At 73.8% G+C, this 57,303-nt stretch carries 52 protein-coding genes (1 of these 52 only partly in view); 19 read left to right on the top strand and 33 right to left on the bottom strand.

What is annotated here, in order from left to right; all coding sequences use genetic code 11:
• The 4 genes in view from ACFQH9_RS15905 to ACFQH9_RS15890 are tightly spaced (at most 44 nt apart) and all read right to left on the bottom strand, a layout consistent with a single transcriptional unit that may run on beyond the window.
• Positions 1-719, bottom strand: partial view of an McrB family protein gene (locus ACFQH9_RS15905; RefSeq protein WP_379566900.1) — the 5' portion only. The gene continues 271 nt to the left of window position 1, outside the view; only the first 719 of its 990 coding nucleotides appear in the window; the start codon lies at positions 717-719; its stop codon lies off the left edge, out of view.
• The gene (locus ACFQH9_RS15900; RefSeq protein WP_379566899.1) at positions 716-1,357 is read right to left on the bottom strand and encodes a hypothetical protein; all 642 of its coding nucleotides are present in this window, start codon (positions 1,355-1,357) and stop codon (positions 716-718) included. The genes ACFQH9_RS15905 and ACFQH9_RS15900 overlap by 4 nt, the downstream gene beginning before the upstream one ends.
• A 44-nt stretch (positions 1,358-1,401) precedes the next feature.
• Positions 1,402-1,827 (bottom strand): very short patch repair endonuclease, encoded by a 426-nt coding sequence (locus ACFQH9_RS15895; RefSeq protein WP_379566898.1) that lies wholly within the window; start codon positions 1,825-1,827, stop codon positions 1,402-1,404.
• A 6-nt stretch (positions 1,828-1,833) separates the two neighbouring features.
• Positions 1,834-3,108: a DNA cytosine methyltransferase gene (locus tag ACFQH9_RS15890; protein ID WP_379566934.1), complete on the bottom strand. Its 1,275-nt coding sequence runs from the start codon at positions 3,106-3,108 to the stop codon at positions 1,834-1,836.
• 485 nt (positions 3,109-3,593) lie between these two features.
• Here ACFQH9_RS15890 and ACFQH9_RS15885 point away from each other — a divergent pair, with 485 nt between their 5' ends.
• From ACFQH9_RS15885 to ACFQH9_RS15870, 4 genes are all read left to right on the top strand, one after another.
• Positions 3,594-3,884: a hypothetical protein gene (locus tag ACFQH9_RS15885; protein ID WP_379566897.1), complete on the top strand. Its 291-nt coding sequence runs from the start codon at positions 3,594-3,596 to the stop codon at positions 3,882-3,884.
• Positions 3,885-4,411: 527 nt separating this feature from the next.
• Positions 4,412-4,942 (top strand): GNAT family N-acetyltransferase, encoded by a 531-nt coding sequence (locus tag ACFQH9_RS15880; protein WP_379566895.1) that lies wholly within the window; start codon positions 4,412-4,414, stop codon positions 4,940-4,942.
• Between the two features lie 56 nt (positions 4,943-4,998).
• Positions 4,999-5,709: a MerR family transcriptional regulator gene (locus ACFQH9_RS15875; RefSeq protein ID WP_379566893.1), complete on the top strand. Its 711-nt coding sequence runs from the start codon at positions 4,999-5,001 to the stop codon at positions 5,707-5,709.
• A gap of 58 nt (positions 5,710-5,767) precedes the next feature.
• Complete coding sequence (locus ACFQH9_RS15870; RefSeq protein WP_379566891.1) at positions 5,768-6,319, top strand: dihydrofolate reductase family protein; 552 nt, start codon at positions 5,768-5,770, stop codon at positions 6,317-6,319.
• Positions 6,320-6,373: 54 nt separating this feature from the next.
• Here ACFQH9_RS15870 and ACFQH9_RS15865 read toward each other — a convergent pair whose 3' ends face one another.
• From ACFQH9_RS15865 to ACFQH9_RS15850, 4 genes are all read right to left on the bottom strand, one after another.
• Positions 6,374-7,087, bottom strand: a complete 714-nt coding sequence (locus ACFQH9_RS15865) for an alpha/beta fold hydrolase (RefSeq protein WP_379566889.1) — start codon at positions 7,085-7,087, stop codon at positions 6,374-6,376.
• Positions 7,088-7,107: 20 nt separating this feature from the next.
• Entirely contained in the window at positions 7,108-7,941 is an 834-nt protein-coding gene (locus tag ACFQH9_RS15860) for a hypothetical protein (protein ID WP_379566888.1), read from the bottom strand.
• Between the two features lie 56 nt (positions 7,942-7,997).
• Positions 7,998-8,279, bottom strand: a complete 282-nt coding sequence (locus ACFQH9_RS15855) for a hypothetical protein (protein WP_379566887.1) — start codon at positions 8,277-8,279, stop codon at positions 7,998-8,000.
• A gap of 359 nt (positions 8,280-8,638) precedes the next feature.
• Entirely contained in the window at positions 8,639-10,747 is a 2,109-nt protein-coding gene (locus ACFQH9_RS15850) for an Hsp70 family protein (RefSeq protein ID WP_379566885.1), read from the bottom strand.
• A 303-nt stretch (positions 10,748-11,050) separates the two neighbouring features.
• Here ACFQH9_RS15850 and ACFQH9_RS15845 point away from each other — a divergent pair, with 303 nt between their 5' ends.
• The 4 genes from ACFQH9_RS15845 to ACFQH9_RS15830 all read left to right on the top strand — a co-directional run bounded on the left by ACFQH9_RS15845 (position 11,051) and on the right by ACFQH9_RS15830 (position 16,189).
• Complete coding sequence (locus ACFQH9_RS15845; RefSeq protein WP_379566884.1) at positions 11,051-11,878, top strand: hypothetical protein; 828 nt, start codon at positions 11,051-11,053, stop codon at positions 11,876-11,878.
• A gap of 52 nt (positions 11,879-11,930) precedes the next feature.
• Positions 11,931-12,740 (top strand): IniB N-terminal domain-containing protein, encoded by an 810-nt coding sequence (locus ACFQH9_RS15840; RefSeq protein ID WP_379566882.1) that lies wholly within the window; start codon positions 11,931-11,933, stop codon positions 12,738-12,740.
• Between the two features lie 138 nt (positions 12,741-12,878).
• Positions 12,879-14,693 (top strand): dynamin family protein, encoded by a 1,815-nt coding sequence (locus tag ACFQH9_RS15835; protein WP_379566880.1) that lies wholly within the window; start codon positions 12,879-12,881, stop codon positions 14,691-14,693.
• Positions 14,690-16,189: a dynamin family protein gene (locus ACFQH9_RS15830; RefSeq protein WP_379566879.1), complete on the top strand. Its 1,500-nt coding sequence runs from the start codon at positions 14,690-14,692 to the stop codon at positions 16,187-16,189. Before ACFQH9_RS15835 ends, ACFQH9_RS15830 begins: the two co-directional genes overlap by 4 nt.
• A gap of 96 nt (positions 16,190-16,285) precedes the next feature.
• Here ACFQH9_RS15830 and ACFQH9_RS15825 read toward each other — a convergent pair whose 3' ends face one another.
• Both ACFQH9_RS15825 and ACFQH9_RS15820 read right to left on the bottom strand, forming a co-directional pair.
• A complete protein-coding gene (locus ACFQH9_RS15825; RefSeq protein WP_379566878.1) occupies positions 16,286-18,958 on the bottom strand; it encodes a helix-turn-helix transcriptional regulator in 2,673 nt (890 codons plus the stop codon).
• 225 nt (positions 18,959-19,183) lie between these two features.
• Positions 19,184-20,323, bottom strand: a complete 1,140-nt coding sequence (locus ACFQH9_RS15820) for a peptidoglycan recognition protein family protein (RefSeq protein WP_379566877.1) — start codon at positions 20,321-20,323, stop codon at positions 19,184-19,186.
• A gap of 223 nt (positions 20,324-20,546) precedes the next feature.
• Between ACFQH9_RS15820 and ACFQH9_RS15815 the strand changes: the two genes are divergently transcribed.
• Complete coding sequence (locus ACFQH9_RS15815) at positions 20,547-22,391, top strand: acyl-CoA dehydrogenase (RefSeq protein ID WP_379566875.1); 1,845 nt, start codon at positions 20,547-20,549, stop codon at positions 22,389-22,391.
• Positions 22,392-22,464: 73 nt separating this feature from the next.
• On the opposite strand, the gene ACFQH9_RS15810 is transcribed toward ACFQH9_RS15815, so the two are convergent.
• Entirely contained in the window at positions 22,465-22,890 is a 426-nt protein-coding gene (locus ACFQH9_RS15810) for a CBS domain-containing protein (protein WP_379566874.1), read from the bottom strand.
• A gap of 106 nt (positions 22,891-22,996) precedes the next feature.
• The gene (locus tag ACFQH9_RS15805; RefSeq protein ID WP_379566873.1) at positions 22,997-24,895 is read right to left on the bottom strand and encodes a VanW family protein; all 1,899 of its coding nucleotides are present in this window, start codon (positions 24,893-24,895) and stop codon (positions 22,997-22,999) included.
• A gap of 4 nt (positions 24,896-24,899) precedes the next feature.
• On the opposite strand from ACFQH9_RS15805, the gene ACFQH9_RS15800 reads away from it, so the two are divergent.
• A complete protein-coding gene (locus tag ACFQH9_RS15800; protein ID WP_379566872.1) occupies positions 24,900-25,289 on the top strand; it encodes a hypothetical protein in 390 nt (129 codons plus the stop codon).
• A gap of 784 nt (positions 25,290-26,073) precedes the next feature.
• On the opposite strand, the gene ACFQH9_RS15795 is transcribed toward ACFQH9_RS15800, so the two are convergent.
• The 3 genes from ACFQH9_RS15795 to ACFQH9_RS15785 all read right to left on the bottom strand — a co-directional run bounded on the left by ACFQH9_RS15795 (position 26,074) and on the right by ACFQH9_RS15785 (position 28,775).
• A complete protein-coding gene (locus ACFQH9_RS15795; RefSeq protein ID WP_379566871.1) occupies positions 26,074-26,394 on the bottom strand; it encodes a GroES family chaperonin in 321 nt (106 codons plus the stop codon).
• Positions 26,395-26,636: 242 nt separating this feature from the next.
• Positions 26,637-27,827, bottom strand: coding sequence for an AAA family ATPase (locus tag ACFQH9_RS15790; RefSeq protein WP_379566870.1), 1,191 nt, complete (start codon positions 27,825-27,827; stop codon positions 26,637-26,639).
• Positions 27,828-27,944: 117 nt separating this feature from the next.
• Positions 27,945-28,775 carry a DUF1206 domain-containing protein gene (locus ACFQH9_RS15785; protein WP_379566869.1) on the bottom strand — a complete coding sequence of 277 codons (831 nt, stop codon included), beginning with the start codon at positions 28,773-28,775 and terminating at the stop codon, positions 27,945-27,947.
• A gap of 98 nt (positions 28,776-28,873) precedes the next feature.
• On the opposite strand from ACFQH9_RS15785, the gene ACFQH9_RS15780 reads away from it, so the two are divergent.
• Positions 28,874-29,494, top strand: a complete 621-nt coding sequence (locus tag ACFQH9_RS15780; protein WP_379566868.1) for an SIMPL domain-containing protein — start codon at positions 28,874-28,876, stop codon at positions 29,492-29,494.
• Positions 29,495-29,676: 182 nt separating this feature from the next.
• Entirely contained in the window at positions 29,677-29,835 is a 159-nt protein-coding gene (locus tag ACFQH9_RS15775) for a hypothetical protein (protein ID WP_379566867.1), read from the top strand.
• A gap of 17 nt (positions 29,836-29,852) precedes the next feature.
• On the opposite strand, the gene ACFQH9_RS15770 is transcribed toward ACFQH9_RS15775, so the two are convergent.
• The 5 genes from ACFQH9_RS15770 to ACFQH9_RS15750 form a co-directional block, all read right to left on the bottom strand.
• A complete protein-coding gene (locus tag ACFQH9_RS15770) occupies positions 29,853-30,356 on the bottom strand; it encodes an FxsA family protein (RefSeq protein ID WP_379566866.1) in 504 nt (167 codons plus the stop codon).
• 121 nt (positions 30,357-30,477) lie between these two features.
• Positions 30,478-31,944: a dihydrolipoamide acetyltransferase family protein gene (locus ACFQH9_RS15765; RefSeq protein ID WP_379566865.1), complete on the bottom strand. Its 1,467-nt coding sequence runs from the start codon at positions 31,942-31,944 to the stop codon at positions 30,478-30,480.
• Between the two features lie 2 nt (positions 31,945-31,946).
• Positions 31,947-32,918, bottom strand: coding sequence for an alpha-ketoacid dehydrogenase subunit beta (locus ACFQH9_RS15760; protein ID WP_379566864.1), 972 nt, complete (start codon positions 32,916-32,918; stop codon positions 31,947-31,949).
• 1 nt (position 32,919) lies between these two features.
• Positions 32,920-34,158 (bottom strand): thiamine pyrophosphate-dependent dehydrogenase E1 component subunit alpha, encoded by a 1,239-nt coding sequence (locus ACFQH9_RS15755; RefSeq protein ID WP_379566863.1) that lies wholly within the window; start codon positions 34,156-34,158, stop codon positions 32,920-32,922.
• 316 nt (positions 34,159-34,474) lie between these two features.
• Positions 34,475-34,783: an antitoxin gene (locus ACFQH9_RS15750; protein ID WP_379566862.1), complete on the bottom strand. Its 309-nt coding sequence runs from the start codon at positions 34,781-34,783 to the stop codon at positions 34,475-34,477.
• A gap of 209 nt (positions 34,784-34,992) precedes the next feature.
• Between ACFQH9_RS15750 and ACFQH9_RS15745 the strand changes: the two genes are divergently transcribed.
• The 4 genes from ACFQH9_RS15745 (at position 34,993) to ACFQH9_RS15730 (ending at position 38,533) form a co-directional block, all read left to right on the top strand.
• Positions 34,993-35,922, top strand: coding sequence for an ABC transporter substrate-binding protein (locus ACFQH9_RS15745; protein ID WP_379566861.1), 930 nt, complete (start codon positions 34,993-34,995; stop codon positions 35,920-35,922).
• A 40-nt stretch (positions 35,923-35,962) separates the two neighbouring features.
• Positions 35,963-36,844, top strand: coding sequence for an amino acid ABC transporter permease (locus ACFQH9_RS15740; RefSeq protein WP_379566860.1), 882 nt, complete (start codon positions 35,963-35,965; stop codon positions 36,842-36,844).
• On the top strand, positions 36,841-37,602 hold the full coding sequence (locus ACFQH9_RS15735) for an amino acid ABC transporter ATP-binding protein (protein WP_379566858.1): 762 nt from the start codon (positions 36,841-36,843) through the stop codon (positions 37,600-37,602). Before ACFQH9_RS15740 ends, ACFQH9_RS15735 begins: the two co-directional genes overlap by 4 nt.
• A 70-nt stretch (positions 37,603-37,672) precedes the next feature.
• Positions 37,673-38,533 carry a type 2 periplasmic-binding domain-containing protein gene (locus ACFQH9_RS15730; RefSeq protein ID WP_379566857.1) on the top strand — a complete coding sequence of 287 codons (861 nt, stop codon included), beginning with the start codon at positions 37,673-37,675 and terminating at the stop codon, positions 38,531-38,533.
• Between the two features lie 47 nt (positions 38,534-38,580).
• Here the strand turns inward: ACFQH9_RS15730 and ACFQH9_RS15725 are convergent, their stop codons facing one another.
• From ACFQH9_RS15725 to ACFQH9_RS15685, 9 genes are all read right to left on the bottom strand, one after another.
• A complete protein-coding gene (locus tag ACFQH9_RS15725; protein ID WP_379566856.1) occupies positions 38,581-39,159 on the bottom strand; it encodes a peroxidase-related enzyme in 579 nt (192 codons plus the stop codon).
• A gap of 205 nt (positions 39,160-39,364) precedes the next feature.
• Positions 39,365-39,703, bottom strand: coding sequence for a DUF3024 domain-containing protein (locus ACFQH9_RS15720; protein ID WP_379566854.1), 339 nt, complete (start codon positions 39,701-39,703; stop codon positions 39,365-39,367).
• A gap of 740 nt (positions 39,704-40,443) precedes the next feature.
• Positions 40,444-42,537: a hypothetical protein gene (locus tag ACFQH9_RS15715; protein WP_379566853.1), complete on the bottom strand. Its 2,094-nt coding sequence runs from the start codon at positions 42,535-42,537 to the stop codon at positions 40,444-40,446.
• Positions 42,538-42,746: 209 nt separating this feature from the next.
• On the bottom strand, positions 42,747-44,405 hold the full coding sequence (gene mctP, locus ACFQH9_RS15710) for a monocarboxylate uptake permease MctP (protein WP_379566852.1): 1,659 nt from the start codon (positions 44,403-44,405) through the stop codon (positions 42,747-42,749).
• Positions 44,402-44,674, bottom strand: coding sequence for a DUF3311 domain-containing protein (locus ACFQH9_RS15705; protein ID WP_379566851.1), 273 nt, complete (start codon positions 44,672-44,674; stop codon positions 44,402-44,404). The genes mctP and ACFQH9_RS15705 overlap by 4 nt, the downstream gene beginning before the upstream one ends.
• Before the next feature lie 194 nt (positions 44,675-44,868).
• The gene (locus ACFQH9_RS15700) at positions 44,869-46,695 is read right to left on the bottom strand and encodes a phosphoenolpyruvate carboxykinase (GTP) (protein ID WP_379566850.1); all 1,827 of its coding nucleotides are present in this window, start codon (positions 46,693-46,695) and stop codon (positions 44,869-44,871) included.
• 379 nt (positions 46,696-47,074) lie between these two features.
• Positions 47,075-47,404, bottom strand: coding sequence for a hypothetical protein (locus ACFQH9_RS15695; RefSeq protein WP_379566849.1), 330 nt, complete (start codon positions 47,402-47,404; stop codon positions 47,075-47,077).
• Between the two features lie 205 nt (positions 47,405-47,609).
• A complete protein-coding gene (locus tag ACFQH9_RS15690) occupies positions 47,610-48,326 on the bottom strand; it encodes an alpha/beta fold hydrolase (protein WP_379566848.1) in 717 nt (238 codons plus the stop codon).
• A gap of 42 nt (positions 48,327-48,368) precedes the next feature.
• Positions 48,369-50,003, bottom strand: a complete 1,635-nt coding sequence (locus ACFQH9_RS15685; RefSeq protein ID WP_379566847.1) for an MFS transporter — start codon at positions 50,001-50,003, stop codon at positions 48,369-48,371.
• A gap of 185 nt (positions 50,004-50,188) precedes the next feature.
• On the opposite strand from ACFQH9_RS15685, the gene ACFQH9_RS15680 reads away from it, so the two are divergent.
• Together ACFQH9_RS15680 and ACFQH9_RS15675 are read left to right on the top strand one after the other, a co-directional pair.
• Positions 50,189-50,737: a TetR/AcrR family transcriptional regulator gene (locus ACFQH9_RS15680; protein ID WP_379566846.1), complete on the top strand. Its 549-nt coding sequence runs from the start codon at positions 50,189-50,191 to the stop codon at positions 50,735-50,737.
• A gap of 46 nt (positions 50,738-50,783) precedes the next feature.
• Entirely contained in the window at positions 50,784-51,602 is an 819-nt protein-coding gene (locus ACFQH9_RS15675; RefSeq protein ID WP_379566845.1) for an alpha/beta fold hydrolase, read from the top strand.
• Between the two features lie 112 nt (positions 51,603-51,714).
• On the opposite strand, the gene ACFQH9_RS15670 is transcribed toward ACFQH9_RS15675, so the two are convergent.
• The 4 genes from ACFQH9_RS15670 to ACFQH9_RS15655 form a co-directional block, all read right to left on the bottom strand.
• Entirely contained in the window at positions 51,715-53,085 is a 1,371-nt protein-coding gene (locus ACFQH9_RS15670; RefSeq protein WP_379566933.1) for a metallopeptidase TldD-related protein, read from the bottom strand.
• Between the two features lie 5 nt (positions 53,086-53,090).
• Positions 53,091-54,668: a TldD/PmbA family protein gene (locus ACFQH9_RS15665; RefSeq protein WP_379566844.1), complete on the bottom strand. Its 1,578-nt coding sequence runs from the start codon at positions 54,666-54,668 to the stop codon at positions 53,091-53,093.
• A gap of 121 nt (positions 54,669-54,789) precedes the next feature.
• Positions 54,790-55,146: a hypothetical protein gene (locus ACFQH9_RS15660; protein ID WP_379566843.1), complete on the bottom strand. Its 357-nt coding sequence runs from the start codon at positions 55,144-55,146 to the stop codon at positions 54,790-54,792.
• The gene (locus ACFQH9_RS15655) at positions 55,136-55,942 is read right to left on the bottom strand and encodes a hypothetical protein (protein ID WP_379566841.1); all 807 of its coding nucleotides are present in this window, start codon (positions 55,940-55,942) and stop codon (positions 55,136-55,138) included. Before ACFQH9_RS15655 ends, ACFQH9_RS15660 begins: the two co-directional genes overlap by 11 nt.
• 259 nt (positions 55,943-56,201) lie before the next feature.
• Between ACFQH9_RS15655 and ACFQH9_RS15650 the strand changes: the two genes are divergently transcribed.
• On the top strand, positions 56,202-57,303 hold a 1,102-nt coding region (locus tag ACFQH9_RS15650; protein WP_379566840.1), incomplete at its 3' end, for a PH domain-containing protein.

The raw sequence follows: 57,303 nt of genomic DNA, 5'->3' as shown, positions 1-57,303 counted from the left end.
CTACGGGCGAGCGGCGCGTCGAGTCCATTGTCTGCGAGAATCCGCTCAAGGATGAAGCGGTCCGGATCCATGGCGATCTTTGCAAAACGCCGCTCGAACGCCGCGTCGACTTCATCGACCCCTTTGTCGAGGGGGTTCATCGTGGCAATGACGAAGATATTCCTCGGGATTGAGCGAATCTGACCTGACGCCAGAGTGAAGGGAAGCGTCCGCTTAGATTTCTCGATGTAGGTCAGAGCTTCGCCAAACACGCGACCTGGCTCACCCCGGCTGAGCTCATCGATTACCAATACATGCAGCTTCTCCGGTGCTTTTTCAGCGACGCGACAGAGTTCCATCAGGGTTCGATCAGCCAGTTCGAAGCCGCCGTCCTCAGTAGGACGAAAACCCTGAACAAAATCCTCGTACTGATACGACGGGTGAAACTGTACATAGCGGCTTCGGGATTCGTCGCCTTCAGTCAAGACCGTTGTGGCCTTCGCCGCGTACCAGCTCTTACTCGTGCCAGGAGGCCCGGTAAGGATCACGCCGCCGTACCTTGGAAGGAGAGAGATGATCTCCGCGACAATCGGGTCATTGCTCTCGATCTTTGGATCGTCAGGTCTGTTAGAGCCATGGTCCTTGGCAACTACGTCCGCTCCGACATTCAGCTCCTCGGCGGTGAGAGCGCGGACAGGACGGTCGCTTCGCCAGACGTTTGGCTGAGTCGGGGGGGTCATGCCTCATCGACCTCCGCTAGCTCAACGAGAAGCGAGCTAGCCACTTCGTCGGGAGCGTTATCGAACAACTTCCTAAAGTCTGCGCTTCTTGCTCCGTGGTTCAGGAAACCGAAGTCATCGAGGAATATGTCGATGCAATCCAAAATGCTTGGAGTGCTGCCGTCGACCGATAGAAAGCCGAAGTCTCGGTAGAGGAAGACCACCAGGTCAGCCACGTCTAGCGGCTCATCGTAGAGCAAGTATTCACGAGCGAGGCGGGCATGATCGTCTTTCAGATTGAACAACTGACCCGAGGTCGTAACGACTTGCTGCACCTGTCCTCGTATGGAAGACGGGGCGTAACTGCCGGCCAGATTGCGGTTCATCCAATAACGAGAGCGGTTCGCGCCACCCCGCTCCAAGAAGGGTCGAAAGTACGGCTTGTTGGGTGGACCACCCGGCACCGTCAGCAGAATTCCCAACTCTGACCAATCCGGCCGAAGCTGGTCGTTGCTATTTTTACTTACGGCGAGCTTGCGGAGGTGCAGGTAGGCGGGGAAGAACGGATGGATTCGACGGGCCTGCAACGCAGCGATCGCGCTCCGCACATCCTCGACAGCGAGGACGAACTTCCGCGAACCTTCTCCTCCGGCCGTCATACGGCGAGAGCCTAGTTGGTCATGAGCCGGCTGCTGCCGGCAGCCTAGCCATGACCGCGTTCTGCTCTACGGGCGAGGACCAGGTCGTTGATCCGCTGTGCCGCTTCTGCTGGGTCATCGTGCTCCCACACCACGACGAGGGCCCAGCCAGCTTCGGTCAGAGAACTTTGCGTGTCGGCGTCCCGCCGCCGGTTCCGGTCGATCTTCTCCCGCCACCACTCCGAGTTGGACTTGGATGCGCGCGAATGATCAGGGCAACCGTGCCAGAAGCAGCCGTGCACCTCCACAGCGACCTGAGCTCCGCGGAAAACGATGTCGCAAGTTCGTCTTAACGCCGGGATAGGGCGCACGTGGACTCGGTACCGACGTCCGAGGCGATATAGCTCTCGCCGTAACGCCATCTCCGGAGCAGTTTCGCGGCGGCGTTGCAGCTGCATTCGCCGTCGCGTCTGCTCCGGAGGTTCCTTCACGGGAAATCACATGGCCGCAGGAAGAAGATCATCGCGCTCAGCTGCGGCCTGCTCTCGCGCGACGGCATTCCGGAAATCCAGATCAAGCACAAGCTCGGCGGACTCTCCCGACATGGATACCGTCAGCGCCTCCGCCATACGACGGGCGAGCAGCGGCGGGACTGCATTACCGATCTGGCGGTACTTAGAGGTCAAATTCCCAATGAAACGGAAGTCGTCAGGGAACGATTGTATCCTCGCGCCCTCACGCGCAGTAAAAGCCCGGTCCTGGTTCGGGTGCGTATACGCGCCAGTAGTGACGTTACCGAATTGCGTGATGATGGTGTAGCTGGGCCTATTGCGATCGGGACGGGCGAACAGGTTGGTCCCATCCGTGCGACGAATCTTCGCGAACCGCTCAGGAAGTAGCTCCTGAGGAATTTCCCGCCAAGTTTGCCCCTCCGCTACATGCTTAATGAGGTCAAGGTGAACTTGGGGAAGTGGCGTCGCCTGGTGGTCAAAGAGCAAGTCCGACGACCCGCGAAGAGCTGCCTGGTATGCGGTCAGCGGAGCCTTTGTGTATCGACGCTCCTCGACCCCGCCGCCAGCCGATATCGCGGGAAGGTCACTAATTGCGTCCCACAACGTCAGGTGGCGTTCGAGGTGGGGGAACTTTTCAAGCCGACGCTTCTCCCACAATGCGATCGCATCCCTGCGCACTGCACCCATATGAGTCTGCTCAGGCCACTGAAAGACTTTTCCGACCCGGTTTCCGACAATCATCAGCCGACGCCGCAGTTGCGGCACACCGAAGTCGGCAGCTAAGACAATCTTATGCTGAATCTGGTATCCAAGAGACTCAAACTGATCGAATATACGTCGACCAAACTCACCTTTGTTGAACCAGAGCAAACCGGGAACGTTCTCCATAACGAACCACTCGGGACGCAGGTCACCGACGAGACGGGCGTACTGACGATAGAGCATATTCCGCGGATCGTCCTCGGATGCCCATGACCCACGCCTGCCCTGGGTGGAGAAACCTTGGCAGCTCGGGCCACCGATCATGACATCAACCTCGCCGAAGCCCGACTCGGCGAGGAGATCTTTACCAGAGACCTCGTGGACATCGGTGTTCAGAATGGTGGCGTCCGGGTGGTTGAACGCGTGTGTACGGCAGGCTTCCGCATCGAAGTCGAGACCAAGACGGACGTTGTAGCCAGCCTGCCGAAATCCCTCACTCAGGCCGCCCGCACCGCTGAAGAGGTCGATGACTCTGGGACCAGTCCCCGATGCCGTCACTGTCAACCGCCCTCCTGCGCCGTGCAAACTACAACGGTGTAAGACTACCGGGTTGGCGGCTTCTCGTCGAGCCGGCGCCCCCGCGCGGGAGAGTAAGGCGCGCCACCGACAGAACCGGCGGGTGGGATGCCGTCAGCGCGCAGGCGGGTGGACGGTAAGCTGCACCAGCGCTTGTCTTGGACGTGACCATCGCGGCCTACGCGTGCACCACTCGTCGCTGATACTGGCCTCCATGCAGCCGCGAGGTGTGGTTCGGCCCGGCGGATCACTCCCGGACGCTTGTCCCGGGGCGTTCCGAGGTCGCTGCCGAATCCGCCTGTATGAGATCAAGGCGCCGCCTCCGGCGGCGCGGGCCGGCTACGCCGGCACCGCTCGGCTCGCTCGCTCCTGCCTCCGGCCCGCTCGCGGCCGGCGGCACCAGCTATCCGGCCCAGACACGCCGAGGGGCGGCAGATCCCCACAGGGCTGATGGCAGGCTCAGCGCCGTGAGCTCCGAGGAACGCGCCGAGCACGTCCGCCATGCACGCCAGCGACTCGCAGTCCTACACAGTCTCGCTCTCGGGCTCGACAACGCACGAGCCGTCTCCGACACCCTCATGGCGTCCGAGAACCGGGCCGCCGCGCTCATCGCTCTCCAGGAGCTGCTGGGCGTCGACGACACGGGCGCCCGCGCCATCGCCGAGCTGCAATGGGCACGGCTCACCAAGGACACCCGCCCGCATGTGACGCAGGAGATCGAGGAAATCGAAGCCGAAATCCGAGGGCTCGAAGGCTGACGTGGGCTCCGCCCACACCCGACACCGCTCGGAGACCAGGGGAGTGCCGGTCTCCTCACGGCGCGCCGCGACGGCTACCGGACCGAGGGGCGGGCCACAAGGCGGGACAGCGTGCCTTGCAGCCCACCCCTCGCCCCGGCAGGGTGGAACCCGCGCCGCGAGGAGACCAGCACAGCAGCAGGCCGGGCCATTCGTGGGCCATTCACCCCGGTCAACCACGGTCAATCCGGGCCACCCCAGACCGGACCGCGGCCGAGGTCAGAGCCCCTACGTCGGGCCGACACCTTGCTTCCCAAGCTGAATACGCGGGTTCGATTCCCGTCATCCGCTCTCGCACGAAGGCCCAGGTCAGCGGGTGTCCACCCCGGACCTGGGCCTTCGTCGTCCCCGGCCCGGACTGACCACGGCACCGGTCCCCGGGCCACGCTCGACCCCGCCGGTTCCCGGTCGGGATCGTCCGCGGGGCGCTCCTGCGGTGACGACCCGGCCGTCCTGACCGCCCCGCTCGTCATCGGGGTCGGGACGGCGTGACGCGCCGGCGGAATGCGGTGTCCCGGGCCCGTCGGGACGGGCACGATGCGGGGATGCCGAAGGTGCGCCCCTACTCCGCCGAGGACCGCGAGGCCGTGGTCGCGCTGTCGCTGCGGGCGTGGGAACCGGTGTTCGCGTCGATGCAGCGGGTGCTGGCCGGGTCGGGGGTGTACGAGGCCTTCTACCCGGACTGGCGGCGGGCGCAGGCCGAGGCGGTCGCGCGGGCGTGCGCCGAGCTGGAGGCCTGGGTGGCCGAGGTCGACGGCCGGGTCGCCGGGTTCGTCGCGCTGCACTCGCTCGACGCGACGACCGGGGAGATCCACATGGTCGCCGTCGATCCCGCGCTGCAGCGGCACGGCGTCGGGCGGGCCCTCACCGAGCAGGCGACGACCCGGCTGCGCGAGCGGGGCAGCAGCATCGCGATGGTCGAGACGGGCGGGGACCCGGGGCACGCGCCCGCCCGGGCGCTGTACGAGCACTGCGGCTACACGCCGCTGCCCTCGGTGCGGTACTTCCGCACCCTGTGAGGCAGCAGCACGACGGGGTCGCCGGCGGAGCCCCGGCGGGGCGTCGCCTGCGGCCCGTGGACCTCGCGCGCGCCGCGGGCATCTCGACGCAGCAGGTCCGCAACCACGAGGACGCCGGGGTGCTGCCGCCGGTCCCGCGCACCGCGTCGGGTTACCGGGCCTACGACGAGAGCCACCTCCGGGCGCTGCTCGCGTACCGGGCGCTCGCCGCGGGCCACGGCTCCCCGACCGCGACGGCCGTGATGCTCGCGGTGCACGCCGGCGACACCGCCCGGGCGTTCCGGCTGCTCGACGAGAGCCACGCGGGCCTGCACACCCAGCGGCTGGCGACGGACGAGGCCGCCGCCGCGCTGGAGGCGCTCGCCGGCGCGGAGCCGCAGGCCCCGCCGGGTCCGCCGCTGTCCGTCGGTGAGCTCGCCCACCGGCTCGGGGTGCGGCCGTCGGCGCTGCGGGTGTGGGAGGCCGCGGGGCTGCTCGCGCCGCAGCGGGAGCGGATCGGACGCGCCCGCCGGTACGGGGCGGCCGACATCCGCGACGCGCAGATCGTCCGGCTGCTCCGGCAGGGGCACTACCCGTTCGCGCGGATCCGGCCCGTGCTCGACGGGTTGCACCGGACCGGCGGACCGGAGGCGTTGCGCGCCGCCGTGGCCGAACGACGGGCCGCGCACGACGCCCGGGCCCGCGCCATGCTCCGCGGCGCCGCCCGCCTCCACGACTACCTGGAGCTGCGCGACGGGTGCGGCGCGAGGCGGGCCGGCGACCGATGAGTTCCCGTGCGCCGGGCGGTCGGAGGAGGGACACCAGCGCAGGAGAGGACGGGCACCCATGCGCGAGATCGTGGTCTCCGAGTTCGTGACGCTCGACGGCGTGATGGAGGCACCGGGCGGCGAGCCGACGCACCCGCACACCGACTGGGTTTCCGGGTACGCCACGCCCGAGCTCTTCGCGTTCAAGTACCGGGAGGTCGTCGAGGCCGGCGGGCTGCTGCTCGGCCGCACGACCTACGAGAGCTTCGTGGGCGCCTGGCCGCGGCGCGAGGGGGACTTCGCCGACCGGATGACGGTGCTGCCCAAGTACGTCGCCACCTCGCGCCCCGAGGAGCTGACCTGGAACGCGCGCCCGCTGATGGGCGACGTCGTCGACGCCGTGACCGACCTCAAGAAGGGCGACGGCGGTCCGCTGCTGGTCAACGGCAGCGCCACGCTCGTGCGCACCCTGCTCGCCGCCGGGCTGGTCGACGAGCTGCGGCTGCAGGTCTTCCCGGTGGCGATCGGCGGCGGCCTGCGCTTCTGGCCGGAGGACCGGGGCAAGGTGGCACTGCACCTGGTCGACGTGAACCGCCACGGCGACACGCTGCTCCAGACCTACCGCGCCTGACGGGCGTCCCGTTCGCCCACCGGCCTCAGCCGCCCTCCGCCGAGGAGACGGATCTCAGGCCGGGGTGTTCGCCGCGAGGAACTCGGCGACCGCCTTCTGCGCCATGGGGATGCTGTCGGGGTCCTTCCAGGTCTCCAGCAGCGAGGCGTTCGGGGCGAGCCGGGCCAGGGTGCGCGAGGCGGCCTGCGGGTGGAACTCGTCGTCGCCCATGAGCACGAGGATCGGGTTCCGGAAGCCCTCGACGTCGGCGTCCGAGACGCTCCACAGCACGGCGTCGCCGCCGTAGAGGTTGTCCCGGAAGCCGGCGAGGTCCTCCTCGGGCACCCCGCGCTCCCGGCCCCAGCCCTCGACCATCTCGTGGAACCGCTCCCGGTTGTCGGCGAGGCCGATGGGCTGCAGCGCGACGGCGGCCGCGATCCGGTCCGGCGCGGTCCGCAGCAGGTTCGCGATGAAGGCGCCGCCGATGCACATGCCCAGCACGTGCGCCCGCTCGACGCCCGCGTGGTCGAGCACGGCGAGCTGGTCCGCGGTGTAGGTGTCCCAGCCGTCCGCGCCGGAGATCGGGGCGGAGGAGCCCCCGCCGGCGTTGCGCTGGTCCATCGCGAGGACCCGGTAGAGCGGCGCGAGCTCGTCGATCGGGTTCCACGGGGCACGCTGCCAGGCGTCGATCGTCGACCGCAGCCCGCCGGGGGCCAGCAGGAGCACGGGGAAGCCGGAGCCGTGCTCCTCGTAGTGCAGCGTGGCGCCCTCGCGGGTGAAGGTCGGCATCGGTGCTCCTCTCGGCGCTTCTAGCGGACGTGCCGGCGACGACGATGCCCGGTCACCTGCGTCGGCGCATTCGCGAGGGCCACCACGCCGGCGACGGCGACGACGAGCCCCGCCGCGAACGGGATGACCCAGCCGTGCCGGATCGGGTCGCCGAGCAGCACGATCCCCACCAGGCCGGGCGCGATCACCTCGGTCACCGAGAACACCGCCGTGACGCCGGCCAGGTTGCCGATCGCCAGCGCCCGCGAGTAGCAGGTGATCCCGACCACCCAGTACAGCCCGATGAGGTAGGTCGCCGGCTGCCCGGCGAGCTGGCCGACGTCGAACGCGGCGTCGGGCGAGACGTGCACGGCGCGGACCGCCAGCGAGGTCCCGCCGAAGCCCAGCCCCGCGATCAACGCCAGGGGCCAGGCCGCGGTCAGCCGCCACACCGCGATCGCCGCGACGGCCAGCGCCGCGAGCGCCGAGGCCAGCACGACGATCGCGGTGCCGGAGAACTCCGCCGGCCCCTCCCCGCCCGCGCTCGCCGCGACCACGCCGAGCCCGAGGACACAGGCCCCGACACCCAGCCGGTCCATGACCCGCAGCCGGACGCCGTAGATCCCCCACGTCGCGACGGCCGTCAGGGCGATGGACAGGCCGAGCGCGGCCTGGACCGCGAAGACCGGCAGGTGGCGCAGCGCCACCACCGTGCAGATCCAGCCGAGCCCGTCGACCACCAGGCCGGCCACGTACAGCGGGCGCAGGGCCAGGTGGGTACGGGAGGTGGTCTGCTGCGCCGCCGCGGACTGCAGCAGCCCCGCGCCGGTGTTCAGGACGGTCGCGCAGAACGCGAACAGCAGGCCGGTCAGCACGGGTGAACGCCTCGGGCCACCTCACCACCGTGGCACGGCGGCGGCCGGCCGGCAGCTCACGCCCGGGTGCGGTCCGCCTCGGCGGCCCCGCGCGGGACCGGGACCTCGAAGAACCCGCTCATCAGGCCGCCCGGGACCGGGGCCTCCTCGTAGCGCGAGGCGCGGACCTCCTGCAGGCGCGCCCGCGGCTTCTCGGACAGGTGCACGAACAGCAGCACGAACGCGGTACCGACCAGCGCGGGGATCCCGATCAGCAGCATCGGCCACCCGAACGCGAGATACGCGACGACCACCGCCGCGGCCTCGAGACCGATCACCAACCCTGCCAGCCGACCCACCGCGGGTCCCTCCTCGCACTCGTTCCGTGTCCGGCGCCGCCCCGTCCGTGGCGCCGCACCCGACTATCGGCCGCGGGCGCGGGGACGTCACGCCGAGTACGGGAGCCGAGACGCAACCGAGACCCGGATCGGGTGACGGTCCACCCACAGGACGCCCTCCGGCCCTCGTCTCGACACGAAACCGCAACGTCGGCGGGGCTCCGTCGCCGCGGACGGCCCTCGGGAGCGTGGCGTGACGACCGCTCGGCAACGCGTTGTGGAGCCATAACGGGTCCAGGCAATGCCCGGGAAGGCGTTGTGGAGCCATGACGCGCAGGGACAGCGCCGGTGCCGGGCGTGCGGCGGTGCTGCGTGCGGTGTCAGACGGTCGAGGTGGCAGTGGCCGGCGCGCTGGGCGCCGGGGCGGGGACGACGCTGCTGGCCGGGGAACCGTCGGTCGAGGAAGGCGGGGAGGAGTCGGGACCGGCAGCCGTGCCTCCGCCGGCGCCGGTCCCCGTGCCCGCCCCCGTGTCGGTGCCCGTCCCACCACCCGTGCCGGTTCCGGTCCCCCCGGTTCCGGTTCCGCCGGTTCCGGTTCCCCCGGTCCCGGTGCCGCCGGTTCCGGCATCCCCGCCACCCGTGCCGCCGCCGGTGTCGCCGGTCGACGGGGTCGGGCCCGACGGCTCCGGGGCGACGGGACCGGGAGCGGCGGGACCGGGGGCCGCGGGGCCCGGGACGGCAGGACCGGGGGCTGCGGGACCTGGGGCCGCAGGGACGGGGGCTGCCGGGACCCCACCGCCCCCGGCCGGCGGCCGGGCGCTGCCGACGGCGGGAGGCGTGGCCCGTCCGGTGTTCGCGTTCCCGCCGGCCGACCCCCCGGAGCCGGTCTGCCCGGGCGCTCGGCCCGCCGTCGTCGGGTCGGGGACGAAGGAGGCCGTGGTGGGGTCCGCGGCCGGCGCGCCCGAGGTGGGCACGTTCATCCCGCCGACCCCGCTGCTCACCGCCGGCGCCGCCGAGGGCCAGAACACCGCCGCCAGCACCACGCCCGCAGCCGCGAGCCCGCCGCCCACGCCGACGAGCAGGCCGACCGGGAGGCGGCGCCGGCCGTCGGGCTCCGGGTCGTACTCCCAGTCGGGGTCGCCGGGGACGGAGGCCGGGATCGCGGGACGCGGCGGAGGACCCGCCGGACCCCACCCACCGGTCGCCCGGACGGGGCCGGTGGTGCGCAGCGGGCCGGTCGTGTCGGCGCCGGGGAGGGGACCGATCGCGGCCGTCGCGCCGATCAGGGCGGGCAGCGAGCCCGAGGTCGAGACGGTGGGCGGAGCAGCCGGGGGGACGGCGCCCGCGCCACCGGTCGGGGTGGTGGGCCCACCGGGGACCGGGGCCAGCGCCACCGCCGGCCAGGACGCCGTGGGCCGCGGGGAGACGGCGAGGGCGGCCCCCTTCGCGATCGCGTTCTTGGGGTCGGTGTCGACGGCGACGGGCCGGCCGAGCTCCTGCGACACGAGCTGCCCGACGAGCGGCACCCGGGAGGACCCGCCGACGAGCAGCACGGCGTCGAGCGCGGCGGGCTCCAGCCCGGCGGAGGCGACGGCCCGGCGCAGTGCCTCGACGGTCTCCTCGACCCGGTCCCGGATGGCCTCCTCGAACTCGCTGCGGTGCAGCCGCACGGAGCCGCGGTGCCCGGGCAGCAGGACCGGGATCGACGCCTCGGTGTCCGCCGACAGCGCCTCCTTGGCCTCGGTGCACTCGCGGCGCAGCCGGGCGACCGCCGCGAGCACGGCCGGATCGGCGTCGTCGAGCTCCTCGAAGGCGCCCGGCACCCCGGCGACGACGTGGTCGAACACCACCTGGTCGAAGTCGACCCCGCCGAGCCGCTCGATCCCCTCCGGCCTGCCCTGCAGGGCGAAGTGCGAGCGGTCGGTCTTGCGGACGACGGCGGCGTCGAAGGTGCCGCCGCCCAGGTCGTAGACGGCGATGGTGGAGCCCGCCGCCACCCGCTCGCCGGCGGCGTAGTGCAGGGCGGCGGCCTGCGGCTCGGCCAGGAAGGTCACGGTGAGGTCCTGCTCGTGCAGGGCCTCGGCCATCCGCTCCAGCTTGTGCGAGCCCCAGGACGCGGGATGGGTGACGGCGATCCGCTCGGCGGGGCCGCCCTCGCGGTCGGCGACCTGGTCAACGATCCAGCGGACCAGCCGGGCGCACAGCTCCTCGGGGGCCCAGGTCCGGCCGCCGACGACGATCGGCGTCGGGTCCCCCACCCGCCGCTTGAACTCGCGCACCACCCGGTCCGGGTCGGTCACCGCGCGGCGCTCGGCGGCGTCGCCGACCAGCACCTCCTCGTCCGGGCCCAGGAAGAGGACGGAGGGCACGTCCGTCCGGCGGCCGGAGAGCGCGACCATCTCCGGCGCGACCCAGTGCTCGCCCGCGGACCGGCACACGGCCGCCGCGCTGTACGTCGTCCCCAGGTCGATGCCGAGCTGGTAGCCCATCGTCGTTCCCCCCGCCGAACCGGCAGCTCTGCCCCCGGCACGCCCCCGCGCGCCTGTGACGCCATCGCGCCGGGGAGCCGCGTCGTTATCGTCCCGGATCCCCTCCTGACACGATCGGGTGATGCCGGGGGTGCCGGTCCCCGTCGAGCCCCTAACGGCCCCGCCCCCGATCCCCTATGCCACCCGGTGGGAACCGTGTGCGATCCCCGATGGCGGGCCGGCCCCGCGCTCCTACCTTTCGGATCAACGCCGGCCGGGGTCGCCCGGGGCGACACCGACACACGATCCACGGAGACGATCCCCATGACGCTTCTCGAGTTCCTCCTCAAGCTCCTCGGCAACGACGAGGAGTCCCTGGAGCTCCAGCAGGACTTCCGCGACCACCCGTACGAGACGCTGCGCGAGGCCGGCCTCGAGGACCTGACCGCCGAGGACGTGCACGACGCCCTCGTGCTGATCCAGGACAACGACACCGCGTCCTTCGACCGCAACTACGACACCGGCAGCAACCACCTGGTCGCGGCCGCGGCGGCCCCGCACCACGGCGGCGGGCACCACGAGGGTGACCACGACGGCCACAGGGGCGCGGTCGAGTACATCAACAAGTACGTCACCAACAACTACGTCGACGACAACGACACCATCGTCGACAACTCGGTGAACCAGAAGATCGACACGGACGGCGGCGACTTCGACCAGGACATCGACATCGACGCCGTGACCGCCTCGGGCGAGGGCGCGGTGGCCGCCGGCGGCGACATCGAGGACTCGGTCGTCACCACGGGCGACGACAACATCGTCGGCGACGACAACAACGTGGTGAACGGCGACAACAACACCACGGCCTTCGGCTCGGGCAACGCCAACAGCGCCTCCTTCGAGGACGTGTCGGTCAGCGAGGGCGGGGCGCTCTCGGTCGGCGGCAACGCGACCGGCGACTACGACGTCTCCGACTCCTACAACTCGGTCAGCAACGAGACCAACACCTCGGTCGAGGTCGAGGACTCCTACAACCAGGACAACGACGTCTCCTTCTCGCAGGAGTCGGAGTCCTACTCGGAGACCAACACCACGGTCGACAGCGAGACCAACGTGCTGAGCGGCAACGAGGTCGACGTCGAGGTCAGCTGATCTCCGCTCCCCCTCCCCTCACGACCTCACGACCTTCACGGAGACGACCGACATGGCTACCCCCCAGACCCTCATCGAGCTGATCCTCCAGCTGCTCAAGGACCCGGAGGCCGCCGAGGCCTTCCGGGAGGACCCCGAGGCCTTCATCGAGGGCTGCGGCCTCACCGAGTTCACCGCCGAGGACGTGCACGACGCGGCGCTCCTCATCCAGGACAACGACGACTCGGACTTCGAGCGGAACCACAACACCGGCGGCAACCACCACCACACCCCGCCGCCGCCCCCGCACCGGGAGCCGCACGAGTCCGACCACGAGCACGCGGTCAAGTACCTGAACACCTACGTCACCAACAACTGGATCGACGACCGCGACACCATCGTCGACAACTCGATCAACCAGGTCATCGACACCGGCGGCGGCGACTTCGACCAGGAGATCGACATCGACGCCGTCACGGCGTCGGGCGACGGCGCCGTGGCCGCCGGCGGCGACATCGAGGACTCCACGATCACCACCGGCAACGGCAACGTCGTGGGTGACGGCAACGACGTGGTCGACGGCGACGGCAACACCACCGCCTTCGGCTCCGGCGACGCCAACAGCGCCTCCTTCGAGGACGTCTCGGTCGACGAGGGCGGGGCGCTCTCGGTCGGCGGCTCGGCCTCCGGCAACTACGACGTCGACAACTCGGGCAACGAGTACTCGACCGAGACCAACAACTCGACCGAGATCGAGGACTCGTACAACCTGGACAACGACTTCGAGTCCAGCGTCTCGAACGAGACCACCACGATCGACGACACCGACGTCGACACCGAGACCAACATCGGCAGCGGCAACGACGTGACGGTCACCGCCTGACACGCCTCCCGCGTGGCCGGACGCCCCGACACCCTCACCCGAGGGTGTCGGGCCCTTCGTCGTGGACGCGGTTCCAGTGCAGGCAGAATGTGACGGGCAGGTGTCCCGACGGCCGGGACCGGGAAGGACGACGATTCGGTGGCGGTACCGGCAGCGGTCCAGCTGGTCGACCTGGCGCTCAAGGCCACGACGGCCTACGAGCGACCCGACCTCGCCGTCCGGCTGCAGGCGACCCGCGCCCGGCTGGCCGACCCGAACGTGCGGGTGCTGATCGTCGGGGAGTTCAAGCAGGGCAAGAGCCAGCTGGTGAACGCGCTGGTCAACGCCCCTGTCTGCCCGGTCGACGACGACATCTCCACCGCCGTGCCCACCGAGGTCCGGTTCGGCGAGACCACCACCGTGACGCTGGTGAAGGTGCCGCCGGGCGCCTCGGAGGGCGCCGAGCCCGTCGAGGAGCGGACGGTGGTGGAGACCTCCCGGCTCGCCGAGTTCGTGTCCGAGGCGGGCAACCCGGAGAACCGCGCCGGCCTGCACCACGCCGAGGTCACGCTGCCGCGCAAGCTGCTCCAGAGCGGCCTGGTGCTCGTCGACACGCCTGGCGTGGGCGGGCTGGGCTCCGCGCACGGCGCCGCGACGATGGCGGCCCTGCCGACCGCCGACGCCGTCGTCCTCGTGTCCGACGCCGCGCAGGAGTACACCGCGCCCGAGATCGACTTCCTGCGCTCGGCGATGGGCCTGTGTCCCAACGTCGGGTGCGTGGTCACCAAGACCGACCTCTACCCGCACTGGCGCAAGATCGTCGAGCTGGACAAGGGCCACCTGCAGAAGGCCGGCGTGGAGGCGGAGATCTACCCCGTCTCGTCGGCGCTGCGGCTCGCGGGCGCCGAGACCGGCGACGCCGAGCTCATGAGCGAGTCCGGGTTCGCGCCGCTGGTCGGGTTCCTGCTGCGCAAGGTCGTCGCCCGGGCGGACGACCTCGACCGCCGCTCCACCAGTCAGGACGTGCGGGCCGTCACCGAGCAGCTCTCCGCGCAGTTCACCGCCGAGCTCGCCGCGCTGGAGGACCCGGGCAAGGCCGAGGCGCTGGTGGAGGAGCTCACCCGGGCCAAGGCGCGGGCGGACGACCTGCGGCAGCGCTCGGCGCGCTGGCAGATCACCCTGAACGACGGTGTCGCCGACCTGATCTCCGACATCGAGTACGACCTGCGGGACCGGCTCCGCTCGGTCACCCGCGAGGCCGAGCAGCTGCTCGACGACGCCGACCCCGCCGACATCTGGGACCAGTTCGCGCAGTGGTTCCACCAGCAGGTGAGCCAGGCGACCTCGGCCAACTACGTCTGGACCGCGCAGCGCGCCCGCTGGCTCGCCGAGCAGGTCTCCGAGCACTTCGCCGAGGGCGCCGACGCCGCGCTCCTCGACATCCAGATCGACGGGAGCCGGCTGGGCGGGTCGGTGCAGGCGCTGGAGCAGCCGGAGGGCGAGAAGTTCGGGATCGGGCAGAAGCTGTTCGTCGGCATGCGGGGCGGGTACGGCGGCCTGCTGATGATCGGGCTCGCGACGAGCTTCGCGGGCCTGGCCCTGCTCAACCCGTTCTCCATCGCCGCGGGTCTGTTGTTCGGCGGGAAGACCGTGCGGGACGAGCGCAAGCGGCTCCGCGAGCGGCGTCGCGCCGAGGCGAAGGCGGCGGTGCGCCGGCACATCGACGAGGTGACCTTCCAGGTCGGCAAGGACTCCCGGGACACCCTGCGGCGCGCCCAGCGGCAGCTGCGGGACCACTTCACCGTGCTCGCCGAGGAGCTCTCGGTGTCGCTGGCGACCTCGGTGGCCGCGGCGCAGAACGCGGTGAACACGGACGTGTCGCAGCGGCAGAAGCGGATCGACGACCTCAAGGCCGAGATCGCGCGGGTGGAGGCCCTCGCGAAGCGGGCCCGGGCCCTGGTGGACGAGAAGTGACCGAGCACTCCACGCTCCGCACCCCGGCCCGGCCGGTGGGCCTGGGCGCCGAGGTCCGCACCCTGCTGCGGCGCGCCCTCGACACCTACGCCGACAGCCCGCAGGCCGTCGGCTGGCTGCACCACCACCTGGCCCGGTTCGAGGAGCCGCTGCGGGTGGCCATCGCCGGCAAGGTCAAGGCGGGCAAGTCCACCCTGCTCAACGCCCTGGTCGGCGAGGAGATCGCGCCGACGGACGCGGGCGAGTGCACCCGGGTCGTCACCTGGTACCAGGACGCGCCGGCCCCGCGGGTGCAGCTGTTCCCGCGCGGGGGCGCGCCGCGGCAGCTCACGATCGCCCGGTCGCAGGGCGCCCTGCAGCTCGACCTCGGCGGGCTGCCGGCCGAGCAGGTGGACCGGCTCGTCGTCGACTGGCCGTCGCAGTACCTGCGCACGACCACACTGGTCGACACCCCCGGCATCGCCTCGCTGTCGGCCGACGCGGCCGCGCGGGCCGGCGCCTTCCTCGCGCCGGACGACTCGCCCTCGCAGGCCGACGCCGTCGTCTACCTGATGCGGCACCTGCACAGCACGGACGTGCGGTTCCTCGAGTCCTTCCTGGACCGCGGGGTCGCGCGGGCGACCCCGGTGAACACGATCGCGGTGCTGTCCCGGGCGGACGAGATCGGCGTCGGGCGGCTCGACGCGCTCACCTCGGCCCGCCGCATCGCCCGCCGGTACCGCTCGGACGCGAAGATCCGCGGGCTCTGCCAGACCGTCGTGGCCGTGGCCGGCCTTCTCGCGCAGACCGGCCGCACCATGCGGCAGGACGAGTACGCCGCGCTCGCCACCCTCGCCGGCATGCCGCGGGCGGAGATCGACGCCCTCCTGCTCTCGGCGGACCGCTTCGCCAACCGGGAGGTGGAGGGCGCGCCGGCACCGGAGGTGCGGGCGCGCCTGGTGGAGCGGTTCGGGCTCTTCGGCGTCCGGCTCGGCACGACCCTCATCCGCCAGGGCACGACCGACCCGTCGGCGCTGGCCGCGGAGCTGGTGCGGCGCAGCGGGCTGGAGGAGCTGCGCTCGGTGCTCGCCACGCAGTTCGCCGAGCGGCGCGAGCTGCTCAAGGCCCGGTCCGCGCTGCTCGCCGTCGAGCTGGTGCTGCAGCGCGAGCCGCGGCCCACCGCGCAGCCCCTGGCCGCGGAGATGGAGCGGATCCTCGCGGGCGCCCACGAGTTCGTCGAGCTCCGGATGCTGTCGGCGCTGCGGGCCGGTGCCGTCACCTTCCCCGCCGACGCCCTCGACGACGCCGAACGCCTCCTCGGTGGGGACGGCAGCGGCGTCGCGGCCCGGCTCGGCCTCGATCCCGCCGCGGCTCCGGAGGAGCTGCGCGCGGCCGCGCTCGACGCCGTCGTCCGCTGGCAGCGGCGGGCGGAGAGCCCGCTCGCGAGCCGGGCGACCGCCGACGCCGCGCGGGTCGTGGTGCGCAGCTGCGAGGGGATGCTGGCGCGGCTGCACTGATCCCGCCCCAGCTCGATCCCGCCCCAGCTCGATCCCGCCCCAGCTCGATCCGGCCCGGGCCCATCCCGCTCGGGCCGATCCCGTTCGGCCGGTTCGCTAGCCGACGATCCGCTTGAGCTGCGCGAACAGCTCGCCGCGGCTCGTCGACCCCAGACGCTGGCGCATCCGGGCCACGTGGTGCTCCACGGTCTTGGCCGAGATGAACAGCTTCTCGCCGATCTGCTTGTAGGTCAGGCCCTCCAGCACCAGCGCGGCGACCTCGCGCTCGCGGTCGGAGAGCTGGCCGTCGGCGGGCTCCTCCTCGGCGGGCACCGCCGCCGGCTCCGGCCGCGGCTCCGGTGACGAGGGCGCGGGCCGTGCGGCAGCCGGCGGCGTCTGCTGGCCCTGCAGCGCCCGGGCACAGGTGAGCAGTGCGCTCATCGCCTTGCGGTCGTCCGTGCGGATGGCCGCCTGGCCGGCCAGCTTGCCGCCGTCCCACGACAGGCCCACGGCGTGCAGGCCCCGCGCGGCCGCCTCCACCGCCGCCGGGTCCACCCGCGAGTCGAGCAGCGCCACCCAGTGCGGCGCCGCGACCGCCATGGCCTGCGCGAACCGGCTGCCGCAGGCCGCGCCCTGCAGGGCCGCGGCGTGCGCGGCCGCGTCCTCGCGGTCCTCGGCCAGGATCGCGGCGTGCAGCCGGGCCCAGTGCAGCGGCGCCGCCCACAGCGGGGGGCTGGCCAGGCGGTCCAGCAGCGCCTCGGCCTCGTCGAGGTGCGGGCGGACCCAGCTCGGCTCGCGCAGCCGGGTCGCGGCGATCGCGAGCTCGCCCAGCGGCCGGAGCACGAAGAGGTCCACGGGGTGGCGCACGATCGCCTCCCGGGCCCGGCCCCACAGCGGCATGAGCGAGGCGAGATCACCCGCCCGGCGGGCCAGGGCGACCTCGAGCGCGGAGGCGAGCAGCTCGTCGCGGGGTTCGAGCTCCTCGTGGCCGACGGCGTCGAGGTGCGTGCGCGCGGCTCCGAAGGCCCCGCGGTCGAGCGCGATCCAGCCGAGCAGCAGCCGGTGCCGGGCCGCGGCGGCCGGACCGCCGAGCCGGACGGCGACGGCCCGCTCCAGGACCGACCGTGCGACCTCGAACTCCCCGGTCTGGACCGCGACCAGCGCGGCGAGGGCCGCCGGGGTGTCCGGGAGCAGCGCGGCGCGGGTGGAGGACTCCAGCAGCGCGGCGGCGCGGGCGAGCTGGGAGAGCGCCCGGGTCGGCGAGCCGGTGACCGAGTCGAGCACGCCCTGCGCGGTGAGCTCCTCGGCCCCGGCCAGCAGCGTCGGCGGTCGCGCGGGTCCCCCGGGGGCCGGGGCGCCGCCGAAGCCGGGCGGCGCCCCGAGAACGGCACCGGCGGAGGTCGGCGGGTCGCCCGGGACGGGGGGCGGGGCCGGGGTACGGAGCGCGGTCCGGGCCTCCTCCAGCGCGCCCGTGCCGACCAGGGCGGGGACCCCGAGGGCGAGCGGGGCGCCCGCCCCGGCCATCCAGCGGTACAGCTCGGCGCTGCGGGCGAGCATGCCGCGGTGGGCGAGGACCGCGGCGGCCACCGTGCCGGCGCGCAGGGCGTCGTCGACGTCGACCCGGTCCGGTGCGGACAGCACCTGGTCGGCCTCGGCGAGGTCGTCGTCGAGCGCGGCGGCGCGGATCGCGGCCGCGGCGCGGCGGGCGGCCAGCGGCAGCGCGGGCGCCCCCGCCGCGACGGCCGCGGCGTAGAAGGGCCCCGCGTCCTCGTCCGCCGCCGTGCGGGCGAGCTCGTCGCCGGCGGCGGTGAAGACCTCCGCGGAGCGGGTGCCGGTGGCGCCGGTGCCCAGCATGCCGCGCGCGGCGGTCAGCACGCTCCCGCCCCGGTCCAGCTCGATCTCGGCGAGGGTGCGGCGGATCTCCAGCCGCCGCGCCTCGGGGACGGCGCGCAGGATCGCGGTGGCCACGAGCGGGGCGGGCCCGCCGGACGGGGTGAACACGGCCGCGGCCCGGGCCTCCTCCACCAGCTCGTCGACCTCGTCGATCCCGCCGCCCGCGGAGTCCAGCAGGCCGAGCAGGGGGACCAGCACCTCGGCGTCGAGCGGGGCGCCCAGGGCGACCGCGACGGCCAGCTCGCGCACCCGGGCGTCGAGCGCCCAGAGCCGGTGCCCGAGCTGGTCGAGCAGGCCCGTCGGCACCGGCACCCGCAGGGAGCCGGGCGGGGCGTCGCGCAGCAGCCGGGTGCGGTTCTGCGGCCCGATCCGCTCGACGATCTCGGCGAGCATCCGGTCGACGAGCGCGGGCAGTCCCGCGGTCCTGGTGTGGACGTGCTCCACCAGCGGCTCCGCGGCGGGACCGCCGAGCAGCCGCGCGGCGCGGGCCGCGACGCCGGCGCGGTCGAGCGTGCCCAGGACCAGCGGCGGCCGCTGGGTGCTGAGCGCGGCGCCGAGGGCGGCCAGCTGCGGGCTGCGGGGCCACGTGCGCCGGGCGACGACGAGCCGCGCACCGGGCCGGGCCGCACGCTCGCACAGGCGGTCCAGCGCGTCCTCGGGGAGGTCGTGGGCGTCGTCGACGACGAGCGGACCGTCCGCCGGTCCGTCCTCGACGGACGTGGTGACCGTGGTGGACCAGGCCGCCGCGACCGCACGCAGGGTCGTGGTCTTGCCGGCCCCGGCGGGCCCGACGACGTCGCAGACCAGGCCCGCGCCCGGGTCCACGGCGATCGCGCGGACCAGCCTGCGTGCCGCGGGCGCGCCGGCCAGCGCCTCGCCCGGGTCCGGTTCGGACACTCTCCACCCCCCTGACGGCCCCCCGACCGTGCGACGCTCGAGAGTATCGATCCGCGGGGGCGCAGCGGTGCGCCGCCGCATCGGCGCAGCCACGACCCCCCGATCGGGTGAGGTGAGCTCTCAGGTTCGACCCGGCCGCACGCTCCTGTGTGGAGCGCTCCCGCCGGCGCGCCCCCGGGCGCGTCCGGGCGCCGAGATCGCGGCGGATCGATCCACCGGGCGCCCCTAGTGCGGGGGGCCGACCGGGTCGACGGCGGTGTTCACGGGGGCGCCGGAGGTGCCGAGGAGGTCCTGCCAGGCCGGGTGGTCGACGGTGTCGGGCACCGCCTCGACGGAGCGGTGCGTCGCGAGGATCCGGACGGCCCGCGCGGCGTCCGACCCCGCCTCCGCGGTGCGGTCGACGGTGCGGGCGAGCACCGGCCAGGACTCGCCGCCGAGGATGCCGTTCGGCTCCTCGGCCGCCGTGAGCTGCTGGAACTCGGTGACCGCGGCGGCCGTGGCCGGGGTGTAGCGGCCGTCGGCCTTCGTGCGGATCCCGGCGTCGCGCAGCAGGTACTGCGCGGCCAGGACGGCGTCGCCGGTGTCGCCCGGGCGCAGCAGCGGCCAGCTCGCCTTGTGCGTCTCCGCCTCCTCGACCCGGCGGCCGAGCACGTCGGCCACCTCGCTGCGCAGCCGCGGGAGCATCCCGTAGAGCCGGTCGCCGGGGCAGATCGTGTTCTTGAAGTCGCGGTGCCCGTACAGCTCGGTCGGCGCGATCCCGTACTGGCTGCAGATGTGGGCGCAGGTGGTGCGCAGCGCGTCCCAGAGCGCGCCGGGCGGGTCCTGGTCGATGTAGGTGCCCTCGTTCTCGATCCCCACCGCCACGACGTTCTGCCCCGTGCAGTGCGCGCCCTCGACCTGGCGCTGCCCGATCCGCAGCACCTCGAGCGAGCGGTGCCGGCCCTCGAGCACGAAGCCGCCGCGGCTGATCGTGAAGTGCTGCCCGGTGTCGAGCCAGCCGCGACCGTCCATGTGGAAGTTCTGGATGGCGCGGGCGACCCGGTCGGCGGCCGCGCGGCTGGTGTCCGCGACGTTGGCCGACGCCGTGTGGTGCACGAGGATCTTCACCGGCCGCTGGTTCCAGATCGGCACGATGGCGCTGTTCGGCCGTGCCCCCCAGCCCGCGCAGTCGACGATGTCGGGCGCGGCCACCGCGTCCGTCACCGCGTCCGTCACCGCGTCCGTCACCGCGCCGCCCGTGACCCCGCCGGTGGGCGGTCGCTCTCGGGCCCGGGCGAGACCCGGTACGGCGACCAGCGCCGCCGTCGTGAGTCCACCGAGGACGACGCCGCGGCGGCCGATCTCGCCGCGGACCACTCCCGTCACCCCACGCTGACGATCCATCGTGGCCCCCTGCCCCTTCGGATGACCCGTGCGGTCCCACGAGTCACATCCGCCCCGGTGGAACCTTGGATCACACACGCTCCGTGCACAACCGGTCGACACGAAGGTGTGATCACCCGTCGTCGAGCCGGGACGGTTGCCGTGGTTACCGACCGGTAATAAGCTGCCGGCCAGGAGTTACCCGTCGGTAGGAAGGAGCACCGCGATGGGCCACTACAAGAGCAACGTGCGCGATCTCGAGTTCAACCTGTTCGAGGTGTTCCGGGTGCAGGAGCAGCTCGGCACCGGGGCGTTCGAGGGCGTCGACCTCGACACCGCCAAGGGCATCCTGGGCGAGCTGAACACGCTGGCCACCGGACCGCTGGCCGAGTCCTTCGCCGACGCGGACCGCAACCCGCCCGTCTTCGACCCGGCGACCCACTCGGCCACGCTGCCGCAGTCCTTCAAGGACTCCTACCGGGCCCTGTGGGAGGGGGAGTGGTACCGGCTCTCCCTGCCGGTCGAGCTGGGCGGCTTCGGGGTCCCCCCGTCCGTGCAGTGGGCGGCCTCGGAGCTCATCCTCGGCGCCAACCCGGCCCTGTTCATGTACATGGCCGGCCCGAACTTCGCCTCCGTGGTGCACGCCAACGGCACCGAGGAGCAGAAGCACTGGGCCCAGCTCATGATCGACAAGGGCTGGGGCGCCACGATGGTGCTCACCGAGCCCGACGCCGGGTCCGACGTGGGCGCCGGCCGCACCAAGGCCGTGCTGCAGGAGGACGGTTCCTGGCACCTCGACGGCGTGAAGCGCTTCATCACCTCCGGCGACCAGGACCTGACCGAGAACATCATGCACCTGGTGCTGGCCCGCCCCGAGGCGCCGGGCCTCGACCCGAGGCCCGGCACCAAGGGCCTGTCGCTGTTCCTCGTGCCGAAGTTCCACTTCGACCCGCGGACCGGTGAGCTGGGCGAGCGCAACGGCGCCTTCGTGACCAACGTCGAGCACAAGATGGGGCTCAAGGTCTCCACCACGTGCGAGCTGACCTTCGGCCAGCACGGCGTCCCGGCCAAGGGCTGGCTGCTCGGCGAGGTGCACGACGGCATCGCGCAGATGTTCCAGGTCATCGAGTACGCCCGGATGATGGTCGGCACCAAGGCCATCGCGACGCTGTCGACCGGCTACCTCAACGCGCTGGAGTACGCCAAGGAGCGCGTGCAGGGCCCGGACCTGACCCGGCAGGCCGACAAGACCGCCCCGCGCGTCACGATCACGCACCACCCGGACGTCCGCCGCTCGCTGATGACGCAGAAGGCGTACGCCGAGGGCCTGCGGGCGCTCTACCTCTACACCGGCACCTTCCAGGACCGGATCCGCCAGGGCGGCGACGGTGCGGTCGACCTCGAGCTCGCGGAGAAGGTCAACGACCTGCTGCTGCCGATCGTCAAGGGCGTCGGCTCGGAGCGGGCGTCCGAGCAGCTGCTGCAGTCCCTGCAGACCCTCGGCGGCTCGGGCTTCCTGCAGGACTACCCGCTCGAGCAGTACATCCGCGACTCGAAGATCGACTCGCTGTACGAGGGCACCACGGCGATCCAGTCGCTGGACCTCGTCTTCCGCAAGATCGTCAAGAACAACGGCCGGGCGCTGATGGCCGTGGCCGGCGAGATCCAGGCCTTCCTCGAGAACGAGACCGGCAACGGCCGGCTCAAGGAGGAGCGGGCGCTGCTGGCCACCGCGCTGTCCGACGTCCAGGGCATGCTCGGCTCGCTCACCGGCTACCTGTTCGCCGCGCAGGAGGACGTGCGGAACCTCTACAAGGTCGGCCAGCACTCGGTGCGGTTCCTGATGGCCGTCGGCGACCTGCTCGTCGGCTGGCTGCTGCTGCGCCAGGCCGACGTCGCGCAGAACGCCCTGGCCGGTGAGGTCACGGCCAGGGACAAGGCCTTCTACGAGGGCAAGATCGCCGTCGCCCGGTTCTTCGCGAAGACCGTGCTGCCCAAGCTGACCGCCGAGAAGGCGATCGTCGAGGCCGCGGACAACTCCCTCATGGAGCTGGACGAGGCCGCCTTCTAGATCGAGCTCGACACGAACGGCACTGCCGCTCCTCTCGTGAGCGACGGTGCCGTTCGTGCTGGCGCCGGACCGGCTACTGGGCGATGTAGGACTCCAGCTGCTGGCGTTCCCGCTCCAGGGCGTCGATCCGGGCCTTGACCAGGTCGCCGATCGAGACGATGCCGCGCAACTCCTCGTCCACCACCACCGGCAGGTGCCGCACCCGGCGGTTGGTCATGATCTGGGCGAGATCGCCCACGCCGTCCTCGGGCGTGCAGGTGGCCACGACGGTCGTCATGATCTCCGAGACCGGGGCGTCGAGCAGGGCCGCGCCCTGCTCGTGCAGCTTCCGCACGACGTCGCGCTCGGACACCATCCCGACGAGCCGGCCCTCCGCCACGACCGGCAGGGCGCCGTAGTTCCCCTCGGCCAGGCGGGCGAGCAGCACCCTCACCGTGGCCTGCGGCTCGATCGTCGCGACGGCGTGCCCCTTGCTCCGCAGGACGTCCGCGATGCGCATCCGTGCCCCCGATCCTCGGCGTCGTTGTCCGAGGAGGAGGGTACGAACGGTGACCGGGGTCACGCGAGGGCTGAACGGCGGCTCGCCCCGATCGTCCGACGGCGACTCAGCCGCAGATCACGTTCGGTGACGGGTTGTACTTCACCGTGCGCGTCTTCCGGGTGACCTCGCCGGTCTCCAGGTTCCGCATCACCCGGGTGTCCGTGGCCGTGAAGCCCTGGGACCCCTTCGACGGCGTGCACGGCTGGCCCGGCGGGACCGTGATGGTCTGCGGCTCGGTCGGGTTGGTGCGCGGCCCGGTCTCCGAGCTGACCTCGTAGCGCTTGGTGCCGAACATCTTCACGGTGATGCTCGAGGGCGTCCAGAAGGTCTGGATGAGCACGCCGGTCGGCCCGTCGTTGCGGAACTTCAGGTCGATGAGGTCGTCGAACACCGTGGCCTCGCGGGCCACCGGGTACCGGCTGATGTAGAAGCTGTGCTCCTTGTGCGCGACATCGACCATGCCGGCGAAGTACGCGGCGTTGTACAGCGTGGTCGCCACCTGCGAGACGCCACCGCCGATGCCGCGGGCCGAGTGGCCGTTCTCGATGATGCCGGCCTCGACGTAGCCGTTGGCCGCGTTGCGCGGGTTGGTCAGGGCGTTGAGGCTGAACGTCTCGCCCGGCTGCACGATCGTGCCGTTCACCTGCTGGGCCGCCCGCTTGATGTTCTGGCCCGAGTCGGCCGCGAACCCGCCGGTCGTGAAGGAGCTGATCTCGCCGGTGATGCCGAGCGAGGACAGCTTCTCGGTGGTCAGCTCGGCCTTCTGGTCGGCGTACACCGCGGTCACGCTGCGCTCGCCCGACCCGGTCAGCACCGCGACGACGTTCTCGAAGGTCTTGTCGTAGTCGATCCCGCGGCCGTCCTGCGAGGGCACGACGACCGGGGTGCCGGAGGAGAAGTCCAGGCTCGCGTCCCGGGCGGGGGTCTCGGTCGCGGCGAGCTGCGGCGACGCCACCTCCTTCAGCGCCTCGTTGTTGATCTCGGGGACGAGCTTGGGGCTCGCCGCCGCGTCGGCCCGGAAGCTCAGCGCGGACGCGATGTCCGTGGGCTGCAGGACGGCGTTCGCGCCCTCGCCCGTGATCGTCAGCGGCGCGGAGACGGCCGGCGTCGCGACCTTCTCGATGGCCTCCCGGACGTCGTCGTCCGTGGTGGCGGTCGGCTGCGGGATCAGCGGCAGCGCGACCGGGGCGCCCGACGCCCACTCCCGCTCGAGCACGCCGACGGCGGCGGGCAGGTCGAGCGTCTGGCCCGGGACCGGCGGGACCGCGACCGGGGTGGCGCCCTCGAACCGGACGTTGCCCTCGACGGGCGCCTGGTCGACGACCGGCTTCAGCTGCTCCAGCGCGGTGGTGACCGACCGCTCGTCGGCCTTGTTGATCACGCCGACCTCGCGCTCGGAGAAGAACGACGCGATCCGGGTGACCGGGTCGAGCGGCTGCTCGCCCGCCTCGTCGATGGTGGCCTGGTAGTCCACCTCGAGGCCGGCCGCCTTCGGGTCGATCTGGCTCTGCACCGGGCCGGCGGTGATCCGGACCGGCAGCGACGAGCGGGGCTCGATCGCCTCCTGCAGACGCTGGCGGGCGTCGGCCTTGGAGAGCCCGCCGAGCTCCAGCCCGGCGACGGTGACGCCGCGGGGCACGTTCCCCGCGGAGAGCACCAGGTCGGCGACGTAGAGCAGGCCGAGCACGGCGACGACGCCGGCGACGATCAGCAGCGGCCGCTTGCGGCGACCGCCGCCGCGGCCGGAGCCCGCGGGCCCCTCCCCGGTCGGCGGAGTGCCGGAGGTGCGGGTCGGCGGAACGGCGCCGGCAGGGGGCATGCGGAACTGCTCGGTGGGCGGGTCGACCGGGCGGGCCGAGTCGCCCAGGCGCCGGGTCGGCTGGTCGACGGTGGCCGTGGCCGCACCGGTGCGCGGGAGGACCTGGGTGTCCTCGGCGCCCCAGCCGACCGCGGCGGGGTGCACGGCGGTGGGCCGCTCGTCGGTACCGACCGGGCGGGAGGCCGCCGGGGCCGTTCCCGACGGGCCGGTGGTCGCCGGGGCCGTCGCCGGCGGGGCCGGTTCCGACGGGGCCGATTCCGACGGGGCCGATCTCGACGGGGCCGATCCCGACGGGGCCGGTGTCGTCGCGGCCGCAGGAGCGGTGGCGGGGGCGGACGAGGCGGCGGGGGTGCCGGCGGCAGTACCCGTGCCCGCAGCGGAGGCCTGGTGGGCGCCGGCCGGCGGGGTCGCGGCCGCGGCGTCGGCGAGCTCGTCGCGCGGGCCAGGAGCCGGCGCGGGAGTTTGCGCGGTGGTCGCCGTGGAGGTCGGTGTGGAGGTCGCGCCCGGCGGCTCGGAGGCGGCTACGCCCGCGGCCTGACGGTCGGCGACGGGCCCGGCGGCGGCGGGCGTCGGAGTGGTCGCCGCGACGTCCGAGGCGTTCAGGGCGTCCGAGGCGTCCGAGGCGTCCGAGGCGTCCGAGGTGCCGGTCGCGGCGCCGGCCGGCTCGGTGCCGGAAGCAGGGGTGCCGGGATCGGCGTCCGCGGCCGCCGCGGCAGCAGGTCCGGCCGCGGCAGCAGCTCCGCCGACGACGGCTCCGGTGCCGGCGCTCGTGCTCGCACCCTCTCCCGCAGCACCGGTGGCGGCGTCGCCCGGGCCGGCGACCCCGGCGGAGCCGGCAGCGCCGTTCGGGGCGCCGTTCGGGGCGCCGTTCGGGGCGCCGTTCGGGGCGCCGCTCGTCGAGGCGTTCGAGGCGCCGTTCGAGGAGGAGGTCCCGGCACCGCGCGCGTCGGCTCCCGAACCCGCCGGCCCCTTCGGCCGCGGGGAGGGCCGGGTGGCGGGCTCGCCGCTGGCCGGGGCGGCGCCGTTCGACGCGAGTGCACTGCCGCCGCCACTCAGTTCACGCGGCTGCGGCGTGGGGCCCGGGGTGGGGCGCGGTGCCGGGGAGAACAACGCGTCGCCCCGCGGGCTGTCCGTGCGCGAGACGCGGGCGGACGACCGTGCGCCGTCCGTGGCCGCGCCGGCACCCGTCCCCCTGCCGCCGGCCGTCTGCTCGTCCACCTCGCCGGGCGAGGGCTGCCGCTCGGGCATCACGCGTGTTCCTTCCCCACCGATGTCCGCCGCCCCGCGTGCCCCGGGGCGTCGTGTGCCGCGCGCCGCGCGCCCTACAGGTACAGGCCGGTCCCGTGCTCGGTGCGCTCCGTCGCGACGGCGTGCAGGTCCCGCTCGCGCATCACGATGTAGGAGGAGGCCTGGACCTCCACCTCGTACTGGTCCTCGGGAGCGAAGAGGACCCGGTCGCCCACCTTGACACTGCGCACGTGCTGCCCGATCCCGAACACCTCGCCCCACACCAGCCGCTTGGCGACCTGAGCGGTGGCCGGGATGACGATCCCCGAGGAGCTCCGCCGCTCGCCCGCCGACTCCACGAGCTTGATCATGACGCGGTCGTGCAGCATCTGGATCTCGAACTTCGGGTCCGGCACCGGAGTGATGCTACGGGCAGCGCGGACGCCGTCACCCGGCGGTGTCGACTCGGGCACGAGCCGGGCGCCGGGGACCGTCCGGCGGGGCCGCCGGGGCTGCCGGGGAAGTGGAGACCCCGCGGTGCTGCCAGGTCGGGGGTCCGACAGCGCCACGGGGCTACCCCAGGAGTCGTCCGGTCCTGGCAGTGCGTTACGCCCCCGCCCGCGAAATACCCGGTTCACTCGAACGGGCCAGCGCTGCGTCAGGTGGACGCGAGCAGGTACCGGCCGAAGTGCGGCACGGTGAAGGCGATCTGGCCGCGTTGCGCGGAATAGACCAGGCCCTTCTTGAGCAGGCTGTCCCGCGCCGGGGACAGGGACGACGGCTTGCGCTCGAGGTGCTGCGCGATCGTCGAGGTGACGACGGGCTCGTCCGTCCCCTCGGCCAGCTCGGCCATCGCGCGCAGGTACTCCCGCTCCGCGGGCGTCGCCCGCTCGTAGCGGGAGCCGAAGAAACCCACCGCCAGCTCGGCCTCCGCCTCGGGCGCGGCCAGGGCGACGTCCTCGGCCCGGATCGGGCTGGTCGGCGCGGCGTCCCAGGCCGCCTTGCCGTACGCCTGCACGAAGTAGGGGTAGCCGCCGGAGCGCTCGTAGAGCTGGTCGAGGGCCTCGCCGTCGAAGCTCGCGTCCTCACGCTCGGCCGGCGCGATCAGGGCGAAGTCGGCGTCCTTGCGGTCGAGCTTGTCGATCCGGGCGTACTTGAACAGCCGCTCGGAGTAGGACTTCGACGCCGACAGCACCGCCGGCAGGTGCGGCAGCCCGGCCCCCACCACCACCAGCGGCATCCGGGACTGCGAGAGCTCGTGGCAGGCGGCGCAGAGGGCGGACACGTCGTCCGGCCGCAGGTCCTGCATCTCGTCGATGAGGATCGCGATCCCGGTGGCGACCTCGCTGGCCAGCTCCGCGACCTCGGTGAACAGCTCGACCAGGTCGATCTCGATGTCGCCGGAGTCGGCCCGGCCGTTGCGCACCGGCACGTCGATGCCGGGCTGCCAGCGGTCCCGCATGCGGGCACCGTCGGGCGAGGCGCGCAGCGCGAAGGCCTTGAGCACCCCCAGCACCTCGTCGACGCGCTCCTGCCGGGGATGCTGCACGGCCAGGTCGCGGATCGCCCGGTGCAGGGCGGCGGACAGGGGTCGGCGCAGGTCGGCGTCCGGCCGGGCCTCGATCTTCCCCGAGCCCCAGCCGGCCCGGACCGCCATGGACCGCAGCTCGCCGAGCAGCACCGTCTTCCCGACCCCGCGCAGTCCGGTGAGCACCAGGCTGCGCTCCGGGCGCCCGCGCGCGACCCGCTCGAGCACGATCTCGAACGCGTCCACCTCGCGGTCCCGCCCCGCCAGCTCGGGGGGCCGCTGACCTGCGCCGGGAGCGAACGGGTTGCGCACCGGATCCATGGATCGCACGGTATCCGCGCGTCTCGCACCGGCCCTAGATTTCGCTATCCGGGGCGAGGGCGTGTCGCCGATCGGCCCGTCTGCTCCGATCTAGCGCCCTTGCTAGATCCCGGTAGATCAAGCTCGACGGAAGGCCGCGTCGGCGACGCAGTACAGCCCGAAGGCCCCGAACCCCAGCGCGACGACGACGAGCAGCGACATTCCGAGCGGCGTCTCGCCGAGGGCGCGCAGCGCGGCGTCGAGCCCGCCGGCCCGGCGCGCGTCGGAGGCCGCCGCCGCCGTGAACACCAGCACCCCCACCACGCCGAGGGCGAGCGCGCGGGCGAGGTGCCCGACCATGCCGACCACCTCGATCACGCGACGCAGGGCGGGGCCGAGCCGCCGGAGGTCGAGATCGCCCATGAAGGTCCGTCGGATCCCGGTGTACGTCATCGTCACGGCCATCACCCCGATCGCCACGGCCGCGGCCCCCACCAGCAGCCGGCCGCCGGGCAGCAGCAGGAGATCCGCGACGACGTCCCGCGCCCCGGCGTCGCCGGACCGCGGGCCCGAGCGCAGGAACGCGAGGGCGACCACCGCCAGCCCGAGCATCGTGATCGCCTTGGCGGTCGCGCCGACCCGCTTCCGCACCCGCTCGCCGCCCGAGACCCAGCGGAACCCGAGCGCCGCCGCGGTCAGCTGCCAGATCGCGAACGCGACGAGGCCGACCACCGTCACCACCAGGCCGACGGCCCCGGCGCCGGTCGCGATCTCGGCGACCGCGCCCTGCGCGTCGGCCGAGCCCTCCGGCAGCCCCATCGCGATCCGGATCGCGAGCCACGCCACGACGAGATGGACGATGCCGTAGGCGAGAAGGCCGCCGCGGCCGAGGAGGTCGACGGTGCGGCCGGGCGCGTCGGAGCGGCCCCGGCGGACCGACCGGCGCAGGCGCCGCAGGGGAGCGAGCACCCCACCACCGTATCGATCGCCGCGTCTGCGGCTGTCTAGCGCACGGCCGAGACACCGGGATACGGCGCGATCGGCCGAGGATCTGGGACGCTCGGGGCGTGACCGAGAACGCACCGGAGATCGTGACCGAGGGCAGTGGGTGGGTCGAGCACACGGCCGACCGGGCCGAGCTCTCCGTGGTGTTCGACGCCCGGGGCCGCAGCCGCACCGCCGCCGTCGAGGAGCTGGGGAGGCGGGTCGCCGCGGCCGAGAAGGCGCTCGGCCTCCCCGGCCTGACGGTGCGCGGCCGGCGGGTGTCGGTGCACACCGAGTACCGGAACTCGAAGCCCGCCGGATGCCGGGCCAGCGAGGCGATCCAGGTGCAGGTCGAGGACCCGGGCGTGCTGGAGGAGGCGCTGTCGCTGCTGCTGGGCGCGGAACCGGCGGCGCTGTCCGGGCCGTCGTGGACGCTGGCCGATCCGGGCGCGGTGCTGGAGGAGGCGCAGCGGCGCGCGGTGGCCGACGCGCGCCGGCGGGCCGAGGGTTACGCGGCCGCACTCGGCGGCAGCCTCGGCCGGCTGGTCCGGCTCAGCGAGGCACCGGAGCACGGCGCCGCGCCGATGATGGCGATGCGGGCGCGGGCCGAGGGCGGGCCGGACGTCGCCGATCTCGGACTGGAGCCGGAGCCGGTGCGCGTCACCGCGCGCTGCACCACGACCTGGATCTTGATCGAACCGTGATCACGGTGGTCCTCGGCCCGAATTCCCGTACCAACGGGTGAATCAGCGCGTCCGAGTAGCGCAATTCCCGGCGCGAGGCCGACACTCTTTCGGAGTAGTCACTCGGTTCGTGACGGGAGGACACCGTGGGTTCTCGTGGGGGACGGCACCGGCTGACGCGACGCACCCGGCAGGAACTGCGGATGCGCCCCGCGCCGCGGCGCCGGGCCGGCCTGCGGGCGACCGCCCGGGCCATGCTCACCGCGGCCGTCGGCCTGCTGCTGACCGGCGGCGGCGCGGCGGTGCTGCACAACGACGGGGGCCCGGTGGCGGTCGCCTTCCTGACCTCCGAGACCGAATAACGGATCGCGGTCGCCCGTCAGCGCTGGTCGACGACGGTGCTCTCGACGACCATCGGGCCCGCCGGCCGGCGCGGTGCGTCGGGCCCCGCGCCGCGGTGCCCGTCGGTCTGCACGTCGACCACCTCGGCGTCGATCACCTGACCCTCGCCCCGGATCCGGGCGGTCCGCAGGTCGGGGTGGCGGCGCTCGGTGGAGGCGACGAGCCGGCGCCGCACCAGCGCCCGGGTGGGCGGCAGCACCAGCAGCAGGCCCAGCACGTCCGTGACCAGGCCGGGTACGAAGATCAGCAGGCCGCCTGCGGCGACGAGCATCCCGTCCGTGGTCTCCGAGGTGGCCACCCGGCGGTTGCGCGCGGCGTCGGCGAGGGCCTGCGCGGCCCGCAGCCCCTCCCGGCGGGCGAGCCACAGGCCCAGCACGGAGCCCGCGAGCAGCACCAGCAGCGTCGGCAGGGCGCCGATCCAGGAGCCCAGCGCGACCACGGCGACGATCTCGACCACCAGGTACAGCAGCACGAACGGCATACCCCTCCAACGCACGGGACCGCGAATTCTCTCCCGCCTGCCCGATCCGGACGGGCGAACGGCACTCTCGCTCACATCTGACGAGCGACAGTGCCGTTCGCCGGTCCACCGCGCCGGGTGGTCACCAGAGCAGTGCGGTGGCGGGGTCCTCGAGGAGGGCGCCGACGTCGGCGAGGAAGCGCGAGCCCTGCTCGCCGTCGACCAGCCGGTGGTCGAAGGAGAGCGCCAGCTGGCAGACCGTCCGCACGGCGAGCTCGCCGTCGACGACCCAGGGCGCGGGCTTGATCGACCCGACGGCGAGGATCGCCGCCTCGCCGGGGTTGAGGATCGGCGTGCCGGTGTCCACGCCGAACACCCCGACGTTGGTGATCGTGATCGTGCCTCCGACCAGGTCCGCCGGTGCGGTCTTCCCGGCCCGCGCGGTCTCCGTCAGCCCGCCGAGCGCGACGGCCAGCCCGTGCAGGTCGAGCCGGTCGGCGTCCCGGATCTTCGGCACGACCAGCCCGCGGGGGGTCGCGGCGGCGATCCCGAGCTGGACGTGGTCGTAGTAGACGATCTCGCCGGCCGGCTCGTCCCAGCTCGCGTTGACCGCCGGGGTGCGGCGCGCGGCCAGGCACACCGCCTTCGCGACGAACGCGAGCGGCGTGAGCTTGACGTCGGCGAACGGGCGCGTCACGCGCAGCCGGTCCCGCAGCTCCATCGTCGCGGTGACGTCGACCGACAGGAACTCGGTGACGTGCGGGGCGGTGAAGGCGGACTGCACCATCGCCGCCGCCGTCGCCTTGCGCACGCCGCGGATCGGCACGCGGCGGACGCCGTCCGTGGGGGCGCGCCGGGGCGCCACCGGCTCCGGGGCGGCCTCGGGGGCCGGGGCCGACGCCGCGGCCGCACCGACGGCCTGCGCCGACGCCGCCGCCCGTACGTCCTCGCGCGTGACGACGCCGCCCGGCCCCGACCCGGCGAGCGTCCGCAGGTCGACGCCGAGGTCCTTGGCCAGCTTGCGCACCGGCGGCTTGGCCAGCGGGACGAGGGAGGTGGGCCGGTCGCCCCCGGTCGCATCGAGGTCCGGTGCGGCCGCCGCGGCGGCGGCCGGTCCGACCTGGGCGGCCGCCTCCTCGCCGGCGACGACCGGGGCGACCTCGGGCTCGGCCGGCCGGTCGGGCTCCGCGACCGCGGCCCCCGCGCCGGGCACCCCCTTGCGGGGGCGGCGCCGGGCGGCGCCCTGCCGCGGCCCGTAGCCGACAAGGGTGGCGATGCGGCCGTCCGCGCCGGCCTCGCCGATCAGCGCACCCTTCGCCTCGGCGCCCGACGCCTCCGCGGCGGGCCCCGGCTCCGGCGCCGCCCCCGACCCGGCCGTCTCGATCGTGATGATCGGCTCGCCGACCTGCACCGTCGTGCCCGGCCCGGCCAGCAGCTCGGCGACCGTCCCCGCGAAGGGGGAGGGCAGCTCGACCGCCGCCTTCGCCGTCTCGATCTCGACGAGGATCTGGTTGACCGCGACCGTGTCGCCGGGGGCGACCTGCCAGGCGACGATCTCGGCCTCGGTCAGCCCCTCGCCGACGTCCGGCATGCGGAACGTCTCGGGCACGCTCACCACCCCAGGGCGCGGTCGACGCCGTCGAGCACGCGGTCGAGATCGGGCAGGTAGTCGTCCTCGCACTTGGAGGGCGGGTAGGGGGTGTCGAAGCCGGTCACCCGCAGCACGGGCGCCTCCAGCGAGTGGAAGCACTCCTCCTGCACGCGGGCGGCGACCTCGGAGGTCACCGACACCTCGGACGGTGCCTCGGACACCACGACCAGCCGGCCGGTGCGGCGGACCGACGCGAACACCGGCCCGAGGTCCAGCGGGGACAGCGAACGCAGGTCGATCACCTCCAGGTCGGTGCCCTCCGCCTCCGCGGCGGCCGCGGCCTCCACACAGGTCTTCACCAGCGGGCCGTAGCAGGCCACGGTCACGTCGGCACCGGAGCGCACGACCCGCGAGGAGAACAGCGGGGCGGGCGCGGTCTCGGACACCTCGCCCTTCTCCCAGTACCGCCGCTTCGGCTCGAAGAAGATCACCGGGTCGTCGCTGGCGATGGCCTGGCGGATCATCCAGTGGGCGTCGTCGGGGTTGGAGCACGCGACCACCTTGAGCCCCGCGACGTGCGCGAACAGCGACTCGGGCGACTCGCTGTGGTGCTCCACCGCCCCGATCCCGCCACCGAACGGGATCCGCACGACGACCGGCATCGGCACCTTGCCCTGGGAGCGGTACCGCACCTTGGCCAGCTGGGAGACGATCTGGTCGTAGCCGGGGAAGACGAACCCGTCGAACTGGATCTCGCAGACCGGGCGGAAGCCGCGGATGGCCAGGCCGACCGCGGTGCCGATGATCCCGCTCTCGGACAGCGGGGTGTCGAGCACGCGCTGCTCGCCGAAGTCCTTGGCCAGCCCGTCCGTGACCCGGAAGACCCCACCGAGCTTCCCGACGTCCTCGCCCATCACCAGGACCTTCGGGTCCTGTTCCATCGCCGCGCGCAACCCGGAGTTGAGCGCCTTGGCGAGCGTCATCGTCGTCATCTCAGACCCCTCCGACGCCCGGGCCCGCGAGCGACCCTTCCGCCTCGAACGACGCGTGGTACTCCAGGTACGCCGCCTTCTGCGCCTCCAGCTGCGGCGACAGCTCGGCGTAGACCTCGGAGAAGATCCGGTCCGGCGCCGGGTCCGGCATGGCGGCGCAGAACGCACGGAACCGGGCGGCCAGCTCGTCCGACTCGGCCTGCACCTCGTCGAAGAACTCCTGCCCCACGCCGTGCTCGCGCACCAGGTTCACCCGCACCCGCTCGATCGGGTCCTTGAGCTTCCACAGCTCCAGCTCGTCGGCGAGCCGGTAGCGCGAGGGATCGTCCGACGTCGTGTGCGCGTCCATCCGGTAGGTGAACGCCTCGATCAGCACGGGACCGTTGCCGGTGCGGCACTCCTCGAGGGCCCAGCGGGAGACGGCGAGGCAGGCCAGCACGTCGTTGCCGTCCACCCGCACGCCGGGGAAGCCGTAGCCGCGGGCCCGCTGGAAGAGCGGCACCCGGGTCTGGCGCTCGAGCGGCACCGAGATCGCCCACTGGTTGTTCTGGCAGTAGAAGACGACCGGCGCGTCGTAGGCGGCGGCCCAGACGAAGCCCTCGTGGACGTCGCCCTGGCTCGTGGCGCCGTCGCCGAAGAAGCACATCGTGGCCTCGTTGCCCGAACCAGCGTCCGACCCGTCGCCGACGGGGTTGCCGACGCGGCCCTCGAACTTCTGCCCCATCGCGTAGCCGGTGGCGTTGAGGCACTGGTTGCCGATGACGATCGTGTACAGGTGGAAGCGGGCCGCGATCGGGTCCCACGAGCCGTGGTCGGTCCCGCGGAAGATGCCGAGCAGGTCCGTCGGGTCGATCCCGCGGCACCACGCCACGCCGTGCTCACGGTAGCTGGGGAAGATCATGTCGCGCGGGGTGGCGGCGCGGCCGGCGCCGATCTGCGCGGCCTCCTGCCCGAGCAGCGGCACCCAGATGCCCAGCTGGCCCTGACGCTGCAGGGCGTTGCCCTCGCGGTCGACGCGGCGGACCAGGACCATGTCGCGGTAGAAGCCCCGCAGCTCCTCGGCCCCGACGTCGTCGGCGTAGGAGCCGAACCGCTCGTCGGACACCCGTTGCCCCTCGGGGGTGAGCAGCTGGACGAGTTCGGCACCGCCCTCGTCGGTGCCCTTGAGCCCGGAGAGCACGTGCTCCCGGGTCGGCGCGGATCGGGGATCGGTCGGGACCCAGCTCTGTGGACGGGACACGCGTTCCTCCTCGTGCTCACGACACGCGGGGTCCGTGCTGTCCCACACCGCCCCGCAGCCGGCGGCCGCCCGGCGGCGGACCACTCGGGTGTGTGGGCCGCCCCGCGCCGGACGTCCTGTGAGGCCGATAGTGGCACGGCTCGCACCGGCAGGGGGATCGCGAGATCCCACACGATCATGCGGCGGCGCGTGCGTGCGGGCACGGCTCCGTTCGGCGTCCGATCCTCGGATCCCGGAGCGACCGATCCGCACGGCGGGCCCGGAACGACGACGGCCCGGCCACCCGTCGTGGGTGGCCGGGCCGGTTCGTCCGTCGTCAGGCGCCGCGGTGGGGGGCGGTGGGCGGGTCGTCCGGCCGCCCGTACCCCTGGCCCGGGCCCTGCTGCTGCGTGGGCTGCCCGGGGTGGCCGTAGCCCTGCGTCCGGTCGTGGATCCCCGCCACGCCCTTGGCCTTCTGCGCGACGCCCTGGATCTGCCCGGAGTACCGGCCCTTCGTCTGCTTGTCGACGAACTGGGCCGCCTGGTCCACGAACTTCCCGGCCTGCTGCGGGTTCTTCTTCGCGTAGCGCCGCGCCGCCTCGGCGGCACCGGCCAGCGCGCCCAGCTTCTTGAACAAGCCCGCCATGCGGTTCCTCCCGTCGTGTCCGGTGTCGTCCACCGTCCGTCTCACGTCGACAACGGCCGGTGACATGTCCTGGTTCCCGGGATACCGGGGGGTCAATCCCGTGTGTCCGTCGGGTAACGGACGATCGTTCCGGGATGTCCTTCCGGCGGCCAGGTGGCAGCATCCCGACGACCGCGCCACCCTGCGCGGACCGATGAGGAGGTGCCGGCGTGCTCGCCCGAACTCGATCCCTACCCGCTGCGCTGGCCGCGGCGGCGCTCGCCGTCGTGCTGGCCGGGTGCGGCTCCGGCGGCGACGGCTCCGGCGCCGGCGGCTCCGGCGGCTCCGGCGGCGCGGCGAGCTCCGCCCCCGCCGTCCCCACCCCCACGAAGGACGACGCGCTCGCGGCCAAGGTGCCCGCCTCCGTCTCCGCCGACGGCAAGCTCGTCTTCGGCACGGACGCCTCGTACCCGCCGAACGAGTTCACCGACACCGACGGCCGCACCATCATCGGCATGGACGTGGACCTGGGCACGGCCGTCGCGCAGAAGCTGGGCCTGCAGGCCGAGTTCCAGAACAGCCAGTTCTCCGGGATCATCCCGGGCATCGACGGCGCCCGCTACGAGGCCGGCATGTCGTCCTTCTCGATCACGCCCGACCGCACGGCGACGGTCGACATGGTCAGCTACTTCACCGCCGGCACCAGCCTGGCGGTCAAGAAGGGCAACCCGGACGGGCTGTCCCCGGACAACCTCTGCGGCAAGGCGATCGGCGTGCAGGCCGGCACCACGCAGGCGGAGGAGGTCACGACCCGCAACCAGGACTGCCAGGCGAAGGGCCAGCCACCGCTGCAGGTCACCGAGCTGCAGCAGCAGACGGACGTCACGCTCGCCCTGACCTCGTCGCGCATCGTCGGCATGCTCGCCGACTCGCCGGTGGCCGCGTACGCGGTGACCACCACGAACGGGGCCGTCGAGGTCGTCGGCGCGCCGTACGACACCGCCCCCTACGGCATCGTGCTCAAGAAGGGGCAGGGCGAGTTCCCGCAGGCCGTGCAGGGCGCCGTCCAGGCGCTGATGGACGACGGCACGTACAAGGCCATCCTCGACAAGTGGAACGTCGGCAACGGGGCCATCCCGACCTCGCAGATCAACGCCTGAGCGGCCCCGGATGACCGCACGGCCCGATCGTCCCGAGCCCATGAACGCCGTCCCGGTCCGGCACCCGGGACGGTGGGTCGCCGTCGCCGTGCTGGCGGTGCTGGCCGCCATGCTGGTCCACACCATCGTGACCAACGACGGCTTCGGCTGGCCGGTCGTCGGGGACTACCTGTTCTCCCCGCCCGTGCTCAACGGGCTGAAGAACACGCTGATCCTCACGGTGCTGTCGATGGCGATCGGCATCGTCGGCGGCGTCCTGCTGGCCGTGATGCGGCTGTCGCCGAACTGGATCCTCAGCTCGGTCGCCGCGCTGTACATCTGGGTGTTCCGGGGCACGCCGCTGATCGCGCAGCTGCTGTTCTGGAACTTCCTGTCGGCGCTCTACCCGCGGCTGTCGCTGGGGGTCCCGTTCGGGCCGGAGTTCGTCTCGTTCGACACCAACCAGCTGATCAACCAGTTCGCGGCCTGCCTGCTCGGTCTCGGGCTCAACGAGGCCGCGTACATGGCCGAGATCGTGCGCGGCGGCATCGCGTCGGTGGAGCACGGCCAGACCGAGGCGGCCGGTGCGCTGGGCATGTCCCGGGCCCAGACGCTGCGCCGGATCGTGCTGCCGCAGGCCATGCGGGTGATCATCCCGCCGACGGGCAACGAGACGATCTCGATGCTCAAGACCTCGTCGCTCGTCGTCGTGATCGGGTACTTCGAGCTGCTCACGTCCGTGCAGCGGATCTACTCGGTCAACTTCCAGACGATCCCGCTGCTCATCGTGGCGGCGCTCTGGTACCTGGCGCTGACCTCGATCCTGTCCGTCGGGCAGGGCTTCATCGAGCGGCGCTACGGGCGCGGGCTGCAGACCGGGCCGCCCGGCCCGTCGCTGCTGGGGTTCCTGCGCCGCCGGTCGTCGGAGGAGGTGCCCGCATGACCCCGATGGTCGAGGCCCTCGGCATCCACAAGCGCTTCGGCGCGACCGAGGTGCTGCGCGGCGTGGACCTGGTCGTACAGCCCGGCGAGGTGAGCTGCGTGATCGGGCCGTCGGGCTCGGGCAAGTCCACCCTGCTGCGCTGCATCAACCACCTCGAGCGGATCGACTCCGGGCGGCTGCGGGTCGACGGGCACCTCGTCGGCTACCGGGAGCGCAACGGGCGGCTGTACGAGATGCGCGAGTCCGAGGTCGCGCAGCAGCGGCGCGACATCGGCATGGTCTTCCAGCGGTTCAACCTCTTCCCGCACAAGACCGCGATCGAGAACGTCATGGAGGCGCCGGTCGTCGTGCGCCGGGAGGACAAGGCCGCGGCGCGGACCCGGGCGATCGAGCTGCTCGACCGGGTGGGCCTGGCGGACCGGCGGGACAACTACCCGTCGCAGCTGTCCGGCGGGCAGCAGCAGCGCGTCGCCATCGCGCGGGCGCTGGCCATGTCGCCGCGGCTCATGCTGTTCGACGAGCCGACCTCGGCGCTGGACCCCGAGCTCGTCGGCGAGGTGCTCGACGTCATGCGCGGGCTCGCGCGCGAGGGCATGACGATGGTCGTGGTCACCCACGAGATGGGCTTCGCCCGCGAGGTCGGCGACTCGCTGGTGTTCATGGACGAGGGCGTGATCGTCGAACAGGGCGCGCCGCGGGAGGTGCTGGCGAACCCGCAGCACGAGCGGACGCGGTCGTTCCTGTCGAAGGTGCTGTGACGACTCCCGCATCGAAGCGGGCGAAGCACCCGAATCGGGCGCACACCTCGCGGGATGACACGATCGTGGGGTGCGCACCCGAGGACCGAAGCGGCTCGTCGCGGCCGTGCTGGCGGCCACGGCGGTGCTCCTGGGCGGTACCGCCTGTGCCACCGCGCCCGCGCCGCCCGTCGGCGTCGTCCAGCAGCCGCTGCCGGAGGTGGCGGCCGATCCCGCGCTCGTCGCGCTGCTGCCGCCCGGTCTGGCCGGCGGGACGCTGCGGGTGGCCGTGCCCGGTGTGGCCCGGCCGGCCACCGGGCCCGAGGAGGAGCTCGGCTCCGCCCTCGCCGCCCGGCTCGGCCTGCGGGCGCTGCCGGACGGGATCTCGGCCACCGCGCTGCCGCGCGCGCTCGTCGGCGCGCGGCACGACGTCGGCATCCTGCCGGTCCCGGTGCCCGAGGCGCCGCTGGGCGGCACCGTGCTGCCGTGGCTCGCGGCCCGCACCGCGATCGTCACGCCCCCGGGCAACCCGGACCGGGTCGAGCCGACCACGCTCTGCGGGCACCGCATCGGCGTCGTCGCCGGGTCGGCGCAGCACGCGACGGTCACCGAGGAGAACCTGCACTGCGCGGACAACCGGCGGCCGGAGATCGCGATCGTGCCCGTCGGGGGTGCGGAGGACGCCACCCGCCGGCTGCTCGCGGACCAGCTCGAGGCCTTCGTCGCCGACGCGCCCGCCGCCGGGCACGCGGTCGTCCTCGGGAAGGGGAAGCTGGCGATGCCGAGCGCGCCCTACGGCGAGGGCACGGCCGGGATGATCGTGGACAACCGGGCCGTGCCGGCGGTGCGCGCCGCGCTGGCCTCGCTCATCGCCGACGGGACCTACGCCGCCATCCTCGACCGCTGGTTGCTGGGCGACCTCGCGGTCGACGGCGCCGCCGTGCGCCCCTGAGCGCTCTTCAGCGCAGCCGGCGGACCGTCAGCGCATCCGGCGGGCCGTCAGCGCGGCTGGCGGCCCATCAGGAAGAACTCGGGGTTGGGCTGCAGAGCGGTCAGGTGCGCCATGCGGTTCGACAGGGCGAACAGGGCCGTGATGGCACCGACGTCCCAGATCTCGTCGTCCGTGAGGCCGGCGGCGCGGGCGCCGTCCAGTTCGGCCTCGGTGAGCGCGGCGGAGTCGGTGGCGACCAGCAGCGCGAGGTCCACGATGGCCCGTTCGCGCGGGCTCAGCTCGACCGCGTACGGGTTCGTCGCGACCCGGTCCGCGATCTCGGGGTCCTTCGCCCGGATCCGCAGGATCGCCCCGTGCGCCACCACGCAGTAGGTGCAGTGGTTGGCGCCAGAGGTCGCGACGACGACCAGCTCGCGCTCGGCCTTGCTCAGTCCCTCGTCGGAGTCCATCAGCGCGTCGTGGTAGTCGAGGAAGGCGCGCAGCTCGCGGGGGCGCCTCGCCAGGGCGCGGAACACGTTCGGCACGAAGCCCGACTTCTCGGCGATCGCGCCTATCCGTTCCCGCAGGTCCTCGGGCATGTCCTCCAGCTCGACGTGCCCGAACCGGCTGACCGCGTGATCTCCCATGCCCCGGACCGTACCTCCGCCGGAGCCGTCCGGACACGGCGGCGAGCCCCGCCCCTCCCCGGCACGCCGGGGCGCCGCGCTCGCCCGGGGCGCCGCGCTCGCTCAGGATGCCGCGCTCGTCGGGGGCGCCGCGCTCATCAGGGACACCGCGCTCGTCCAGGGGCCCCGCTCGTCGGGGGCGGCGCGCCCGTCGAGGCGCCGGCGGTCAGCCCGCCGCGCCCGCGGCGCGCACCGCCGAGCGGATGCGGTCGAGCAGCACGAACGGGTCGTCGGCCGAGGGCTCCTGGCGCTCCCAGCGCTCGCCCGAGGTCGTGGGGATGTAGAGCACCCAGCGCCCGCTCTCGCGCTCGTTGCGCAGCTGCGCGAGCGGGGTGGAGGACCAGACCGCGCCCAGCTCGGGGAACTCGGGCGGCCGACGGTCGAGGATCGTGACGTGGTCCCCGACGGTCGTGTAGCCGATGCGGCGGCGCTCGCGCTCGTCCGTGGACAGGCACTCCGCGCACCAGTCGGACAACCGGGTACGGATCTCCTCGGGCATCCCCATGCCCGCAGATGATGACGTCAACGGGACCGCCGGGGAAGGACCGCGACCGGGATGTTCTCGGGCGGTGACGTGCCCTTCACCCGGCGCGCGAGCCGCCATACCCGGCCGGTCCTCCCACACCCGCTCCGGCGCTGCGGCACACCCGGGAGGCCCGCCCCCCACACCCTGCCGGTCCTCCCACACCCGCTCCGGCGCTGCGGCACACGCGGGAGGCCCACCCCACACCCCGTCGACAGCCCGCGCGACGTCTCTCGGGGTGTGCGAGGTCGGCGAGCGTCGAGCGGATCCGAAGGCTGCCGAACGAGTCGGGTGCACTCGGCCACGCGGACGAGACCACGGGCGGCCGGACAGCCGCGCGACACACCCGCGCCCGACACGGCGCGGCCCACCTCGCGCGGCCGGCCCTCCTGCCCGACCCACCTCGCGCCCCGGCATTTCGCGCGGCCCCTCCGCCGCGGCACACCTCGTGTTGCACACCGCGCGGAACACTTCGCACGGTCCACCCCCCGACACACCCGCTCGGGCGTCCCGCGGGCCGTCGACCGGGTGTCCCGCGCTCCTCTCGGGTGTGGGAGGGCGCAGCAACGGGTGTGCCCGCAGTCGATCGGGTGTGGGAGGGCGCAGCAACCGGTGTGTCGCAGTCGATCGGGTGTGGGAGGACGCAGGAACGAGTGTCCCGCGGGAGGGCGTGTGCGGGTAGAGGCCCACGGGCCCTCCCGAGTGCGAGGACGCCGCGAGCCTCAGGCCCCTGCCTGCTCCCGGCGCGGCACCTCGGGGCGGCGGGCGGTGGGCAGCCGGACCACGCGGCCGCCGGGGTCCGGCGGGCGGGGCGGGGCGACGACCGGGGCCGCGGCCCGCTGCAGCGCCCCCAGCAGGGTCGGTCCGCCGTCGGTGGAATTCGCGCCCGATCCCGCGACCGCGAGGAGCCGGGGCGCCGCGGCGGCCACCAGGAGCCGCTCGACGGACAGCTGCGCGGCGTCGAGGACCACGACGGCGTCGAGCACGTCCGCAGCCGGCAGCCGCGACAGCAGCGCCTCCACCGGCACGTTCCACACGAACCCGCGCCCGTCCGCGTACGCGCCCGCCGCCTCCGGGTCCTCGGCGCGCAGCCGGGTCAGCAGCTGTTCGCACCGAGCCCGGTCGGTCGCCTCCCGGCGGGCCGGCTCGAGCGCCGCGAGGGCGGCCTCGTACGCCTGGGCGTCCCGCGCGCGCAGGGCCTCGACGGCGGCACGGTGCCCGTCGACCAGGTCGGCGAGCGGGCCGGTCCCGGCCAGCCCGTCGGCGATCGCGTCGAGTCGGGCGGCCGCCTCCGGGGCGGAGCCCCGCTCGGCGACGTCGAGGATTCCCGCCGCGACCCGCTCGGCGGCGGCGAGGTCCGGTACGGCGATCGGCGAGGTGGGGTGCAGGAACAGGACGTCGTGGCGCAGCTGGCCGACCGCCTGCGCCGCCTCGTCCACCCGGTCCAGCCCGGCGACGAGCGCGCGCAGGTCGCCGACGTCCTGCGGGGTCGGCACGCCCAACCCCCGGCACCCCTCGTCGACGGCGGTGAGCCGGGTCGCGAGCTCGACGTGCAGGACGGCGGCGTGCACCGAGCGGGCGTCGGCCGGCACCTGCCCGCCCACCCGGATCAGGGCGAGGACCGGCTGCACCTCGCGCTGCACCCCGTTGCGGAAGCGCCGCCGGGCGCGGCCGCCGGAGTCGAGGAACTCGCGGTAGTCGACGAGCAGCTCGGCGGCGTGCGGGGGCAGCGGACCCGCGAGCGTGACGAGCGGGAGGTCCCGCGAGCGGTCGGCGACCCCGAGGGCCGCCGCCGCGGCCGAGCGCAGCGCGTCGAACACCGGCCGGTGCCGGGAGTGCACGAGGTCGGCGAGCAGCGGCCACGCCCACGAGTCCGCTTGCGGGCCGAGGGCGTCGAGGCTGGTGCGCACCGCACGGGCGACCGCGGCGACGGCGGCCAGCCGCGGCTCGTCGAGCGTGGTGAGGACGGTGCGGAGCAGGTCCGACCCGCTCTGCGCCCGCCCGGAGCCGGAGGCCTCGGCGCAGAGCGCGTGGATCTCCTCGGCCGGCGGGAACGCGGGCGGCGGCGGGACCTCCGGCCCGGTGTGGTCCCGGCGGGCCGTCGAGGTCGTGGCGAGGAGCAGCCGCAGCTCGCGCTGCTCGGGCCCGGTGAGCGCGGGCAACCGGTCGACGGTGGGGGCGACGGCGTCGAGCCGGGCCGGGTCGGCCGCGGTGACGGCGACCCGCAGTCCGGCCCGGGCGAGGTCGGCGACCGCGGCCGCGACCTCCTCCGGCCGGTGCCCCTCCAGGACCAGGAAGGACTCGGTGTGCACCGCGGCGACGACGTCCGTGAGCGGCGCGGGCTCGTCCGGCGCGGTCCGCTGCCGCGGCACCAGGGGCACCGCCGCGCTGAGGCCGGCGACCGTGGAAGCGGCGGCAGGATCGGACCCGGCGAGGGCCTCGGCCAGCCGGCGCAGCCCCGCCGGCGCGGCACCGGCCGCCATCCGGGCACGGACCTGCTCGGCCGCGGCGAGGGTGGCGGCGTCGGCCGGGGGCGGCGCGGCGCCCTCAGCGCCCTCAGCGCCCTCAGCGCCCTCAGCGGCGTCAGCGCCCTCAGCGCCCTCAGCGGCGTCGGCGCTCCCGGCGGGTGCGGACCCGGCCTCGTCGGCGGCGCGTTCGGCCAGCCGCTCGACGAGGTCGCCCAGCCCGGTGCCCCCGCGGGGCGGCGTGTCCGGGCCGGTGCCGTCGGCACCCTTCACGGGCTCCTCCTCCGGCTCGCCGTTCCGCCCGGTTCCCGCCGTGGGCAGGTGGCGGACCACGCGTCGCATCTCCGGCATCACTCACCTCCCGCCACCGCCGTCGTACCCGGCGGTCACCGGGGGTATCGCTCGGGCGGCCACGATGTTCCACCCCGGTGGCGTGGTCCTGCAACACGTACGGGACCGTCCGGTCACGCAGTGCGCTCACCGGCCGCGTCTGCGTGCGGTTCCGCTGCGCGGGTGCCGGAACGTCCGGCCGATTCCCGGCACCCGTCGCGGCAGCCGGGTCACTGCGTGAGGACGTCCGCGACCGGCCGCAGCCGCTTCGAGCCCTCGTCGGCGTGGTAGTCGGCGCCGTCGGTGGCGTCCGCGCCGTTGCGGACCTTGAGCGCGTGCAGCACCGCGGAGAGCACGACGGCCACCACCAGGTTGAGGATCAGCGCCACGAAGCCCACGTAGATCTGCACCTGCGAGCCGGCGAAGGGGTGCCAGCCGAAGACGGTCAGCTTGTCGAGGGTGAGCGCGGAGCCGCCGAAGTGCGCCTTGTTCGCCGCCGGATTCGGAATGAGATAGAGCAGGTACATCCCGTACGCCATGCCGACGAGCCAGCCCGCCACCAGCGCCCAGCGGTGCAGCCAGCGGGTGTAGAGCGCGATCGCGACCGCCGGCAGCGTCTGCAGGATGATGACGCCGCCGATGAGCTGCAGGTCGATCGAGAACTGCGGGTCGACGAACAGCACGAACGCGACTGCCCCGAACTTGACGACGAGCGAGGCCAGCTTGGCCTGCCGCGCCTCCTGGTGCGGCGTGGCGGAGCGGTGGATGTACTCCTTGTAGATGTTGCGCGTCCACAGGTTGGCGGCGGCGATGGACATGATCGCCGCGGGCACCAGCGCCCCGATGCCGATGGCCGCGAAGGCGACCCCCGCGAACCAGTCCGGGAACTGGCCGTCGAACAGCACGGGGATGATCGTGTTGGTGTCCGCGCGCCCGGTCGCGTTGTTCGTGATCGGCTTCGAGCCGGCGGCGATCGCGACGTAGCCGAGCAGCGCCAGCAGGCCGAGCAGCAGCGAGTACGCCGGCAGCGCCACCATGTTCCGCTTGAGCACGTCCCGCCCGCGCGAGGCGAGCACGCCGGTGAGCGAGTGCGGGTAGAGGAACAGCGCGAGCGCCGAGCCCAGCGCCAGGGTGATGTACTGCAGCTGGTTGTTGCCGGTCAACAGGATCGAGCCCGCCGGCTTGCCGGTGGCCGGGCTCGGCTGGGCCAGCTTCTCGGAGGCCGCCCCGAAGATCGACGACCAGCCGCCGAACTTCGCGGGCAGGTAGATCACGGCGACCAGGATGACCAGGTAGATCAGGATGTCCTTGACGAACGCGATCAGCGCCGGCGCCCGCAGCCCGGACTGGTACGTGTACACGGCCAGGATCACGAACGCCACCAGCAGCGGCAGGTGCCCGGCGATGCCCGTGCCGTTGAGCCCCATGGTCCGCAGCACGGCCTCGAGGCCGACGAGCTGCAGCGCGATGTAGGGCATCGTGGCGACGATGCCGGTGATCGCCACGAGGAAGGCCAGCAGCGAGCTGCCGTAGCGGCCGCGCACGAAGTCCGCCGGCGTCACGTAGCCGTGCACCCGCGAGACCGACCACATCCGCAGCACCGGCAGGAAGACGATCGGGTACAGCACCACCGTGTAGGGCAGCGCGTAGAAGCCGAGGGCACCGGCGCCGAACATCAGCGCGGGCACCGCGACGAACGTGTAGGCCGTGTAGAGGTCGCCGCCGACGAGGAACCAGGTGATCCACGAGCCGAACTTGCGGCCGCCGAGGCCCCACTCGTCGAGATGGTTCAGCGCGCCGCCCCGCTGCCAGCGCGAGGCGACGAAGCCCATCACCGTCACCACGAGGAAGAGGACGACGAAGACGGACAGCTCCACCCACTGGATCATCGCCGGGCCCCCTCGTCCAGGTCGTCGACCCGCTCGTCGGCGTCGGGCGTGAACTCGCCGTCGCCCTTCGTCCGCAGGTACACGATCAGCACGCACACCACGCCGACCGGCACCCACAGGAACTGGGACCAGTAGAAGAACGGCATGCCGAACAGCTGGGGGTCCGTGCTGTTGAACCACGGCGTGACGAGCATGAGCAGCGGGACCAGCAGCAGCAGGTTCCACGGGCTCCAGCGGATCCCGCCGGACCCTCCTCCGTGTGCGGCCATGACTCCCCGATTCGATCGACGACGACCAGGACAGGCTCGGACTGCGGGCGCATCGTAGGTCGCCCGCGCGGAGATCGCCGGACCACGCGCCGGAAGATCGGATCACGGCACCCGGACGGGAGGCCCGGAGAACGCGGTCGGCCCGCCCCGGGGGTCCGGGACGGGCCGACGCGCGGGTGCGGCCTACGGGCGGATCACAGCCCCAGGCGCTGCTTGAGGTTCTCGAGCTCGTCGCGCATCGAGGTCGGCAGCTTGTGCCCGACCTTCTCGAACCACTCCTCGATGAGCGGGATCTCCTGCTTCCACTCCTCGGGGTCGACCTTGAGCGCGGCCGCGACGTCCTCGGCGGAGGCGTCGACGCCCTCGAGGTCCATCTGGTCCGGCGTCGGCACGTAGCCGATCGCGGTCTCGGCCGCGGCGGCCTTGCCCTCGATCCGCTCGATGACCCACTTGAGCACGCGGCTGTTCTCGCCGAAGCCCGGCCACAGGAAGCGGCCGTCCTCGCCCCGGCGGAACCAGTTGACGTAGAAGATCCGCGGCAGCTTGCCGGCGTCGGCGCTCTTGCCGACGTTCACCCAGTGCTGGAAGTAGTCGCCGACGTTGTAGCCGAGGAAGGGCAGCATGGCCATCGGGTCACGGCGCACCTGGCCGAGCCCGCCGGCCGCGGCCGCGGTCTTCTCCGACGACATCGTGGCGCCCATGAAGGTGCCGTGCTGCCAGTCGCGGGCCTCGGTCACCAGCGGGACCGTGGTCTTGCGGCGGCCGCCGAACAGGATCGCCGAGATCGGCACGCCCTTCGGGTCCTGCCACTCCGGCGCCACGACCGGGCACTGCGAGATCGGCGTGGTGTAGCGCGAGTTCGGGTGCGCGGCGTCCGTGCCGGACTCGGGCGTCCAGTCGTTGCCCTTCCAGTCCGTGAGGTGTTGCGGGTCGCCCTCCAGGCCCTCCCACCAGACGTCCCCGTCGTCGGTGAGCGCGACGTTCGTGAAGATCGAGTTGCCCGCCTCGATCGTGCGCATCGCGTTGGGGTTGGTCTTCCAGTTCGTGCCCGGCGCGACGCCGAAGAAGCCGAACTCGGGGTTGACCGCGTAGAGCCGGCCGTCCTCGCCGAAGCGCATCCAGGCGATGTCGTCGCCGACGGTCTCGGCGCGCCAGCCCGGGATGGTCGGCTGGAGCATGGCGAGGTTGGTCTTGCCGCAGGCCGACGGGAAGGCGGCCGCGACGTAGTAGGCCTTCTCCTCCGGGCTGATCAGCTTGAGGATCAGCATGTGCTCGGCGAGCCAGCCCTCGTCGTGCGCGATGGCGGAGGCGATCCGCAGCGCGTAGCACTTCTTGCCCAGCAGCGCGTTGCCGCCGTAGCCGGAGCCGAAGGACCAGATCTCCCGGGTCTCCGGGAAGTGGGTGATGTACTTCGTCTCGTTGCAGGGCCAGGGCACGTCCCGCTGCCCCGGCTCGAGGGGCGCACCGACCGAGTGCACCGCCGGGACGAAGCGCTCACCCGCGGGGCCGTCCAGCAGCGGCAGCACCGAGGCGCCCATCCGGGTCATGATCCGCATCGAGACCACGACGTACTCGGAGTCCGTGATCTCCACGCCCAGCATCGGCTGCTCCGCGTCGAGCGGGCCCATGCAGAAGGGGATGACGTACATCGTGCGGCCGCGCATGCAGCCGCGGAACAGCCCGCGCAGCGTCTCGCGCATCTCGGCGGGGTCGGCCCAGTTGTTGGTGGGGCCGGCGCCCTCCTCGGTGGCCGAGCAGATGAAGGTGCGCTCCTCGACCCGCGCGACGTCGTCCGGGTCGGAGGCGGCGTAGAAGCTGTTAGGCTTCTTCTCCTCGTTCAGCTTGACGAAGGTGCCGGCCTCGACGAGGCGGCCGGTCATGCGGTCCCACTCGGCGTCGGACCCGTCGCACCAGACGACGGCCTCCGGCGTCGTCAGCTCCGCGATCTCACGCACCCATGACAGCAGGCGCGCGTTGGTCGTGGGCGCATCGTCGATCCCTGGAACGGTCGCTGCGGTCATCGTGAGTCTCCTAGCCTGGCCGGCCCCCGTTCCCCGGCCGGGGGAATGCTGGCAGGGCCTCGCCTGGTCGGGACGAGGCCTGTAACGGGGAAAGATAGCTATGGAGGTTACCGGTGCGGCCCGGTTCCACACATCGATGCGAACTGTCGATTGACTCACAACACCGATCATGGAATCGATACAGTTTGTCCTGACAAAAGCTCTGACCACCGCATTCGCGGCGGATCGGGCACTGTGGTGACGTGGTCGCGGGACCCCTGTGGCCGGATCCGTGGTTCGGCGGTGCGACGCGGTCGTGTCGGCCGTGTGAAACGGCGCTCAGGGCTTACGAATTCGAAAAGCGCAACCATGCCCGCCGGAACAGCAATTCCGGTGCCCTTCAGGCGCTGCGCAACACACCCGTGCGCGAGGGCCTGCCGGTCGGCCGCGACGGGGTGCCCGCGATCGCCGGGAGCAGGATCGGGAGCCGGTGCGCCTGCACCTGCCAGAAGCGCGCCTCGGGGTCGGCGGCACGCCAGGCGTCGGCCAGCCGGGCGGCCGCCTCGGGGTCGGTGACCCGGCGGGGCCGGGGCCGCATGCCGCACCGGAGCCGGATCTCCGCGTCGAGCGCCCGCCAGGCGGCGTCGGCGGTCGAGAAGACCTGCACGTCGGCCGGACCGTCCTCGTCGCCCACGACCAGGGTGTACGCGCTCACGGCGTCCAGGGACACGGTCCGACCTCCTCGCACTCGCCCGCCGCGGCGTCGGTGGCGCGGTACGGCATCCGTTCACTTCGCCCGACCCGAGGCTCAACGGACATGGTGCGCACCGGTCACGCCCGCGGCGGTGCGACGCGCCGGACGGGCCGCCGGGGACGACGGGGGAATGCGCCGAACGGCGTTTGGGCGCGCGGTGAACGGGTGTCGCGCCGCTCCGTCACGTCGGCTCGCCGAGCCCCGCCAGCAGCCGGGCCAGCGCCGCGGGCTCGCTGAGCATCGGCCAGTGCCCGGTCGGGAGCTCGGCGAAGGACCACTCGGGCCCGGCCATCTCGGCGAACGCCGGGACCCCGGCCGCGATGAGCTCGCGCGCCTGCGCCTCGGTGAAGCTGCACGCCACGACCGTCTTCGGCAGGGACGCATCGGGCGTGCCGCGCCGCGCACCGGTGAGGATCACGCCGGCCGGTTCGGCGAGCGAGCGGGCGTGCACCTCGGCGAAGGTCTCCTCGTCGAGCCCCTCGGTGCTCGTCCCCAGCTGCGCGAACTCGGCCCGCGTGGGCATCGGCTGCACCCCGCCGTGCTCGGCGATCCGGGCCCGGATCCACTCCTGCGCCCCGGGCGGGTTGAAGTCGATCTGCGCCACGCCGTCCGGCAGCGGGCCGGTGTCGACGAACACGAGGCGCGTGACCCGGTCCCGGGCGCGTTCGGCCGCGGCCGCGCACACCGGACCGCCGCCGCTGTGCCCCACGAGCACCGCGGGGCCGGCCTTCTCCAGCGCCTCGAGCACCTCGTCGACGTGGGACTCCGCGGTGGCCTCGGGCTCGTGGCCCGGCTCCACCGCGAGCACCTCGTGACCTGCGGCGCGCAGCTCGGCGGCCACCGCCTCCCACGCCCACGCACCCAACCAGAAGCCCGGGACCAGCACGTATGTCGTCATGGACGGAACGGTAGAGCCGGAACAGGACGGATCCGGTCCTGTTTACCGGACCGGTGTCGGCCGGTCGTGTGCTCGCCCTGCCGGAGCTCCTGCCGGCCCGCCGCGGGCTGACCGGCCGGGACCGGCCCGGCGGCGCAGGCCCAGGACCACGGTGAGCGCGACGAGCAGCAGCGTGGCCGCGCCGACCCCGGCGGTGACGTCGACGCCGAGGGCGAAGGCCTGCCGTGCCGAGCCGAGCAGCGCGTCGGCGGCCGGACCCGGCAGACCGGCGGCGACGTCGACCGCCCCGCCCAGGGTCTGGCGCGCCGGCTCGTCGCCCGGCGGCAGTTCGGCGCCGGCGCCGGCCGGCAGCTCCACCGCCGCCCGGTAGACCGCGCTCAGCACGCTGCCGAGGACCGCCGTCCCCAGCACGGCACCGAGCTCGTAGGCGGTCTCGCCGACCGCCGAGGCCGACCCGGCCCGCTCGACCGGCGCGGCGGCGAGGATCGCGTCGTTCGTGATCGTCTCGGACAGGCCGATGCCCGCCCCGATGAGGATCGCGGCGACCAGGAGCAGGGCCGTTCCGGAGCCGACGTCGAGCCCGGTGCACGACGCGTAGCCCGCGGCCGCGAGCGAGAGGCCCGCCGGCACCAGCACCCGCATCGGGATCCGCCGGGCCAGCGCGGCGGCGCCGAGCCCGGCGAGGATCGTCGCGATCATCCCCGGGACGAGCACCAGGCCCGCGGCGAGCGGCGAGCGGCCGAGCACGAGCTGCAGGTACTGCGCCGCGAAGAACAGCAGTCCCGTCTGCGCGAACATCGTGGCGGCGTTGGCCAGCACGGCGGCCCGGACGACCGGCGACGCGAACAGGTCCAGGTCGATCAGCGGCCGGCGGCCCCGCCCGGGCAGCCGCCGGCAGCGGCGCACGAACAGCGCACCGGCCGCGGCCGCCACGACCGCCTCGACCGCGGCCGCCGCGGTGAACCCGTGCTCGCCGACCGTGTGGATCGCCAGGACCGCGGGCACCGCGGCGAGCATCGACAGCGCGACGCCGGCGAGGTCCGGGCGGCCGGGATCCGCCATCCGGGACTCCGGCAGCACCAGTGGGCCCGCCACCAGCACGAGCACCGCGACGGGCACGTTGACCAGGAACACCGAGCCCCACCAGAAGTGCTCCAGCAGCAGCCCGCCGACGATCGGGCCGAGCGCGGCACCCGCGGCGAAGGCGGTCGCCCAGATCGCCAGCGCGAGCCGGCGCCGGGTGCGGTCGACGAAGACCGTGCGCAGGATCGCCAGCACCGAGGGCATGAGCATCGCGCCGAAGAGGCCCAGCGCGGCGCGCGCCGCCACGAGGTGCGCCCCGTCCGTGGCGAAGGCCGCCAGCAGGGACACCGCGCCGAAGCCGGTGATGCCGGTCAGCAGCAACCGGCGGCGCCCGATCCGGTCGCCGAGCCCGCCCATCGCGACGAGCAGGCCGGCCAGGACCAGCGGGTAGACGTCGACGATCCACAGCAGGGTCGTCGCCTCGGGACGCAGCGCACGGCTGATCGCGGGCAGGGCGAAGCCGAGCACGGTGTTGTCGACGGCGACCAGGAGCGTCGGCAGGAAGAGCACGGCGAGCGCGAGCCACTCGCGCAGGCCGGCGCGGGTGCCGGGCGTGGGCGGGGCGGGGGAGCGGGTCGGCAGCGCGGCGGTCATGGCGGTGCGGGTCCTTGCGGGGTCGGGCGGCGCCCACCGGGGCGCGGGACGAGCGGGAAGGCAGCTGTACCGTCCGGACGGTATAGGTTGACCGTCCGGACGGTACAGTAGCTCCAACGGGCGGGTCCAGCCCGTCATTCCGCTGGTGAGCGGCCTCACCGGCCGCCGATGGGTAGGGTCCGGATGTGCCGAGCGCCCGCGACCGCGTCCTGGACGCCTACGAGACGCTGCTGATCGAGCAGGGTCCCGCGGGTGCCACGCTCGACGCCGTCGCCGGCGCGGCCGAGGTCTCCAAGGGCGGGCTGCTCTACCACTTCGGTTCCAAGGAGGCGCTGGCCGAGGGCCTGCTGCAGCGGCTGCGCGAGCGCAGCGCCGCCGACGTCGAGCACATGCGCACGGACCCGGACGGGGCCGTCGCCTACTACCTGCAGACCTCCGTGCCGGGGGCCGCGTCGCCGGTCGGCCTGACCCGCACCTACCTCGCCGCGCTGCGCATCGCCGACGGCAGCACCACCGGCGAGGCCACCCGGCGCGCCCTCGCGGACGTCGACGCCCAGGGCCTCGCCGCGCTGCGCACCGAGATCCCCGACCCGGTGCTGTCCTGGCTCGTGCAGCTGGTCGGCGACGGCCTCTACCTGCGGACGCTGACCGGCGCGCCGCTGACCGGCGACGTCGGCGTCGACGCCCTGCTCACCCGGCTGCGGGAGTTGTTGATCTCTTCGTCCCGCCGCTAACGCCGGCTCCCCGCGGGCCGAATCCCGGCGCGGGGGGACGAATCGGATGGTGCTGGTGCGACGCGGGGTCGTCGAGGTGGACGTGGACCGCGTGGGCGCGGGGCCGCCGGTGCTGCTGCTCGGCTCGATCGCGGGCGGGCGGCGGGTGTGGGACCGGCTGGCGGACTCGTTGCTGGACCGCTACCGGGTGCTGACGCTCGAGATGCACGGCCACGGCGCCACCCCGCCCTGGCCGGGCTCCCGCCCGCAGACGCTGACCGACGCGGTCCGGCTCGTGCACGCGGTGACCGCCGGCAGCACCGAGCGGCTGGGCCTGGTGGGGCACTCCTTCGGCGGGGCCGTCGCGATGCGGGCCGCCGTCGAGCTCGGCGAGCGTGTCCGGGCGCTGGTCCTCGTCGAGCCGACGCCCTTCGCGCTGCTCGCCCGGGCCGGGCGGGACGACCTGCTGGACGACGTCCGGCGCTCCCGGGACCGGCTGCGGGCCGACCTCGCCGCCGGCCGGCCGGAGGAGGCCGCGCGCGAGCTGACCGACCACTGGCTGGGACCCGGTGTGTGGGACGGGCTGCCCGCCGAGCGCCGGGCCGCGATCGACCGGAGCCTTCCGCACCGGCTGGCCGAGTTCGAGGCGCTGACGGACCCCGGGCTGACCCTCGCCGAGGTCGCGACGGCCGAGGCACCCACGCTGCTGATCCACGACCCGGGCACGCTCGCCCCGGTGCGCGCGCTGGTCGACGTGCTCGGCGAGGCCCGGCCGGACTGGGAGCGCGCGGCCGTGCCGGGGGCGGGCCAGTGGGCGCCGCTCACCGCGGCCGAGACGCTCAACCCGTTGATCGGGGAGTTCCTCGACCGGCACCTGGGCCGGTGAGCCCCTGCCCGACCACCCCGCGCGCGACGATCGGCTGCCCGACGGTCACCTGCCTCGGACCTCACCCACGGGGGCCCGGCTGCCCGGTCCTCGGGCCGCGCTCACCGGCCCGTCACCTGCCGAGCGACACCGACGACATCCGGAAGTCCGGGATCCGCATCGCGGGCATCCGCGCGCGGGTGAACCAGTCCTTCCACTCCCGCGGCAGCGCCGGCTCGGTGCGGCCCACCTCCGTGGTGCGCCGCAGCATGTCCAGCGGCGAGTAGTTGAACCGGAAGTTGTGGTCGACCTCGGCGGTGACCTCGCCGCCCTCGACCAGGTACACGCCGTCCCGGGTCAGTCCGGTGAGCAGCAGCGTCGCCGGGTCGACCTCGCGGATGTACCAGAGGCAGGTCAGCAGCAGGCCCCGCTCGGTGCGGGCGACCATCTCCTCGAGCGTCGCCGCGGAGCCTCCGGTGAGCAGCATGTTGTCGCCGGGCGGGGTGAACGCGGTGCCGAACTCGGCCGCCTCCGCCCGCGAGTAGACGAGCTCGTTGACCACGCCCTCGCGGATCCAGTCGACCCGGCGGGTGGGCGCGCCGTTGTCGAAGACGCTGACCCCGCCGCCCGAGCTCGAGGTGATCACCACGGGCTCGTACTCCAGGCCCGGCGCGGCGGGGTCCGAGGACAGGGTGAGCGGGAGGTCCGTGAGGCGCTCGCCGACGGCGGCCTTGCCGCTGAACGCGCTGTGTCCCTCCTGCGCGGCGCGGCCCTCCATCGACCAGCCCGCGTAGACGAGCATGTCCGAGACGGCCGACGGCGGCACGACCGTCTCGTACCGGCCGGGCTCCAGGCGGACCTTCCGCGCGCCCCACGCCAGCCGCTGCTCGGCCTCGGCGGCCAGGGCACGCACGTCGACGTCGGTGAAGTCGGTGGTCGCGGTGCCGGTCCAGGCCGACGAGCCGGCGTCCTTGACGTTCAGCTCCACCGAGCCGGTCGGCTGGACCCAGCGGCGCCGGACCCCGGTGGACGTGCCCAGCCACGTCGTCGTCAGGGAGTGGTCGGCGAAGCCGAAGTGGCGCAACGGTCCGTGCAGGACGTCGGCCAGGCCGGCGGCGAGGTCGGCGTAGACGGCGATCGAGGTCGCCGCGGGCGGCTCGGCCCAGCCCGGGTCCGCGTCGCCGGCCGGTTCGGGCAGCGGTGCGGCGTCGCGCGACGGCCCGGCGTCCCGGGCGCTGCGCTCGGCCGCGGCCACGAGCTCGGCGAGCCGCTCCGGCTCGGTGATCCGCTCGCCCGACGAGACGGTCCCGGCGGCGGTGCCGCCCGGCACGTCCACGAACGCGATCACGGTGACCCGGGCGGACGTGGTGTGCCCGTTGGTGGTCATCGTGGAGTTGGCCCAGCGGAGCACGGCCTCGCTGGTCTCCGCGACGATCACGGCGCAGCCGGTCAGGTGCGCCGCCGCGGCGAGCACCCGCTCGACCGTCTCCTGTGGACCGAGCATGCCGGTCACTCGCCCTCCTCCCGGGTGTTGAGCACGGTGACGCCGCGGAACAGCGCGCTCGGGCAGCCGTGGCTGACCGGCGCGGCCTGCCCGGGCTGGGCCTTGCCGCAGTTGAACGCTCCGCCGAGCCGCCACGTCGACGGCCCGCCGACCGCGGCCAGCGAGCCCCAGAAGTCGGTCGTGGTGGCCTGGTAGGCGACGTCGCGCAGCTGCCCGGCGAGCCGGCCGTTCTCGATCCGGAAGAAGCGCTGGCCGGTGAACTGGAAGTTGTAGCGCTGCATGTCGATCGACCAGGAGCGGTCCCCCACGACGTAGATCCCGCGCTCGACACCGGCGATCAGCTCGTCGGTCGTGGTGTCGCGCACCGGGTCCGGCTGCAGCGAGACGTTGGCCATGCGCTGGATCGGGACGTGGTGCGGGGAGTCGGCGTAGGCGCAGCCGTTGGACCGCTCGAGGCCCAGCCGCGGGGCGAAGGTGCGGTCGAGCTGGTAGCCGACGAGCGTGCCGCCCCGGACGAGATCCCACTCCGAGGTGGCCACGCCGTCGTCGTCGAAGCCGATGGTGGCCAGCCCGTGCGGGACGGTGCGGTCGCCGGTCACGTGCATGTGCTCCGAGCCGTAGCGGAGCGCGCCGAGCTGGTCCGGGGTGGCGAACGAGCCGCCGGCGTACGCGGCCTCGTAGCCGATCGCGCGGTCGTACTCGGTGGCGTGGCCGACGGACTCGTGGATCGTCAGCCACAGGTTCGTCGGGTCGATCACCAGGTCGTACGCGCCGGGCTCGACGGACGGCGCCTTCGTCTTCTCCGCCAACAGCTCCGGCAGCCGGGCGAGCTCGTCCTCCCAGTCGTGGGAGGTGCCGGTGAGGTACTCCCAGCCGCGGCCGGCCGGCGGTGCGAGGGTGCGCATCGTCTCGAAGGTGCCGGCCCCGGCGTCGACGGTCGTGGCGCTGAACCCGGGCTCGATTCGGACGCGCTGCTGCAGCGTCGTGGTGCCGGCGAGGTCGGAGTAGAACTTGCACTCCCGCACCTGCACCACCGAGGCCTGCACGTGGTCGATCCCGTCCGCGGCCAGCAGCCGCTGCGACCAGTCCGTGAGCAGCTCCACCTTGTCCCGGGTGGGCACGGTGAAGGGGTCGACGTCGTAGGCGGACACCCAGACCGCGTCCGGGTACACGGGCTCGTCGGCGCGCTCGACCCGCTCCAGTGCGACCGGTGCGAGGGTCCGCGCCACCGCCACCGCACGCTCCGCCGCGGCGCTCGCCGCCTGCACGGTCAGCTCGACGTGCGAGGCGAAACCCCACACCCCGTCGACCAGGACGCGGACCGCGAGCCCGGCGCCGACTCCGTCCGACACGCCCTCGACCGTCCCGTCCCGCAAGGAGATCCGCTGCGACACCGTCCGCTCCACCCGGACGTCGGCGTGCTGGGCGCCCAACAGCATGGCCCGGCTCAGCGCCGCCCCGGCCAGCGCCTGCAGCGGGAGCGAGCGGAACTCCGGGTCGACGGCGCCGACGGGGTCCGGGCCCGGGAACGCGGGGGCCGCGGGATCGGGGCGGGCGGGGCGATCGGAGCCGGCGGGGACCACGGCGCAGAACCTAACCCGCACCGGGCGGGCGCGGCACCTCCACCGCGCGGTCCGGGCGGGGATGCCTGGCGCACAAGGGCGTGCCGGTCGCGTGCGACGCGCGGAACAGGGGGCCGGGTGGTCAGGGGTCGGTGAACCAGGTCCACGGGGCCCACCACCGCACGTCCGACGGACCGTCCACCGTGGACGGGCCGACGGGGCGCGCCGGGAGCGTCGCGGGGCCGAGGCGCAGGACCCGGTCGGCGAGGCCGTCGCCGTCGAGGTCGGTGTGCAGCACCAGGTCCCGGCCGTCGGCGAGCACGACGGAGTCGGGCAGGCCGTTCCCGTCGGTGTCAAGGTCCCCCGGCCCGACGGCCACCCGCGTCGGGGCGACCGGCTCGGGCCACGGCGGGACGCCGAGGGGCTCGGGCCGGACCGGGGCGTCGACGTCGTGCCGATCCGGGCCGTCGGCCGGAAGCTCCTGCGGGTCAGGACGCACCGGAACCTCCCAGGGAACGCAGCTCCGCCGCGAGCGCGGTACGACGCTCGGCCGCGACGCGGTCGAGCAGCTCCGTGGCCCGCCGCTCGAGGTCGATCAGCAAGGCGGACAAGGCCGAGACGGCCGCGGCCTCGGCGTCGCGCAGCGCGGTGTCCAGCCAGTACCCCCACTGCTCGCGTTCGACGGCCGCCCGCCGACGCCGCGCGAGCAGCACCGTCGCGGCCACCGCCGACCCGACGGCGAGCGGCAGCAGCGTCCGGCCGCCGGCCACCGACAGCCCGAGCGCCGGGGCACCCGCGACGAGCACCAGCACCAGGCGGACGAGGCCCGCGCCCGACCCGGCCCGCAGGAGCGCGTCGACCCGTCCGACCCGCCCGGGCGGATCCGGCAGCGTGACGGCCGCCGCCGGTCCGGGTGCCGGGCGCGGGAACAGCGCGGGCGGCAGGGGGAGCGGGCCGAGCATGCGGCCGGCCGCGCGCCGGACGACGGCCTCGGCCTCCCCGCGGACCCGCGCGAGGAGTGCGGCCGTCGCGCGCCGGATCGCGGGCTCCAGGACCGTGGGCAGCGCCGCCCGCGGCCCCGTGATCCACGGAGCGCTCAGGGCGCGCAGATCACGCAGGGACGCCGTGAGTTCCGCGGTCCCGCGGAGCCGGACGAGGGCGAGATCGCCGCGCAGCCGCGCCCGGTGCCGCCCGGCGGCCTCGGCCAGCGCGGCGACCAGCTCGGAGCGCCTGGCGCGCAACGCCTCGGCACGACGGCGGATGGGGAAAGGGTGGGTGCCCGCGACGGTGGTCACGCCGCGGAGCATCGCGCGACCTCACCGCGGGTGACGCCCTTCCGCAGCAACGCTTCACGATCGTGAACGGGCCGCCGCGGCGCCGGCGACCCGGGGGTGCCCGCAGGGACCGCCGTCCGGCGACGCGACGTCCGCGAGTTCCGCCCGATCGCACCCCGCCCCTCGCCCACGGGCCGCGCGTACGTCACAGTGGGCCGTCGGGACGTGACGCGACGGACAGGGGGACGACGGTGGGCCGACGGGGCGGGGGAGCGGGCCGATGAGGCCCGGCGCGCCGCCCGGTGCCGGCCGGGTCGCCGAGCTGTCCGGGGAGGTCGGCCCCGAACCGGACCCGGCCGGCTGGACCGGGCTGGACCAGCGCGGGGTGCCGGTCGCGGGCGTGCTGGCGACGGTGACCGTCGCCGTCCTGGGCGCGACGGCCGTGGTCGCCGTCGCAGTGCGCGAGCCCGACCTCGCCGGCCCGGTGGCGCTCTGGACGCTCGCCGTCGCGCTGACCGCGGTCGCGGTCGCGGTCGCCACCTCCTACGCGCGCTGGCGCTGCTCGCACTACCGGATCACGACCGAGCGGGTGGAACTGCGGACCGGCGTCCTCGTCCGGCGGGCGCGGAGCCTGGCCATCGGCCGGGTCCGGACCGTCGACGTGACCGCCGGCCCGGTCCTCCGCGCGTTCGGCCTGGTCACCCTGCGCGTCGGCACCGGTCAGCAGCGCGGGCGCGGCGAGGCGACGCTGCGGCTGCGGCCGGTCGAGCGGATGGAGGCCGACCGGCTGCGCACGCTCCTGCTCGACCGGATGCGGTCCGCGGGCGGCCCGCCCGCCGGTCCCGCCGACGGGCGCATCGCCGAGCTGGACCCGCGCTGGCTGCGCTACGGCGTGCTCTCCACCGCCAGCCCGCTGTTCGGGATCGCGGTCCTGACCGTGGTCCTCGCGCTCGTCGACCGGCCGCTCGGCGGGCTGCTGCGGACGGTCCCGCCGGGCGTGCGGATCGTGCTGGTCGTGCTCGGGATCCTGCTGGCCGGCGCCGCGGTCGCGTTCCTGGTCTACGCCGAGACGTGGAGCGGGTTCCGGCTCGACCGCGAGCCGGGCAGCACGCTCCGCGTCCGCCGCGGGGTGCTCACCACCCGGTCGATCTCGCTCGAGGAGCGCCGGCTGACCGGCGTCGAGCTCGTCGAGCCGCTGGGGGCGCGGCTGGCCGGGGCCGCCCGCGTCGACGCGGTGGCGACCGGCCTGCTGGTGGGCAACGGCGCCGAGAGCACCGAGCACCGCACCCTGTTGCCGACCGCGCCGCGGCGGCTGGCCGAACGGGTCGCCGCGGTGATCCTGGGCGAGTCCCGCTCCCCGACGGCCGCGGCGCTGCGCCCGC

The organism is Pseudonocardia lutea (assembly GCF_042658055.1).
Classification (GTDB): Bacteria; Actinomycetota; Actinomycetes; order Mycobacteriales; family Pseudonocardiaceae; genus Pseudonocardia; species Pseudonocardia lutea.
Note: the sequence above shows the minus strand (reverse complement) of the source record. Positions and strands in the feature narration are given on the sequence as shown.

Bases quoted from the DNA above. Each gene is read 5' to 3' on its own strand.
- ACFQH9_RS15810 (WP_379566874.1), bottom strand. From the start codon at position 22,890: ATGCGCATCGCGGACGTCCTGCGGAGCAAGGGGCACGCCGTCGCGACG.
- ACFQH9_RS15870 (WP_379566891.1), top strand. From the start codon at position 5,768: ATGCGCGAGATCGTGGTCTCCGAGTTCGTGACGCTCGACGGCGTGATG.
- ACFQH9_RS15845 (WP_379566884.1), top strand. From the start codon at position 11,051: ATGACGCTTCTCGAGTTCCTCCTCAAGCTCCTCGGCAACGACGAGGAG.
- ACFQH9_RS15750 (WP_379566862.1), bottom strand. From the start codon at position 34,783: ATGGCGGGCTTGTTCAAGAAGCTGGGCGCGCTGGCCGGTGCCGCCGAG.
- ACFQH9_RS15840 (WP_379566882.1), top strand. From the start codon at position 11,931: ATGGCTACCCCCCAGACCCTCATCGAGCTGATCCTCCAGCTGCTCAAG.
- ACFQH9_RS15715 (WP_379566853.1), bottom strand. From the start codon at position 42,537: ATGCCGGAGATGCGACGCGTGGTCCGCCACCTGCCCACGGCGGGAACC.
- ACFQH9_RS15760 (WP_379566864.1), bottom strand. From the start codon at position 32,918: ATGACGACGATGACGCTCGCCAAGGCGCTCAACTCCGGGTTGCGCGCG.
- ACFQH9_RS15725 (WP_379566856.1), bottom strand. From the start codon at position 39,159: ATGGGAGATCACGCGGTCAGCCGGTTCGGGCACGTCGAGCTGGAGGAC.
- ACFQH9_RS15775 (WP_379566867.1), top strand. From the start codon at position 29,677: ATGCGCCCCGCGCCGCGGCGCCGGGCCGGCCTGCGGGCGACCGCCCGG.
- mctP (WP_379566852.1), bottom strand. From the start codon at position 44,405: ATGATCCAGTGGGTGGAGCTGTCCGTCTTCGTCGTCCTCTTCCTCGTG.
- ACFQH9_RS15770 (WP_379566866.1), bottom strand. From the start codon at position 30,356: ATGCCGTTCGTGCTGCTGTACCTGGTGGTCGAGATCGTCGCCGTGGTC.
- ACFQH9_RS15850 (WP_379566885.1), bottom strand. From the start codon at position 10,747: ATGGGCTACCAGCTCGGCATCGACCTGGGGACGACGTACAGCGCGGCG.
- ACFQH9_RS15900 (WP_379566899.1), bottom strand. From the start codon at position 1,357: ATGACGGCCGGAGGAGAAGGTTCGCGGAAGTTCGTCCTCGCTGTCGAG.
- ACFQH9_RS15815 (WP_379566875.1), top strand. From the start codon at position 20,547: ATGGGCCACTACAAGAGCAACGTGCGCGATCTCGAGTTCAACCTGTTC.
- ACFQH9_RS15865 (WP_379566889.1), bottom strand. From the start codon at position 7,087: ATGCCGACCTTCACCCGCGAGGGCGCCACGCTGCACTACGAGGAGCAC.
- ACFQH9_RS15720 (WP_379566854.1), bottom strand. From the start codon at position 39,703: ATGGGGATGCCCGAGGAGATCCGTACCCGGTTGTCCGACTGGTGCGCG.
- ACFQH9_RS15705 (WP_379566851.1), bottom strand. From the start codon at position 44,674: ATGGCCGCACACGGAGGAGGGTCCGGCGGGATCCGCTGGAGCCCGTGG.
- ACFQH9_RS15735 (WP_379566858.1), top strand. From the start codon at position 36,841: ATGACCCCGATGGTCGAGGCCCTCGGCATCCACAAGCGCTTCGGCGCG.
- ACFQH9_RS15740 (WP_379566860.1), top strand. From the start codon at position 35,963: ATGAACGCCGTCCCGGTCCGGCACCCGGGACGGTGGGTCGCCGTCGCC.
- ACFQH9_RS15790 (WP_379566870.1), bottom strand. From the start codon at position 27,827: ATGGATCCGGTGCGCAACCCGTTCGCTCCCGGCGCAGGTCAGCGGCCC.
- ACFQH9_RS15685 (WP_379566847.1), bottom strand. From the start codon at position 50,003: ATGACCGCCGCGCTGCCGACCCGCTCCCCCGCCCCGCCCACGCCCGGC.
- ACFQH9_RS15670 (WP_379566933.1), bottom strand. From the start codon at position 53,085: ATGCTCGGTCCACAGGAGACGGTCGAGCGGGTGCTCGCCGCGGCGGCG.
- ACFQH9_RS15690 (WP_379566848.1), bottom strand. From the start codon at position 48,326: ATGACGACATACGTGCTGGTCCCGGGCTTCTGGTTGGGTGCGTGGGCG.
- ACFQH9_RS15700 (WP_379566850.1), bottom strand. From the start codon at position 46,695: ATGACCGCAGCGACCGTTCCAGGGATCGACGATGCGCCCACGACCAAC.
- ACFQH9_RS15675 (WP_379566845.1), top strand. From the start codon at position 50,784: ATGGTGCTGGTGCGACGCGGGGTCGTCGAGGTGGACGTGGACCGCGTG.